The sequence below is a fragment of the Sulfurimonas xiamenensis genome (assembly GCF_009258045.1).
Lineage (GTDB): Bacteria > Campylobacterota > Campylobacteria > Campylobacterales > Sulfurimonadaceae > Sulfurimonas > Sulfurimonas xiamenensis.
The window spans coordinates 1,210,559-1,266,706 of the sequence record NZ_CP041166.1 but is presented as its reverse complement, the minus strand read 5'-3'; the positions used below and the strand labels follow the sequence as shown (position 1 = coordinate 1,266,706).

General features: G+C 33.4%; 68 protein-coding genes (2 of these 68 only partly in view). 28 read left to right on the top strand and 40 right to left on the bottom strand.

Annotated elements, in window-relative coordinates:
- The 4 genes in view from hslV to FJR47_RS06375 are tightly spaced (at most 17 nt apart) and all read right to left on the bottom strand, a layout consistent with a single transcriptional unit that may run on beyond the window.
- Positions 1–240, bottom strand: the start of a protein-coding gene (gene hslV, locus FJR47_RS06390; RefSeq protein WP_152299618.1) for an ATP-dependent protease subunit HslV. It extends 306 nt beyond the left edge of the window; the window shows 240 of its 546 coding nt (coding positions 1–240); its start codon is at positions 238–240; the stop codon falls past the left edge of the window.
- On the bottom strand, positions 240–686 hold the full coding sequence (gene rplI / locus FJR47_RS06385) for a 50S ribosomal protein L9 (RefSeq protein WP_152299617.1): 447 nt from the start codon (positions 684–686) through the stop codon (positions 240–242). Before rplI ends, hslV begins: the two co-directional genes overlap by 1 nt.
- Before the next feature lie 8 nt (positions 687–694).
- Complete coding sequence (locus FJR47_RS06380) at positions 695–1,432, bottom strand: ferredoxin-thioredoxin reductase catalytic domain-containing protein (protein ID WP_152299616.1); 738 nt, start codon at positions 1,430–1,432, stop codon at positions 695–697.
- A gap of 17 nt (positions 1,433–1,449) precedes the next feature.
- The gene (locus tag FJR47_RS06375) at positions 1,450–2,664 is read right to left on the bottom strand and encodes an argininosuccinate synthase (RefSeq protein ID WP_152299615.1); all 1,215 of its coding nucleotides are present in this window, start codon (positions 2,662–2,664) and stop codon (positions 1,450–1,452) included.
- 148 nt (positions 2,665–2,812) lie between these two features.
- Here FJR47_RS06375 and FJR47_RS06370 point away from each other — a divergent pair, with 148 nt between their 5' ends.
- The 4 genes from FJR47_RS06370 (at position 2,813) to FJR47_RS06355 (ending at position 6,543) form a co-directional block, all read left to right on the top strand.
- Positions 2,813–4,018, top strand: coding sequence for an MFS transporter (locus FJR47_RS06370; RefSeq protein ID WP_152299614.1), 1,206 nt, complete (start codon positions 2,813–2,815; stop codon positions 4,016–4,018).
- A 4-nt stretch (positions 4,019–4,022) separates the two neighbouring features.
- On the top strand, positions 4,023–4,886 hold the full coding sequence (locus tag FJR47_RS06365) for a DUF808 domain-containing protein (RefSeq protein WP_152299613.1): 864 nt from the start codon (positions 4,023–4,025) through the stop codon (positions 4,884–4,886).
- Positions 4,887–4,948: 62 nt separating this feature from the next.
- Positions 4,949–5,230 (top strand): hypothetical protein, encoded by a 282-nt coding sequence (locus tag FJR47_RS06360; RefSeq protein ID WP_241691002.1) that lies wholly within the window; start codon positions 4,949–4,951, stop codon positions 5,228–5,230.
- Between the two features lie 92 nt (positions 5,231–5,322).
- On the top strand, positions 5,323–6,543 hold the full coding sequence (locus FJR47_RS06355; RefSeq protein WP_241691003.1) for an MATE family efflux transporter: 1,221 nt from the start codon (positions 5,323–5,325) through the stop codon (positions 6,541–6,543).
- Here FJR47_RS06355 and FJR47_RS06350 read toward each other — a convergent pair.
- The 10 genes from FJR47_RS06350 to FJR47_RS06305 all read right to left on the bottom strand — a co-directional run bounded on the left by FJR47_RS06350 (position 6,540) and on the right by FJR47_RS06305 (position 14,092).
- Positions 6,540–6,866: a hypothetical protein gene (locus FJR47_RS06350; protein WP_152299611.1), complete on the bottom strand. Its 327-nt coding sequence runs from the start codon at positions 6,864–6,866 to the stop codon at positions 6,540–6,542. The genes FJR47_RS06355 and FJR47_RS06350 overlap by 4 nt on opposite strands.
- Positions 6,860–8,020 (bottom strand): sensor histidine kinase, encoded by a 1,161-nt coding sequence (locus FJR47_RS06345; protein ID WP_152299610.1) that lies wholly within the window; start codon positions 8,018–8,020, stop codon positions 6,860–6,862. The genes FJR47_RS06350 and FJR47_RS06345 overlap by 7 nt, the downstream gene beginning before the upstream one ends.
- Positions 8,001–8,657 carry a response regulator transcription factor gene (locus tag FJR47_RS06340; protein ID WP_152299609.1) on the bottom strand — a complete coding sequence of 219 codons (657 nt, stop codon included), beginning with the start codon at positions 8,655–8,657 and terminating at the stop codon, positions 8,001–8,003. Before FJR47_RS06340 ends, FJR47_RS06345 begins: the two co-directional genes overlap by 20 nt.
- A 17-nt stretch (positions 8,658–8,674) precedes the next feature.
- Positions 8,675–8,941 carry a hypothetical protein gene (locus FJR47_RS06335; RefSeq protein WP_152299608.1) on the bottom strand — a complete coding sequence of 89 codons (267 nt, stop codon included), beginning with the start codon at positions 8,939–8,941 and terminating at the stop codon, positions 8,675–8,677.
- Positions 8,938–9,219: a DUF1104 domain-containing protein gene (locus FJR47_RS06330; RefSeq protein ID WP_152299607.1), complete on the bottom strand. Its 282-nt coding sequence runs from the start codon at positions 9,217–9,219 to the stop codon at positions 8,938–8,940. The genes FJR47_RS06335 and FJR47_RS06330 overlap by 4 nt, the downstream gene beginning before the upstream one ends.
- A 97-nt stretch (positions 9,220–9,316) precedes the next feature.
- Entirely contained in the window at positions 9,317–10,567 is a 1,251-nt protein-coding gene (locus FJR47_RS06325) for an NnrS family protein (protein WP_152299606.1), read from the bottom strand.
- Positions 10,567–11,304: an ABC transporter ATP-binding protein gene (locus FJR47_RS06320; RefSeq protein WP_152299605.1), complete on the bottom strand. Its 738-nt coding sequence runs from the start codon at positions 11,302–11,304 to the stop codon at positions 10,567–10,569. The genes FJR47_RS06325 and FJR47_RS06320 overlap by 1 nt, the downstream gene beginning before the upstream one ends.
- Entirely contained in the window at positions 11,292–12,074 is a 783-nt protein-coding gene (locus FJR47_RS06315; protein WP_152299604.1) for an ABC transporter permease, read from the bottom strand. Before FJR47_RS06315 ends, FJR47_RS06320 begins: the two co-directional genes overlap by 13 nt.
- A gap of 2 nt (positions 12,075–12,076) precedes the next feature.
- Positions 12,077–13,060, bottom strand: coding sequence for an ABC transporter substrate-binding protein (locus FJR47_RS06310; protein ID WP_152299603.1), 984 nt, complete (start codon positions 13,058–13,060; stop codon positions 12,077–12,079).
- Positions 13,061–13,144: 84 nt separating this feature from the next.
- Complete coding sequence (locus FJR47_RS06305) at positions 13,145–14,092, bottom strand: transporter (protein WP_152299602.1); 948 nt, start codon at positions 14,090–14,092, stop codon at positions 13,145–13,147.
- Positions 14,093–14,236: 144 nt separating this feature from the next.
- Here FJR47_RS06305 and ligA point away from each other — a divergent pair, with 144 nt between their 5' ends.
- The 4 genes from ligA (at position 14,237) to FJR47_RS06285 (ending at position 18,975) form a co-directional block, all read left to right on the top strand.
- The gene (gene ligA / locus FJR47_RS06300) at positions 14,237–16,195 is read left to right on the top strand and encodes an NAD-dependent DNA ligase LigA (RefSeq protein WP_152299601.1); all 1,959 of its coding nucleotides are present in this window, start codon (positions 14,237–14,239) and stop codon (positions 16,193–16,195) included.
- Positions 16,182–16,904 (top strand): 23S rRNA (cytidine-2'-O)-methyltransferase TlyA, encoded by a 723-nt coding sequence (gene tlyA, locus FJR47_RS06295; protein ID WP_152299600.1) that lies wholly within the window; start codon positions 16,182–16,184, stop codon positions 16,902–16,904. The genes ligA and tlyA overlap by 14 nt, the downstream gene beginning before the upstream one ends.
- Before the next feature lie 441 nt (positions 16,905–17,345).
- A complete protein-coding gene (locus FJR47_RS06290; protein WP_152299599.1) occupies positions 17,346–18,023 on the top strand; it encodes an outer membrane protein in 678 nt (225 codons plus the stop codon).
- 286 nt (positions 18,024–18,309) lie between these two features.
- Positions 18,310–18,975: an outer membrane protein gene (locus FJR47_RS06285; RefSeq protein WP_152299598.1), complete on the top strand. Its 666-nt coding sequence runs from the start codon at positions 18,310–18,312 to the stop codon at positions 18,973–18,975.
- 60 nt (positions 18,976–19,035) lie between these two features.
- On the opposite strand, the gene FJR47_RS06280 is transcribed toward FJR47_RS06285, so the two are convergent.
- From FJR47_RS06280 to FJR47_RS06260, 5 genes are read right to left on the bottom strand one after another with little or no spacing between them, the layout of a single operon-like run.
- Positions 19,036–20,055 (bottom strand): ATP-grasp domain-containing protein, encoded by a 1,020-nt coding sequence (locus tag FJR47_RS06280; protein ID WP_188093706.1) that lies wholly within the window; start codon positions 20,053–20,055, stop codon positions 19,036–19,038.
- A 36-nt stretch (positions 20,056–20,091) separates the two neighbouring features.
- Positions 20,092–21,129, bottom strand: coding sequence for a glutamate-cysteine ligase family protein (locus FJR47_RS06275; RefSeq protein WP_152299596.1), 1,038 nt, complete (start codon positions 21,127–21,129; stop codon positions 20,092–20,094).
- A 2-nt stretch (positions 21,130–21,131) separates the two neighbouring features.
- Entirely contained in the window at positions 21,132–22,106 is a 975-nt protein-coding gene (locus FJR47_RS06270) for an ATP-grasp domain-containing protein (protein ID WP_188093705.1), read from the bottom strand.
- Positions 22,106–23,470 carry a GNAT family N-acetyltransferase gene (locus tag FJR47_RS06265; protein WP_152299594.1) on the bottom strand — a complete coding sequence of 455 codons (1,365 nt, stop codon included), beginning with the start codon at positions 23,468–23,470 and terminating at the stop codon, positions 22,106–22,108. The genes FJR47_RS06270 and FJR47_RS06265 overlap by 1 nt, the downstream gene beginning before the upstream one ends.
- A complete protein-coding gene (locus FJR47_RS06260) occupies positions 23,467–24,465 on the bottom strand; it encodes an ATP-grasp domain-containing protein (RefSeq protein WP_152299593.1) in 999 nt (332 codons plus the stop codon). The genes FJR47_RS06265 and FJR47_RS06260 overlap by 4 nt, the downstream gene beginning before the upstream one ends.
- A gap of 365 nt (positions 24,466–24,830) precedes the next feature.
- Between FJR47_RS06260 and FJR47_RS06255 the strand changes: the two genes are divergently transcribed.
- The 5 genes from FJR47_RS06255 to FJR47_RS06235 all read left to right on the top strand — a co-directional run bounded on the left by FJR47_RS06255 (position 24,831) and on the right by FJR47_RS06235 (position 28,064).
- The gene (locus FJR47_RS06255) at positions 24,831–25,103 is read left to right on the top strand and encodes a CBU_0592 family membrane protein (RefSeq protein ID WP_152299592.1); all 273 of its coding nucleotides are present in this window, start codon (positions 24,831–24,833) and stop codon (positions 25,101–25,103) included.
- A gap of 104 nt (positions 25,104–25,207) precedes the next feature.
- Positions 25,208–25,987: a bifunctional riboflavin kinase/FAD synthetase gene (locus FJR47_RS06250; protein ID WP_430738914.1), complete on the top strand. Its 780-nt coding sequence runs from the start codon at positions 25,208–25,210 to the stop codon at positions 25,985–25,987.
- Positions 25,972–27,027, top strand: a complete 1,056-nt coding sequence (locus tag FJR47_RS06245; RefSeq protein ID WP_347400450.1) for a tRNA pseudouridine(13) synthase TruD — start codon at positions 25,972–25,974, stop codon at positions 27,025–27,027. The genes FJR47_RS06250 and FJR47_RS06245 overlap by 16 nt, the downstream gene beginning before the upstream one ends.
- 77 nt (positions 27,028–27,104) lie before the next feature.
- Complete coding sequence (locus FJR47_RS06240) at positions 27,105–27,779, top strand: F0F1 ATP synthase subunit A (RefSeq protein ID WP_152299590.1); 675 nt, start codon at positions 27,105–27,107, stop codon at positions 27,777–27,779.
- A gap of 12 nt (positions 27,780–27,791) precedes the next feature.
- Complete coding sequence (locus FJR47_RS06235; protein WP_152299589.1) at positions 27,792–28,064, top strand: hypothetical protein; 273 nt, start codon at positions 27,792–27,794, stop codon at positions 28,062–28,064.
- Between the two features lies 1 nt (position 28,065).
- On the opposite strand, the gene FJR47_RS06230 is transcribed toward FJR47_RS06235, so the two are convergent.
- The 3 genes from FJR47_RS06230 to FJR47_RS06220 are packed head-to-tail and all read right to left on the bottom strand — an operon-like array spanning position 28,066 to position 30,959.
- The gene (locus FJR47_RS06230; RefSeq protein ID WP_188093704.1) at positions 28,066–29,385 is read right to left on the bottom strand and encodes a GGDEF domain-containing protein; all 1,320 of its coding nucleotides are present in this window, start codon (positions 29,383–29,385) and stop codon (positions 28,066–28,068) included.
- The gene (locus FJR47_RS06225) at positions 29,372–29,767 is read right to left on the bottom strand and encodes a hypothetical protein (protein ID WP_152299587.1); all 396 of its coding nucleotides are present in this window, start codon (positions 29,765–29,767) and stop codon (positions 29,372–29,374) included. The genes FJR47_RS06230 and FJR47_RS06225 overlap by 14 nt, the downstream gene beginning before the upstream one ends.
- Before the next feature lie 13 nt (positions 29,768–29,780).
- The gene (locus FJR47_RS06220) at positions 29,781–30,959 is read right to left on the bottom strand and encodes a hypothetical protein (protein ID WP_152299586.1); all 1,179 of its coding nucleotides are present in this window, start codon (positions 30,957–30,959) and stop codon (positions 29,781–29,783) included.
- A gap of 117 nt (positions 30,960–31,076) precedes the next feature.
- On the opposite strand from FJR47_RS06220, the gene gatB reads away from it, so the two are divergent.
- The 4 genes from gatB to FJR47_RS06200 are packed head-to-tail and all read left to right on the top strand — an operon-like array spanning position 31,077 to position 35,660.
- Positions 31,077–32,525, top strand: coding sequence for an Asp-tRNA(Asn)/Glu-tRNA(Gln) amidotransferase subunit GatB (gene gatB, locus FJR47_RS06215; RefSeq protein ID WP_152299585.1), 1,449 nt, complete (start codon positions 31,077–31,079; stop codon positions 32,523–32,525).
- Between the two features lie 5 nt (positions 32,526–32,530).
- Positions 32,531–34,078: an ion transporter gene (locus tag FJR47_RS06210; RefSeq protein ID WP_152299584.1), complete on the top strand. Its 1,548-nt coding sequence runs from the start codon at positions 32,531–32,533 to the stop codon at positions 34,076–34,078.
- The gene (locus FJR47_RS06205) at positions 34,075–34,773 is read left to right on the top strand and encodes an NAD-binding protein (RefSeq protein ID WP_152299583.1); all 699 of its coding nucleotides are present in this window, start codon (positions 34,075–34,077) and stop codon (positions 34,771–34,773) included. Before FJR47_RS06210 ends, FJR47_RS06205 begins: the two co-directional genes overlap by 4 nt.
- Positions 34,770–35,660 (top strand): NAD(P)H-dependent glycerol-3-phosphate dehydrogenase, encoded by an 891-nt coding sequence (locus FJR47_RS06200; RefSeq protein ID WP_152299582.1) that lies wholly within the window; start codon positions 34,770–34,772, stop codon positions 35,658–35,660. The genes FJR47_RS06205 and FJR47_RS06200 overlap by 4 nt, the downstream gene beginning before the upstream one ends.
- Before the next feature lie 17 nt (positions 35,661–35,677).
- On the opposite strand, the gene FJR47_RS06195 is transcribed toward FJR47_RS06200, so the two are convergent.
- Positions 35,678–36,052, bottom strand: a complete 375-nt coding sequence (locus FJR47_RS06195) for a c-type cytochrome (RefSeq protein ID WP_152299581.1) — start codon at positions 36,050–36,052, stop codon at positions 35,678–35,680.
- Positions 36,053–36,261: 209 nt separating this feature from the next.
- Between FJR47_RS06195 and FJR47_RS06190 the strand changes: the two genes are divergently transcribed.
- Positions 36,262–36,552 (top strand): Dabb family protein, encoded by a 291-nt coding sequence (locus tag FJR47_RS06190; protein ID WP_152299580.1) that lies wholly within the window; start codon positions 36,262–36,264, stop codon positions 36,550–36,552.
- On the opposite strand, the gene FJR47_RS06185 is transcribed toward FJR47_RS06190, so the two are convergent.
- The 7 genes from FJR47_RS06185 to FJR47_RS06155 are packed head-to-tail and all read right to left on the bottom strand — an operon-like array spanning position 36,553 to position 42,114.
- Entirely contained in the window at positions 36,553–36,906 is a 354-nt protein-coding gene (locus tag FJR47_RS06185; RefSeq protein ID WP_152299579.1) for an EF-hand domain-containing protein, read from the bottom strand. It lies immediately after the preceding gene.
- A gap of 46 nt (positions 36,907–36,952) precedes the next feature.
- Positions 36,953–38,080 carry a hypothetical protein gene (locus tag FJR47_RS06180; protein ID WP_152299578.1) on the bottom strand — a complete coding sequence of 376 codons (1,128 nt, stop codon included), beginning with the start codon at positions 38,078–38,080 and terminating at the stop codon, positions 36,953–36,955.
- Between the two features lie 6 nt (positions 38,081–38,086).
- Positions 38,087–38,800, bottom strand: coding sequence for an outer membrane lipoprotein-sorting protein (locus FJR47_RS06175; RefSeq protein WP_152299577.1), 714 nt, complete (start codon positions 38,798–38,800; stop codon positions 38,087–38,089).
- A gap of 9 nt (positions 38,801–38,809) precedes the next feature.
- Positions 38,810–40,048, bottom strand: coding sequence for an ABC transporter permease (locus tag FJR47_RS06170; RefSeq protein ID WP_152299576.1), 1,239 nt, complete (start codon positions 40,046–40,048; stop codon positions 38,810–38,812).
- Complete coding sequence (locus tag FJR47_RS06165) at positions 40,045–40,731, bottom strand: ABC transporter ATP-binding protein (RefSeq protein WP_152299575.1); 687 nt, start codon at positions 40,729–40,731, stop codon at positions 40,045–40,047. Before FJR47_RS06165 ends, FJR47_RS06170 begins: the two co-directional genes overlap by 4 nt.
- Positions 40,732–40,757: 26 nt before the next feature.
- The gene (locus tag FJR47_RS06160; protein ID WP_241855382.1) at positions 40,758–41,540 is read right to left on the bottom strand and encodes a patatin-like phospholipase family protein; all 783 of its coding nucleotides are present in this window, start codon (positions 41,538–41,540) and stop codon (positions 40,758–40,760) included.
- Positions 41,506–42,114: a DUF502 domain-containing protein gene (locus FJR47_RS06155; protein WP_152299573.1), complete on the bottom strand. Its 609-nt coding sequence runs from the start codon at positions 42,112–42,114 to the stop codon at positions 41,506–41,508. Before FJR47_RS06155 ends, FJR47_RS06160 begins: the two co-directional genes overlap by 35 nt.
- Before the next feature lie 111 nt (positions 42,115–42,225).
- Between FJR47_RS06155 and FJR47_RS06150 the strand changes: the two genes are divergently transcribed.
- The 10 genes from FJR47_RS06150 (at position 42,226) to FJR47_RS06105 (ending at position 50,190) form a co-directional block, all read left to right on the top strand.
- On the top strand, positions 42,226–43,482 hold the full coding sequence (locus FJR47_RS06150) for a M48 family metallopeptidase (RefSeq protein ID WP_152299572.1): 1,257 nt from the start codon (positions 42,226–42,228) through the stop codon (positions 43,480–43,482).
- The gene (gene prmC, locus FJR47_RS06145) at positions 43,464–44,294 is read left to right on the top strand and encodes a peptide chain release factor N(5)-glutamine methyltransferase (protein ID WP_152299571.1); all 831 of its coding nucleotides are present in this window, start codon (positions 43,464–43,466) and stop codon (positions 44,292–44,294) included. Before FJR47_RS06150 ends, prmC begins: the two co-directional genes overlap by 19 nt.
- Before the next feature lie 3 nt (positions 44,295–44,297).
- Entirely contained in the window at positions 44,298–44,777 is a 480-nt protein-coding gene (locus tag FJR47_RS06140) for a DUF4149 domain-containing protein (RefSeq protein WP_152299570.1), read from the top strand.
- Between the two features lie 146 nt (positions 44,778–44,923).
- Positions 44,924–46,015: a nitrous oxide reductase accessory protein NosL gene (locus FJR47_RS06135; protein WP_152299569.1), complete on the top strand. Its 1,092-nt coding sequence runs from the start codon at positions 44,924–44,926 to the stop codon at positions 46,013–46,015.
- Positions 46,008–46,307 (top strand): hypothetical protein, encoded by a 300-nt coding sequence (locus FJR47_RS06130; protein WP_152299568.1) that lies wholly within the window; start codon positions 46,008–46,010, stop codon positions 46,305–46,307. The genes FJR47_RS06135 and FJR47_RS06130 overlap by 8 nt, the downstream gene beginning before the upstream one ends.
- Complete coding sequence (locus tag FJR47_RS06125) at positions 46,297–47,475, top strand: ABC transporter permease (protein WP_152299567.1); 1,179 nt, start codon at positions 46,297–46,299, stop codon at positions 47,473–47,475. Before FJR47_RS06130 ends, FJR47_RS06125 begins: the two co-directional genes overlap by 11 nt.
- Positions 47,475–48,143, top strand: a complete 669-nt coding sequence (locus FJR47_RS06120; protein ID WP_152299566.1) for an ABC transporter ATP-binding protein — start codon at positions 47,475–47,477, stop codon at positions 48,141–48,143. The genes FJR47_RS06125 and FJR47_RS06120 overlap by 1 nt, the downstream gene beginning before the upstream one ends.
- On the top strand, positions 48,143–49,090 hold the full coding sequence (locus tag FJR47_RS06115) for a hypothetical protein (RefSeq protein WP_152299565.1): 948 nt from the start codon (positions 48,143–48,145) through the stop codon (positions 49,088–49,090). The genes FJR47_RS06120 and FJR47_RS06115 overlap by 1 nt, the downstream gene beginning before the upstream one ends.
- A gap of 11 nt (positions 49,091–49,101) precedes the next feature.
- The gene (locus tag FJR47_RS06110) at positions 49,102–49,548 is read left to right on the top strand and encodes a hypothetical protein (protein ID WP_152299564.1); all 447 of its coding nucleotides are present in this window, start codon (positions 49,102–49,104) and stop codon (positions 49,546–49,548) included.
- Positions 49,549–49,557: 9 nt separating this feature from the next.
- Positions 49,558–50,190: a Crp/Fnr family transcriptional regulator gene (locus FJR47_RS06105; RefSeq protein ID WP_152299563.1), complete on the top strand. Its 633-nt coding sequence runs from the start codon at positions 49,558–49,560 to the stop codon at positions 50,188–50,190.
- 8 nt (positions 50,191–50,198) lie between these two features.
- Here the strand turns inward: FJR47_RS06105 and FJR47_RS06100 are convergent, their stop codons facing one another.
- The 10 genes in view from FJR47_RS06100 to FJR47_RS06055 are tightly spaced (at most 34 nt apart) and all read right to left on the bottom strand, a layout consistent with a single transcriptional unit that may run on beyond the window.
- Positions 50,199–50,723: a PAS domain-containing protein gene (locus FJR47_RS06100; RefSeq protein WP_152299562.1), complete on the bottom strand. Its 525-nt coding sequence runs from the start codon at positions 50,721–50,723 to the stop codon at positions 50,199–50,201.
- 27 nt (positions 50,724–50,750) lie between these two features.
- Positions 50,751–51,224, bottom strand: a complete 474-nt coding sequence (locus FJR47_RS06095; RefSeq protein ID WP_152299561.1) for a nitrous oxide reductase accessory protein NosL — start codon at positions 51,222–51,224, stop codon at positions 50,751–50,753.
- Positions 51,225–51,238: 14 nt separating this feature from the next.
- Positions 51,239–52,066: an ABC transporter permease gene (locus FJR47_RS06090; RefSeq protein WP_152299560.1), complete on the bottom strand. Its 828-nt coding sequence runs from the start codon at positions 52,064–52,066 to the stop codon at positions 51,239–51,241.
- A gap of 9 nt (positions 52,067–52,075) precedes the next feature.
- Positions 52,076–52,552, bottom strand: a complete 477-nt coding sequence (locus FJR47_RS06085) for a hypothetical protein (protein ID WP_152299559.1) — start codon at positions 52,550–52,552, stop codon at positions 52,076–52,078.
- The gene (locus FJR47_RS06080; protein WP_152299558.1) at positions 52,539–53,177 is read right to left on the bottom strand and encodes an ABC transporter ATP-binding protein; all 639 of its coding nucleotides are present in this window, start codon (positions 53,175–53,177) and stop codon (positions 52,539–52,541) included. The genes FJR47_RS06085 and FJR47_RS06080 overlap by 14 nt, the downstream gene beginning before the upstream one ends.
- A gap of 3 nt (positions 53,178–53,180) precedes the next feature.
- Positions 53,181–54,086: a NapH/MauN family ferredoxin-type protein gene (locus tag FJR47_RS06075; protein ID WP_152299557.1), complete on the bottom strand. Its 906-nt coding sequence runs from the start codon at positions 54,084–54,086 to the stop codon at positions 53,181–53,183.
- Positions 54,087–54,120: 34 nt separating this feature from the next.
- Positions 54,121–54,615 (bottom strand): c-type cytochrome, encoded by a 495-nt coding sequence (locus FJR47_RS06070; RefSeq protein WP_152299556.1) that lies wholly within the window; start codon positions 54,613–54,615, stop codon positions 54,121–54,123.
- Positions 54,616–54,618: 3 nt separating this feature from the next.
- Positions 54,619–55,263: a c-type cytochrome gene (locus tag FJR47_RS06065; RefSeq protein ID WP_152299555.1), complete on the bottom strand. Its 645-nt coding sequence runs from the start codon at positions 55,261–55,263 to the stop codon at positions 54,619–54,621.
- A 9-nt stretch (positions 55,264–55,272) separates the two neighbouring features.
- The gene (locus tag FJR47_RS06060) at positions 55,273–56,013 is read right to left on the bottom strand and encodes a 4Fe-4S dicluster domain-containing protein (RefSeq protein ID WP_152299554.1); all 741 of its coding nucleotides are present in this window, start codon (positions 56,011–56,013) and stop codon (positions 55,273–55,275) included.
- A gap of 2 nt (positions 56,014–56,015) precedes the next feature.
- Positions 56,016–56,148, bottom strand: partial view of a nitrous oxide reductase family maturation protein NosD gene (locus FJR47_RS06055; RefSeq protein ID WP_152299553.1) — the 3' portion only. The gene runs 1,085 nt beyond the window's last position; the window shows 133 of its 1,218 coding nt (coding positions 1,086–1,218); its start codon lies beyond the right edge, outside the window; its stop codon occupies positions 56,016–56,018.

The window sequence follows — 56,148 nt, the reverse complement described above, 5'->3', positions numbered from 1 at the left end:
TACGACGGATTTTAGGATATCGCCTTTTTTTGCCTCTAAAAAATCTTCAAACATGTCAAAAAGATTAAAAGCATCAGCGGTACTTCCTGCAAAACCAGCTAATATTTTGCCGTTATGAAGCGTGCGGATCTTTGTTGCATTTCCTTTTAGAACACTGTTTCCAAAAGTGACTTGACCGTCACCGCCGATTACTGCTTTATTCTTGCCTTTGTATGCAAGTATAGTAGTGGCATCAAACATTATTCGCCTACAACATCCACATGCAGCGTCGCATGGATAGCGTGACCCAGTTTAAGGTCTAAGTCATGTTCGCCGACTGTTTTAATAGCAACTTTGTCCGTGATATGTTTTTTATCTATTTCTATATTGTGCTGTTCTAGTAAAGCTTGTGCAACTTCATCTTTTGTGATAGAGCCAAAAAGATGTCCGTTTTGTCCAACATTTTTTGTAATTACTATTTCGAGTTTGTCAAGTTTTTTTGCCAAATCTTTTAAAGATGCAATTTCATCTGCCAGCTCTTGTGCTGCTCTTTTTTGATTCTCTTCATGTTCTGCCAAAATTTCAGCAGTTGCATGTTTTGCAAACCCTTTTTTTATTAAAAAGTTTTGACCGTAGCCATCTTTTACCTCTTTAACTTCGCCTGCTTTGCCTAAACTCTTTACATCTTTAATCAATAATACTTTCATTTTTTTCCTTATCTCTCTATTTCGCCGCCGTAAGAGACGATTCCATAAGTCAGATTTCCAATTTTTTTATATCCCATATCTGTTAAAATTCTTGCACAGTGAGCACTGCGGCTTCCAACATGGCAATAAAGAATAATATTTTCATCTTTGTTTAATTTTGCATCATCAAGGGCTGCAAAAAAACTGCTTGTAGGAACCAATTTGTCAGCATCTTTTATGTGACCCATCTGCCACTCCATATGCTCACGAACATCTACAAGCTTAAATTTCACCATGCCAAGCTCTCTTGCTTCTACAAGAGATGCCAGTTCATCGCCGTCTAGCTCTCTTTGGGTCAACAAAGTTTCAGCTTCATCTTTTGTTAAACCGCGTGAGTGAGTATGAATTGCTTCTTCCATCCCCATCTCTGCTCTTTTTTTCTCAGCATATTCAGGTGTACAGTAGATTCCACAGTGACATACACCATCCTCAGGCATCTCTTTTTCTATTGCAGGTTTGCATGGACAGATTCTGTCATCAACGCTTTTTGGTTTTCCCTCAACCTCCTCAACCATAAAGCATGGGCAGAAGCGCTTGCCATACATCATCTTATTTCTGGCAAGACCCATCTGTACGCCCTCATTTACTTCGGCTTGAGGATTATATACCCAGTTGAACTGTTCGATTACTTTGTCAGTAAATTTTACTGTTTTTTCTAATTCGGTTTGAAACTCATCTGAGTTTATATCTATCTTGATTATGCTCATACTGTTTCCTTGAGTATCTATTTTTTTCTTGCTTTGCCCTCAATAATAAAACGAAGAGCATTTAATTTGATAAATCCGGCAGCATCTTTTTGATCATATACCGCATCCTCTTCAAATGTACAGTACTCTGGGTTAAAGAGTGAACTCTCAGATGAGCGTCCTACAACCGTAATATTTCCTTTGTAGAGTTTCAGTCTTACGCTTCCCTCTACATTTTCTTGAGTTTTGTCAATTGCAGCTTGAAGCATTTCACGCTCAGGAGCAAACCAAAAACCGTTATAGATAAGTTTCGCATATTTAGGCATTAATTCATCTTTTAGATGCGCTTCTTCACGGTCAAGTGTGATAGATTCGATAGCACGGTGCGCTTTTAGCATAATAGTCCCACCCGGAGTCTCATAGCATCCGCGGCTTTTCATACCTACAAATCTGTTTTCAACGATATCTACACGACCGATACCGTGTTTACCTGCTAGTTTGTTTAAAGTAGCGAGCATTGTCGCAGGACTTAACTCTTCACCGTTCAACGAAACAGGGTCGCCGTTTTTGTAGCCGATTTCTATATATTCAGGAGTATCGGGAGCATCTTCGGGTTTTGTCGTCCACAGCCACATGCTATCTTCTGGCTCTGCATTCGGGTCTTCTAAAATACCGCCTTCATAAGAGATGTGAAGCAGATTTGCATCCATAGAGTAAGGAGATTTTTTACCTTTTTTCTCTATTTTTATACCGTGAGTTTCAGCATATGCTAAAAGTTTCTCTCTTGAGTTCAGATCCCACTCTCTCCATGGAGCTATAATAGTCAAAGTGGAGTCTTTTCCAAGATAGCCCATTTCAAATCTTACCTGATCGTTTCCTTTTCCAGTAGCTCCGTGGCTAACACCGTCAGCTCCCGTAAGATGAGCAATCTCTACTTGTCTTTTTGCGATAAGAGGTCTTGCAATAGAAGTTCCTAAAAGATATTCGCCTTCATAAATAGCATTTGCTCTAAACATAGGAAAAACATAATCTTTTACAAACTCTTCTCTTAAATCTTCAATGAAAATATTTTCAGGTTTAATACCTAGTGAGAGGGCTTTTGCGCGTGCAGGTTCAACCTCTTCGCCTTGTCCTATATCAGCAGTGAAAGTAACAACCTCACAATTATATTCATCTTGTAACCATTTTAAAATAACACTTGTATCAAGTCCGCCGGAATATGCTAAGACTACTTTTTTAACTTCTTTTTTCATTTAAAAAACCCCCGTGAGCAAAATAATTACCGCGAGTTTACTATAAAAAATATTAAAGAACGGTTAGTGGAATTATTGAAAATAAAAAAAACAAATATGACTGAAGCGTTAAGTTTAGAAGTAAAAAATTTATGATAATCTTGCATTTATGAATCAATACATCCAATTACTTAAGTCAGAACCCACACTTAGAAGACTCTCTGCCATACAGCTTATCGCCTATTTTGGGGCTTGGTTTAGCAATGTTGCTATCTATACGCTTCTTTTGCATATGCAGGTTTCCCCTGAAGTTGTAGCGTTTACGGCAATGCTGCATTTTCTCTCTGGAATCATACAAGCACCATTTTCAGGTTCAATAATTGACAGTATGAAACCAAAAAAGCTTATGCTGATATTGATAGCAGTTGAGATTTTTGCTACTCTTTTTTTGGTTTTTGTAAATGAACTCTCTGATCTGTGGCTTCTTTATACTCTTGTGTTTTTAAAGATGGCGGCGGCTAGTTTTTACTTCACAACAGAGATGTCGCTTCTGCCAAAACTGCTCGGAGGAGAGAAGCTTCAAAAAGCAAACGAGCTTCACTCTATTATCTGGTCGCTCTCTTACACTTTGGGCATGGCAATCAGCGGTTTTGTTGTTTTTTGGCTTGGTGTAAAGGTGGCTTTTATCCTTGATGCTATGATGTTTGTCGTTGCTTTTTTCCTGCTTTACAAGCTCCGCATTGAAGTGGAGTTTATAAAGAGCAAAGAGAGTTTAAAAGAGATGATGCGTGATAGTTTCAGATACTTTAAGAGAAATCCACACGCCGTCCATTTGATGCTGATGCACTCTTTTGTGGGACTTACCGCTTTTGATGCGTTGGTGGCGCTTATGGTAGATAAATATTATGCCTCCATCATCGCAACATCACTTGCTCTTGGGCTTTTGCACGCTTCAAGAGCAGTCGGTCTTGTTATTGGGCCCGTTATTCTTGGAAACTGGATAAACAACAAAAGGTTGGTAAATGTTTTTATTTTTCAAGCATTTGCAATTTGGCTCTGGGCATATCTTATGAAGGATTTTTACATGTCGCTCTTTGCAAGTGTCATCGTGGGTTTTTTTACCACAACTCTGTGGTCCTACACATACACGCTTTTGCAAAAAAATATAGAGAAGAAATATTACGGACGAATCGTAGCATATAACGATATGTTGTTTTTAACATCGGCTACAATTACATCTTTTATGATAGGTTTTTTGGCAACAAAGGGTTTCTCTTTGGAGTTTATAACACTCCTTATAGGATTTGGATTTGTTGTCGGTGCAATTTATTTTAAATGGGTGCTTAGTACTCAAAATATTAAAGAGGTAGGATAGAGAGATGGCATCAGGAATTTTTTTACTTTTAGACGATATCGCGATGCTTGCGGATGATGTGGCAGTTGCAAGTAAAATGGCTACGCAAAAGACGGCTGCAATTCTCGGGGATGATTTGGCGGTCAATGCACAAAAGGCTACTGGGTTTGATCAATCAAGAGAGTTAAAAGTTATCTGGGCGATTACAAAAGGCTCTTTGAAAAACAAGGCCATCATCTTGCCTGTAGCCTTTGCTTTAACCGCTTTTGCCCCTTTTTTAATCACGATTATTCTTGTTTTTGGAGCGCTTTTTCTTCTTTATGAAGGAGTTGAGAAAATAGAAGAATATCTGTTTCATAAAGAAGAGGAAGTTAAAAATGAGGAGCTTTTAAACTCAACAGAAGAGAACATCTTGGAGATAGAAAAGGAGAAGATAAAGTCAGCTGTGCTTACGGATTTTATACTCTCAATAGAGATTGTGGTTATTGCTCTTGCTGCGGTATCCGACAAACCGTTTTTGGTTCAAGTCTCCTCAACCGTTATTGTGGCGTTAATAGCTACTTTTGGAGTTTACGGATTAGTTGCAATGATTGTGAGAATGGACAATGTCGGCTTTTGGTTAATAGAAAAAAAGCGTATTCAAAGCGGCAATTTTCTAATTGGCGCTATGCCAAAGCTTATAAAAACTCTCGCATTTGTCGGAACTTTTGCGATGATTTTGGTAGGCGGTGGAATACTTTCTCATAAGATAGAGTTTTTTCACGACTACTATATAGAAGCACTTCCTGCTTTAACCAATGATCTTTTTATCGGTTTAATTATAGGGGTTGTTGTTTTGTTTGTTGTGAAAATATTTCACATTCTTAAGAATAAAATAAGAAGCAGTTAAAAAGCCAAATATCAACCATCATTAGCTAATATACGAAAAAATAAGAGTTAAAAAGTTTTTGTATGAAAAATATGATATATAAGTCAAAAATAGGTGATATAGATCTTGGCAGGATTACGCGGCTTTATCCTGCAGTTGTTGTTGATTTAAATGGCGAAATTGCTGAAATGAGTCTGGAGTGGGTGGAGCTCTACGGCGATAAAGTAAAAATAAAATCTTTTGTTTTGGTTTTTGATTTTACACCTGTACATAAAGAGGTGAAAGATAGAATGACTTTGGAGTTTGAGACAAAAGATGAGCTGATGTCAGTTATGCAAGAGGTATCACAATTATTTCAAAACTAATTTCTCGCGATACGCGGAAGGTATTTTCTATTGCAATTCCCGCAGCACTCAAACATCTCGTAGATATTCTTCAAATCCTTGTAGATATGCTTATGATAGGTATGGTAAGTGTTTCTGCACTTGCCGCTGTTGGGATGAGTATGCAGTTTATGATGGTGATAAATGTGCTTATGACTCTATATGTTGTAGGAGGAAATGCACTAATATCGCGTTTTATCGGGCAGGGAAGAAAAAGAAGAGCTTCGGCGCTTTTGTATTCGCTTGCGATTTTTGCCGTTGTTTTATCTATTTTTGTAACCATCGGCGGTTATATGGGAAGCGAATATATCTATGTACTCATGGGTGCAAAAGAGGATGTCGTAGAGCAGGGTGCGCTCTATTTTAAGATAATATCACTGGGTATCGTGGTTATTTTTATAGATACGCTTCTCTACAATGCGCTCTCAGCTGCAGGAGATACGAAAAATTCGCTCTATATCAAACTTATCTCTACAGCGATCAACGCTTTTTTAAATTATGTTTTTATCTTTGGTCATTATGGTTTTGATGCGATGGGAATAGAGGGAGCTGCATATGCAACAATCATCTCCTACTGTTTTAATGTAGCAGCTTATTACATATTGATAAAAAATCCGCACTCAAAGTTAAATATCGTTCCGATTATCAGAGTAAAAGATCTTATCAGGGTTTGGCATATAGGGTGGAGTGCAGCACTTGATCGCGGGATCTCAAGCATGTCGTTTTTGGTTTTTGTAGCAATTATCGCCGCTTATGGAACAGCAGAACTTGCGGGATACCAGGTAGGACTTAGAATAGAGGGAATTGCTTTTATGCCCGGTTTTGGTTTTGCAATAGCTGCAATGGCTCTTGTAGGACAAAATTTAGGAGCAAATGACAAAGAGCGAGCTTACAATATGGGAGTTATAAGCGGACGAATCGCTTATGTCTTTATGGGAAGTGTAGGCGTTTTTCTCATTCTTTTTCCGGAGTTTTTGGTTGGTTTTTTTACAAAAGACAGTGCGACAATTGCAGTGGCTTCCTACTATCTTGTATTAGTGGGACTTGCACAGATTCCTCTTGCTATTATGTTTGTCTACTCTGGAGCATTAAGAGGAGCAGGAGCCACAAAAACAACGCTCAAAGTCAATGTTTTCTCTTTATGGGTTTTTAGGGTTATTCCATCTTATATAGCCTATAAAATGGGTTATGGAATCATTGCAATTTTTGTAATTATGAATATAGAGACTCTTTTAAAAGGGCTTATTTATGTTTATCTTTACAAAAAGAGAGCCTGGCTTGATACCAAAGTTTAGTATAGTTTAGAGGAGAGATTAAATTTATTATAATATATATCTATCATTTTTTTTAGCGTCTTATCATCAAGCTCACTCTTCTTTTTTATACCAAATTTTTTTAGATATTCAAGAGGCAGGATAGATTTATCGTAAGTGGGATCTTTAAGATACTCAAAAATAGCTTTTTTGATTCTTTCTTCACTGCTGTATTTAAGAGTATATTTTTTCATAATAATATTAAATTTAAAGTCTTCCCCATGGCAGCTTAAACAGTTTTGCTCAAATTCGGAAGCGTTTAACAGAGTGCAAAAGAGAAGAAAAAAAACTATTTTTTTTACCATGTCAGAGTCACCTTTGTTCCTTTGTTCTGTTTGGACTTAATGTCTATTTTTATATTATACTCATCAATAATTGATTTTATAATACTGTATCCTATTCCAAATCCGCCCTGAGATTTGTCAAACCTCAGATATCTTGTGAAAATTTTCTCTATCTCTTCCTTGCTCATGCCTTTTCCCTCATCCTCAATACTTAGCATTGATTCATTAAGTGTGACAGTTATTGCTGTTGACTTTCTTGTGTATTTGATTGCATTTGAGAGAATATTGTCGATTAAACGCTCCATTTTTTGTTTATCGGCGATAAAATGAACATTCTCTTTTATCTCCAAAACAAACTTGATTTTTTTCATATTTGCCATATTTGCAAAGTAGTTTACTCTTTGAACTAATATTTGAGAGAGATTTAAATCTATATTTTGAGTTGATGTTTTATGATTTAAAAGCAGATAGACCAAATCTTGATATATATTTGAGATGCCCATAGACGCAATCTTTATCCGATCTAATTTTCGAAGTGTTTTTTCATCACAATTTGTCGAATCAAGTGTTTCTATATTTGTTAAAATTGCTGTTATGGGCGTATTTAGCTCATGTGTTGTATCTTTTATAAAGTTATCAAGAAGTTTTATGTTTTCTCTTATGGGTTTTAAAACCAAATTTACAAGAAAAAAGGATGTAATTATGGTAATCAAAACAACAATAATTGCGAGATAAATTAAAGCGTTTAAAATATCTAGGTTTTTTGTCTCTTTTTGTACAACGATATATGCAGCCCCCATATAGTAGGGTGACAGGGATGTGATAAGATAAGATTTAGAGTCTTTTATAAAAAACTTATTCTCTAACTCCTCAATATCATCATCAAAAGTGCTAAAGATAAGATTTTTATCAATATCGTAAATTGCACTTTTAAAATCATCAAATCTTGGATATTTATAGTCATGATTGTTTACTTCATGAAGAGCGGAGAGCTTATCTTCAATCTTAAGTGCATATTTTTTTAAAGTTTCTTTTTCGTCATGCATAAGTTGATCTTTTTCATAGAAATAGTAACTTGTAAAAAGAGTCGCAATAAGCAGAAGTGTGGAGCTTAGATAGAGTCCCAAAACATAAAGAATACTTTTTTTTTCACCACTATACAAGTTTGTATCCAATGTTTTTTATACTTAGTATGTGTTCTTTTCCTATATGTTTTCGCAAATTTTTAATATAGGTTCTAAGACTCATATAGCTGTGGCTTTCGTTATACTGCCAAACATTTTGATATATATTTTCAAAATTAACACATTCGTTTTTATATCTTAAAAGCAATTTTAAGAGTAACAGCTCTTTTTGATTAAGTGCTATTTTTTCACCCTCTTTTATTAGTTCATTTGAGTAAATATTAAAATCTATCTCATCTGTTACCTTAATAAGCCGCTCCTGTGTTTTATATACTCTTTTTAGCAGAGCATTGATTCTAAGAAGCAGTTCTTTTAGTGCAAATGGTTTTTTAACATAGTCATCTGCGCCACACTCATAGCCAGAAGAGAGATCTTTTATGCTGTTTAACGAGGTTATAAAGATTGCAGGAGTTAAAATATTTGCCTCCCTTAACTCTTTTAAAAGTTCAAATCCGTCGATTTGCGGAACACTTACATCCAAAAGAAACAGATCAAATCTTGCAGTATAAATAGACTCTAATGCCTCCTCTCCATCATATACACAAACGACATCAAAACCCTCATCTTTAAGAAACTCTTCAACAGTTTGCGATAAATTTATGTCATCTTCAAGATATAAAATTTTCATAAAAAATTATATCTTAATTATATAGAAACTGAAAAGTTTTCAATTTTTATTTTATTTAGATTTGATTTGTTCAACATACTATTAAGCGCATTGACATAATCTTGCAAGCTTAGAGTATCTGGATCAATCTTTTTTATTTGGGTGATTACCGCTGATCTGTCTGTTTGATTCATAGAACTAAGCCGCACTATTATGCTGTTTTTATCTTCTGTAGAGAGATTTTTTAAAATATCTCTTATGCCGCTTTGATTGTAATTAATGCCTGCAGCGTATAATTTTCTCATCTGTATTTACCGCCGCCTCTTGAACCTTTATACATATTGCCTGATCCATCTTGAGAGCCTTGCTTTGTGCCGCTTTGAGAATTGTTTTCTTTAAAGGAGTCTCTCTCCTCTTGACTCATGTTTTGAACACGGCTTTGCATTTCAGCTTTAAAAGCGTCACGATCTTCGGCGGGGACAGAACCGCGCATACTTTGCAGCTCTTCTGTACTCATAAGAGAGTAATCGGTTGCAAAACATAAACTTATACTCAGCAGTGATAATATTGCTATCTTTTTCATTTATAGATCTCCTTTGTTTTCTAGCTTTTAAAACTATATCAAAGGAGTGTGAAATTATTGTGAAGCTCTAAAATAGTTGATTTATTTGATAAGTTTTTTACCCTTTGATTCCATCCGCACGAGGTGAGAGTAAAAATTTAAAAAATAGTTTTATGTATATTGCAAAAGGCAGAGTCCAAATAATCGATGAGTAGAGATAAAGTTCATTTGCATACTCCTCAAAAAATGGAATAGACCCTCTCATAATAGAAGCCAGGAGCATAAAAAACACCATAAGGTGTGTATAGATATTTGAAGTAAGATGTCTTCCTGTATGAATCCATCCTATGATTATCATAACCATCAAATAAGCAAGTCCGTAACCACCGCTTGTTATAAAGTGTCTAAAGTGGTTTATATTTGCACCTTTATTGCTTAAAATATCCCAACCCATAAATGCGTAGCCAACAGCGATCATAATAAAAACCAAACTAAGATAAATTACATAAGGCTGATTTAGTATGAATTTGTCTTTTAGATTATAATCACTTGTAATTGCCAAAATAGCAGCTCCCGCTGCAAGTCCAAGCCACCCTAAAGCAGAATTGTAAGGGTAGAAAAATTCTACTATAGTAAATGTTATAACGGTAAAAATAGCAAGATTTGTCAATGGAGGGCGAGCAATATAAATATCATCAATTCCTTTGTCTTCCATAAGTTCATTGACAGCTTCCATATTTACTCTTCTCATAGCAAGCAGTATTAAAACTACATGTCCGCCAAGAGCAGTTTTAAGTATATCCATTGCATCAGTTTGGGCAAATCCTGCCATTGACGCAAAAAACCATGCTTCAAGTATAAAAAGAGCTACCATCGCATACCCTAAAGATGCATGTCTTTGAAGTTTATCCAAAACAGCATCTTTGGCAAACCAGATCAGCCATCCAAGCATTGCAAGATTAAAAAAAGCGGCTATGTAAACACCTGTTATATCAATAAACCAAAAGCTTATGCGTCCGGCTAACCATAAAAACACAACATATTTGAGTTTTTTGCCTATAAGAGGAACCATTCCTGGAAAAAGTTCAGGCAGCCCTGTGGTTAAAAAAGCCAATATTCCTGCAGTTAAAATACCAAATAGCATTTCATAAACATGCCAGATTAAAATATTATCCATAAACGGAATATTGATAATTCCGCTCCAAATCAGTCCCCACAAAAGCATAGAGATAACGAGGTAAGGAGCAAGAAGTAAAAATGCAGGTCTAAATCCATATGCTAAATATGTAGGTACATCCTTCTCATCAGGATAGTAAAGATAGTGATTTGTAGCATGTAAAGTTTGTGTCTGTTCTTTTTTATTACTCATTACTTTAATTCCAGTTCAAATGTATCAATAATTTTTTCATCTTGCAGTATCTCTGCACTTTTACTGTAAACATATTTATCATCTCTTTGATTTTGAATCAAATCAAATTTGAATTTTTTTACAATATGCCCCGGATCTGCTTTAAGAAGAAGCATCTCATCACTCAGGCGAATCGCTTCCATAAGGTCATGGGTGATAAAGAGGATGCTTATCTCTTTTTTGCTTATCATATCTATCAAAACGCTTTGTAGCTCTTTTTTGAGTCCGATATCAAGAGCAGAAAATGGCTCATCCAAAAAGAGGAGGGATGGTTTGACGACAAGTGCTCTTGCAAAACTCACTCTCTGCTTCATTCCTCCGCTTAAATCTTTTGGAAATTTTTCAAAATCCTCTTCATCAAGTCCAAATCGAAGTGCTATCTCTTGTGATTTTTTGATAGCCGTATCTTTTTTCTCACCTTTTGCAATAAGTGCTAAAGCGATATTGTCTATAACATTTTTCCATGGGAGCAGTCTTGCTTCCTGAAAAGCATACGCACTGCTTTCAAAGGTATTTGTAACGCTTCCATCCTCAACATCAAGCAGATTTGCGCAAAGGTGCAGAAGCGTTGTTTTTCCACCGCCGCTAGGACCAACGATAGAGAGAACCTCACCTTTATTTAGAGTAAAGTTGATATCTCTTAAAATTTCCGTAAAACCAAAATGGTGATTTAATTTTTTAACCTCTAATCTCTCCATAACTCAACCTCTCTTTTAATCGGCTCTAAAACAATATACTCTATAAACATAAGAGAACCTATCATAATAACCACTATAGAAAGTGCTGTAGGTGTGTCTAGCTGGCTTCTTGCAACAGCCAGAGAAGCTCCGATGCCGTTGCTTGTAGCAAGAAGCTCTGCCATTACAACTATTTTCCATGCCATACCAAGACCGCTGACCCAAGCAGGAAAAACATATGAAAAAATATGCGGAAAATAGACATCGAAAAAGCGCATGTGCCAAGGAAAATGAAAGCTCTCAGCCATCTCTTTAAGATCTCCGTCAAGTGTTCGTGTTCCTTGAAGCGCTCCGACAAAAACTATAGGAAAAGAAGCAACGATAACTGTAAATATAACGGTTTCATCACCCATACCAAACCAAATCATTGCAAGAACGATCCATGCAATCGGAGGCATACCTACAAAAATGGTTACAATAGGTCGACTCATCATAGAAGCTGTAGCAAAAAATCCTGCCAATAGACCAAGAGCAGTTCCAAATATAAGTGAAATACCAAAACCGATGGAAGCGCGATAAAGTGTAGTATTTATCTCATTAATAACGCTCTCATCATGCAGCATTGCATTTAATGTTTTAAAAGTCTCTAGAGGTGAAGGAAGAACTAAATTACCATACATTTGATTGCCAACATCCCAAAGCGCAATAAAAAGAAGTATGGAAGCGATAGCTCCCCATCCGCTCCATAAATATGCAGGAAAGTCTTTTATAATTTTAAGTGCAAATTTCATATTTAAAATCCATAGTAAAAGGTATCATCTGGGAGTTTGCCGCCTATGCTTTTTGGATCTTCTTCTTTTAAAACATTAAAGAAAAATTCTAAATCTTTTTTTGCTTGAGCTGCATTTATGCTTTTAAGTCTAACATGTGATATAGAGTCTTTTACACCATCTTCTTGGAGCATATCAAATGTTTTTACAACAAGAGCAGCTGCTTTTTCAGGATTTGTTTTGTACCACTCAATGGACTTTTCATACTCTTCTTGAAATCTTTTGATAACATGCTCATCTTTTATATGTCCCATAACTGCAATTCCAGCTTCGGGAATATCACCGTTTGTGCCAAAAATATTTCCCCACTCTTTTTGAAGATCAACACTTCTAAAAAGATCAGGTGCTACAAGGCTAACAGGAAAAGATTTGGTTTTGCGAAGTGCAATAGAGATGGCAGGCTCGGCTAAAAGTGCATGATCTATTCTTCTCATAATAAGCATCTGCATAGCATCCATAGGATTAGCTACATATACAAGATCAAAATCCTTTTGCGGATCTAAACCCTCTTTTTTTAGAAGTTGTTTAAAGACGATATCAGGCATATCTGCGCGAAATGGAACTGCTATTTTTTTACCTTTAAAATCTTTAAGGGTTTTTAGTGAATCATCACGACTAATCATTCCTAAAATTCCCCAAACAGAGACATTTATAAGTTTTATGTCTACGCCTTTGTTGTATAAAATTGCTGCAGTGTTTGTCGGAACAGCCACAAAATCAACATTGCCTCTGATTGTCATAGCGCGAAGTTCATCCGGATTTTTCCAAATTTTAAACTCTACCTCTTCCGCTATATCGCTTAGAGCATTTGTTTCAATCATATGTAAAATAGGATGTGAAGATGAAGCAAACGGACCAGATATCACTATCTTTTTTAATTTTGCTTCAGCACTTAGAATAGTTGAAAACAGTAACAGTGTAAAAAGGCTATAAATAATATTTTTCATATTTATGTTTTCCTTATTTTTTTAAATTTATACTGATAATATAATAACAATTTTGATATTAATTATCATTGATTTTAATCAAGATTAAAATAAATATCCCATTCTAATAATAAATCTCTTTTTTTCAAGAGGTTGATACTCTCTTAGATTATAGTGTGTTAAAAACGAGATTCCTGCTCCTAGATGAATTTTTGGCTTGCCAAAAGGTATAAACTCGATTTGCGGTGTTATATAACCCGCATTTCCGCTAAATGCTTTAAAAGGAAGCATAGATCTAAGCGGTGCGTTTGTGTCATCACCCATGTCAGTTTTGGTATTATAAGCGAAATTGTACTCAACTCCAATATTTATCTGCTTTGTTACTGCCTTTGTTGTTGAGAGATTTAAACATATCTCATCTCCATAATCATAATCATTATGTGCTTTTGGTCGATATGTATACATTGTATGTGCATCAAACTCCCAGTTTTCATCTATTATTTTTGTAATACCAAGTCCAAGTTTGTATTCGAACTCTCCGGTACCCATTTGTGTAGGCATAGGTGTGTTTACACCATTTGCAACAGCTGGTGCTTTAACAAACGAGCCGTTTGTTGCTCCTGTTGGAATCTTAAGTCCGCCATCAATAGATAGTTGATATCCATATTCGTTTATAGGCAAAAGAACATGACGCGCGGCTAAGATTATATCGCCTAACCCTCTGTTGTCAATAGCAACATCACTTGCTCCTAAGCTGGCTTTTGCTTTTATGTTTTTATATGGAACAATTACACTGATTGTTGTTTTCTTGTTTAGTCCATAATGTAAACCAACAATAGTTATATTGGCAGTTGCATCTAGTTTTTCTCTGTTTTGGACTTCATTTGTACCATCAAACATGCTAGTTCTCTCAAAGTTAATATGTTTTATCCCCATTTTTAATTTTCCCTCAGGCAAAACTAATCCTCCGCCATTTGAGTTAATAGCAGGTATAACATCTGCACTTAAAATAAACGGAATCAAAAGAAGAGATTTTATAAATATTTTTTTCACTGTGTACCCTTTTTATATTGATATTCATTCTCAAGTAGAACTTTATAGTAGTTTCCCTTAATTAAATATAAAATTGATATTCATTATCAAAAAATTATCTTTCTTTAGGACTCTTTTAAAAAAGTTTTGGATAAAATCATATTTATGAATTTAAATGATTATAAAAAAGCTGTAGAGAAGCTAAATCTATACGCATACCACTATTATGTTCTTGATGATCCGATTACGACTGATGAGGTGTACGATAAACTCTATCATGAGGTCTTGGAATACGAAGAGCATCACAAAGAGGATATTTTGCCCTCTTCACCTACACAAAGAATAGGTGATGTAGTCTCTGAAGGATTTTCAAAAGCTCATCATCTTAGCCGTATGTGGAGTTTAGAGGATGTTTTTGATTCTGAGGGTTTGCAAAAGTGGCTTATAAAAACATACAAGTTAGATAAAAACATAACATTTTACTGCGAACCGAAGTATGACGGAGCAAGCTTGAATCTTATCTATGAAGATGGGAAACTTACTCAAGGTATAACCCGCGGAGACGGAAGTGTAGGCGAACTGATAACGCAAAATGTGAAAACAATCCGCTCGATTCCATTGGTTATAAATCATAAAGATAGAATTGAGATTAGAGGTGAAGTTGTACTCTATAAAGATGAATTTTTTAGAATAAATCAAGAGAGAGCAGCAAAAGGCGAAGCGGTTTTTGCAAACCCCAGAAATGCCGCGGCAGGAAGTCTAAGACAGCTTGACTCAAGCATTACCGCTTCAAGAAATCTTGTCTTTTTGCCTTACGGTGTCGGAGAGAACACTCTGGAGCATAAACTTTTAAGTCAAAGAATGGATTATATCTACTCTCTTGGTTTTAAAAAACCGCCGCTTCGAGCTACATGTAAAAATTTTGATGAGATAGAAGCTGTATATGAAGAGATGAACAAAAATCGCGACAGCTACGCGATGATGCTTGATGGCATGGTTATAAAAGTAAATGAAATAGCTGCGCAGATAGATATGGGTTACACCGTTAAAAACCCCCGTTTTTCAGTTGCTTACAAATTTCCTGCAGTTGAGAAGATAACCACGCTAAAAGAGATAGCTCTTCAAGTGGGACGAACGGGTGTGGTTACTCCGGTTGCTATTGTAGAGCCGACAAATATTGATGGCGTTGTAGTTGAGCGTGCGACACTGCACAATTTTGATGAGATTGATAGAAAAGATATCCGCATAAATGACAAGGTCATCATCCTTAGAAGTGGTGATGTTATACCAAAAATCATAAAAGTTTTAACTCATGAGAGAGATGGAAGTGAAATTAAATATGAGCGACCGACAACTTGCCCGGTTTGTGGCAGTGAGCTTTTGGATGAGGGTGTGCTTCTAAAGTGTCAAAATCTAAAATGTGAAGCTAGAGTTATCAACTCCATCATCTATTTTGCCTCAAAACCGTGTCTAAATATTGACGGCTTGGGCTCTAAAATAGTTGAGGCACTTTTTAATTCAGGGCTTGTTAAAAGTGTTCTTGATTTGTTTGATTTAACCTTAAATAAACTCTTAACTTTAGAGGGTTTCAAAGAGAAAAAGGCACAAAATTTGCTTAATTCGCTTGAAGCCGCAAAAGGGTGTGATTACTGGCGGTTTGTAAACTCTTTGGGGATTGAGCATATCGGAGAGGTGGCGTCTAAAACTCTAAGTAGCAGGTTTGGAAGTTCTTTTATAGATGCCACAAAAGAGGAACTAGTCTCGTTAGAGGGTTTTGGAGAGGAGATGACGGAGTCGGTTTTGGAGTTTGTCAGAGTAAACAGAGATACTATATTAAAACTCCAAGAGATTTTGCGTCCGCTTGAACCAAAGCAGAGAGAAGAGGCAAAAGAGAATCCGTTTAAAGGTAAAAGTGTAGTGCTTACGGGAAGCATGAGCGAGTCAAGAGACGCTACAAAAGAGATGCTGGAAGCTTTGGGTGCAAAAGTGGTAAGTTCAGTCTCCAAAAAAACTGATTTTGTTATCTATGGCGAAGATGCAGGAAGCAAATATGATAAAGCTGTGAACTTGGGCGTTGCTGTTCTTAGTGAGCAAGAGATGAGGAAAAAAATTGAGCAGACTTGATAACTATCTGGTAGAAAACTATCTGTGCGAGAGCAGAAACAAGGCACAAGCACTTATAAAAAAGGGGCTTGTAAGCGTAAATGGCGAGCAGATTATAAAGACATCATATAAACTAAAAGAGAGCGACAAAGTAACTCTAAAAGAGCATAAAGAGTATGTTTCCCGCGCAGCTTTTAAACTGAGTGCATTTTTGGATGAGTTGGGGCTTGATGTAAAAGGGATGAGCGCGCTAGATATCGGCTCTTCAACGGGCGGATTTACTCAGGTATTGCTAGAGGGCGGAGTTGCAGAAGTTACGGCTGTTGATGTGGGACGAGATCAGTTGCATACAAGTCTGAAAAATGATGAGAGAGTCCGCTCTTACGAAGGTTGTGACATAAGAGAATTTAAGAGCGACAAAGAGTTTGACATAGTGGTAAGCGATGTCGCTTTTATCTCTCTGCTTTATATATTGGATGTCGTCGATAGACTTGCAAAAGATAAAATCATTCTGCTTTTTAAACCGCAGTTTGAGGTCGGGCGAGAGGCAAAAAGAGATAGAAACGGTGTCGTGACCGATGAAAAAGCAATACTTAACGCCATGATAAAGTTTGAAGATGCTTGTGCTTTGCTAGGGTGGAAACTGATTTTAAAATCGCCTTCAAAACTCACAGGCAAAGAAGGTAATCTTGAGTATTGCTATTTTTTTGAAAAACAAAATAAAGCATGATGCATTTTAACAATTTAGTATTTGTCTTAAAAGAGATACTAGAAGATTACTGTTTACAGTGAAAATCAATAAACATATATGACGATATACCGCGAGAATTGGATTAAGACCTGCCTTTCGCATATCTAAAATCAATAAACATATATGACGATATACCTTCAACACTTCTCAGAGGGAAGAGCAAAAGAGTATTTGTCATAGTATATAGCTAATACAATATATCTCTTCTTTTAAAAGAGCAACATAAAATTCATTAGGTGAAATTTTAAATATTTCAAGTTCTAAGTCGAGCCAATATTTTATAGGAAGTTCTTTTATTTAACTCCTTTACAATGTCCTCAAATTAAATTATAATTTTTTAACTTTATTCTATATTAAGATTATATAAAGCCATATAATCTTAAAATTTAAAATGTTAAATATTAAAAAAAAGGAAAAGTAATGAAAAATTTTACACTTTCAATAGCAACAGTTTTGGCTTTGAGTACATTTGCAGTAGCGAGTGAAGATATACCGGCAGTTGGTTCAAAGAGCGGTTTTTACATAGGTGGTGCATATAGTCTTGTAAATAGTGAAATGAGTGTACATCGTGATTATGGATATATAGAAGGTAATGATTATGATCGCTATGATTCATATGAAGTTGACACTAATGCTTATATGCTTCAAGCTGGTTATCAGTTCAACCAATATATTGCGATAGAAGGAAGATATTGGAATGCGATGGATTCAGAAAAGAATAGTTATTCAAGATATACAAATGGAGAGTTGGACTATTCTAATGACTATAGTGATGGAGACTGGAGTGCATGGGGTATCTATGTCAAACCGATGTATCCGGTAACAGAGACTTTTAGCGTTTATGCTTTACTGGGTTATGGAAATGTTTCTATAAAAGACGAATGGTCTGATGATAAAAGTCTTCTAGATGAAAATGTTTTCCAATGGGGTATCGGTGCATCTTATAGCATTACAGAAAACACTTCGTTTTTTATAGATTATGTAAGATTATGTAAAGATGAAGGTGACACATATGTTGATGGTGGTTATGACTACAATACATATGATCTTGACATCACTATTGATACAGTAAACATAGGTTTAAGCTATAAATTCTAATCCCTTCCTATCAAGCCATATGGCTTGATAGAATGAAAACTTTATAATTGACATTTTTGATTTAGAACACTTTCTCCTAAACCAAATCACTCTAAGAAATAGTGCTATTCTTCTTCTTCATTCCAATCGTAGACGATGAGAAATGTATACTGGAGTTCTTTTATTTAACTCATTTACAATGTCCTCAAATTAAATTATAATTTTTTAACTTTATTATATATTAAGATTATATAAAGCCATATAATCTTAAAATGTTAAATATAAATATTAAAAAAAAGGAAAAGTAATGAAAAATTTTACACTTTCAATAGCAACAGTTTTGGCTTTGAGTACATTTGCAGTAGCGAGTGAAAATATACCGGCAGTTGGTTCAAAGAGCGGTTTTTACATAGGTGGTGCATATAGTCTTGTAAATAGCGAAATGAGTATACATGAAAATTATGAGTCAGGGGGTAATGATTATGATTACTATGATTCATATGAAGTTGACACTAATGCTTATATGCTTCAAGCTGGTTATCAGTTCAACCAATATATTGCGATAGAAGGAAGATATTGGAATGCGATGGATTCAGAAAAGTACAGTTATTCAAGATATACAAATGGAGAGTTGGACTATTCTAATGACTATAGTGATGGAGACTGGAGTGCATGGGGTATCTATGTTAAACCGATGTATCCGGTAACAGAGACTTTTAGCGTTTATGCTTTACTGGGTTATGGAAATGTCTCTGTTAATGATGAATGGTGGTTTGATCAAAGTCTTCTAGATGAAAATGTTTTCCAATGGGGTATCGGTGCATCTTATAGCATTACAGAAAACACTTCGTTTTTTATAGATTATGTAAGATTATGTAAAGATGAAGGTGACACATATGTCGATGGTATTTATACCTATGATCTTGATGTTACAATAGATACAGTAAACATAGGTTTAAGCTATAAATTCTAATCCATTTCTATCAAGCCATATGGCTTGATAGAATGAAAACTTCATATTTTTTTGCGATATTTAAGCTATTACATTATTGCGCGAGAAATCTTTAGGGCTGTTTTTTTCTAATATCATTTTGATCAATGCTTGTCGAATTGTTTCAATACGATCTTCAAAAATATAACCTTTGGTTTGAAGAAGAATGCCCATATTGGCATTTATTTCAAAGACCAGTATGTTCATGTCTTTATCAATATAGCAGTCAATACCAAAATAATCAAGCTTTAATTTTTGATAGATTTGATTAATCACATCTTTTATTTTTGGTTTTATTTCAATATCAAAAGATTTTAAAATCTTTGCTTCTTGACTCTGATACTTTTTGTTTTTTTCCATATACTCTCTGCTTTTGCTATGAATAACCCAGCTATCGCTAAAAATCACATGTCGTATATACACTTCACCATCAACTACAACAAGACGATATTTAGTATAAATCCCCATAGTATCTGCATAATCAACAAATTGTGTCAAATAATAATCTCTTCCATCTAGAGGAAATGCATAAAATTGTTCTGTTTTATCATCAATTTTTACTGTACTTATACCACCGTGATCTCCTGCTTGTCTAAAAATAACCGGAAACTCAAAATGTTCTTTTTCAATCGTATCATAAATATCAGATGGTGATTTAGGTTGGATTTTTACTGTTTTTGGAACATGCAGTTTATCAACTTCTTGCAGTAAGCGATAAATATTATCACGAGTAGTATTCATAACATTTGCAGGAGGATTGAAAAAAGGGACTTTGTCTGAAATTGATTTATAGAAGTCATCTGCTTTCTTAAGTGTGATCTTATGTGTATCTGCATCTGATATTTCATTGAAAATTGCAGAGACCACTATTCGTGGAAGTTCCTGATCTTCTGTAGTATCAAGAAGGATAGAAGATCGATTAAACAGATCATTTTTAAGAAAGTTACTTACATTCGAACTACCAATGCTTTGCCATTTATAAACACCATTTTTATCAATCTCATAAACGAATGCTCTTTGATCATCTGGAACACCATTTATAAATAAAATATTTTTTTTCATCATAAAACTCCTTTTAGAATATGAAATACTATTAAATTAATCATAGTGATATCTATTTGAAATACTTTTCATAATATCACCTGTTTCGAGATATATTTGTTTTATTTTTGATGCATAAGAATCATTTATATATAACATGTTTTCTAACATTTGCAATGCTTCTTTCTCATCTTGAATTACAGCTCTTACAGCCTTTAAGACATTTAAGCCTTCTTTTCTTATGGTTTCATCTTCAAACCCTTTAAGAGCAGAATGTTCCAGAAGCTCTGGATTCTGAAATGAAGCTCTTTGTTTCAAACTTTTATCAAGTAGAAGCCCTTTATAAAGAAGAAGCAGGGATTTAAGTAATTTTACATCCCCACAAGAATCAAATCCTCTAAATTCAAGCACATAAACTCCTTTTCTATTTTGTAATTGAATCACTTTTCTTGTTTTGGCTTTACGGTATGTTCTATACGACAAACCGTCAAATACTTTTCCATCATGAAAAGGAGATGAAAAGCTAAAAGGAATAATATAAGGAGCATAATAATTAACTTTTTGCAAAAGATCCGTCATTTGTTCTTTTGATGCACTACTTATAGAGACATTAATATGAATCCCATGCCAAAGCAATGCATCTGTTGCTATAGTTAGTTCTTCATCTGTTCGTAAAGCTATTTCTGCTCTGTTTAATGGTTTTTTGAAATGAACAGAACTTTTAAAAGGATGTATACTTGTAAGAAGTGGAGAGAAACCAAATTTTTCTGCACTATGCATGAGACATGTATAAGAGTTTGTAAAATCTTTAATAACTGTATCTATATTGGTATGCGGTAAAGTTCTAATCTCAAGACCTTTAGGAACAGTTTCAATAAGTTTTCCATTTATATCATATCGCTCAAAGCCCTCTATATAGCATCGTTTTGGCTTTTGTTCTAATGATTTACAATCAAAGAATGTATCATCATTTTCAAAATAGGGGAATTCATTTATAATTTTTTGAAAAATAGAATATTCTGCCGTTTCAAAATCTAAATAAGTCCCGCGATCATCCTTAAATACAAATTCATGTTCAACCCCCATTTTCATCATAACTATTTTTTTCCTTTTATGAGCATATTTATTAATGCCTGTCTAGCCATTTCAATGTGTTTTGTAAAAACACTATTTTTACTTTTAGTAAAAACATTCATATTTGCATTGATCTCAAAAACCAATAAATTCATATTATTATCAATATGGCAATCAATGCCAAAATAATCCAAGCCAATACGGTAATATATTTGATCAATAGTCGGTTGGATTAAAGGTTTGATTTCTGTAAGAAAATGTTTAGAAACTGATTTTTTATAGTTACTGATTTCTTGTTCCTCGATCTGGCTGCCGGCATGTACCATCCATTCCCGCCCATAAATCACATGTCGTATAAATACTTCACCATTTACTACTACTAAACGGTATTTAGCATATATTTTATTTTTGGCAGTTTCTACGAACTGTGTCAAATAATAATCTCTTCCATCTAGAGGAAATGCATAAAATTGTTCTGTTTTATCATCAATTTTTACTGTACTTATACCACCGTGATCTCCTGCTTGTCTAAAAATAACCGGAAACTCAAAATGTTCTTTTTCAACCGTATTATAAATATCAGATGGTGATTTAGGTTGGATTTTTACTGTTTTTGGAATATGCAGTTTATCAACTCCTTGCAGTAAGCGATAAATATTATCACGAGTAGTATTCATAACATTTGCAGGAGGATTGAAAAAAGGGACATGCTTTGAGACAGTTTTATAAAAACTATCTGCTTTCTTAAGTACATTTTTATGCGTATCTGCATCTGATATTTGATTAAAGACCGCATGAATCATTTGTCGAGGAAGTTCCTGTGTACCTTTTAGATCAAAGACTATATCGTATTGATCAAATAGATCATTTTTAAGAAAATAACTTAGATTTGCACCACCCTTTCCCCGCCATTTAATTAGACCATTTTTGTTTATTTTTTGAATAAGCATTTTTCTGTCATCCGGTATACCGTTGATAAATAAGATGTTTTTTTTCATCATAAAACTTCTTTTGATAAACCCAATATATTTCTTACTTCGCTTCCTGTCGCAATTTCTCTTTGTAATTCATTGGCTATACGGACAATGCGCTTGATTAAATTTGTATTTGTTGCCAATGTATTTTGTTTATAGTCATAATAAATTGAATCTTCTAATCCTACTCTCACATGTCCTCCAGCTATAATAGCTGCAGTATTCATAGGTAATTGAAATCCACCAAGACCAGTAGCTGCCCAAATAGAATCTTTAGGCAATGCATTTAAAAGATGCGCTAGATCTCCTATTGTTGCGGGAGCTGTATTAATGTTACCCAATAAAATATTGAAGTATTTGTTACCGCTGACAATTTCATGACGCTCGAGATATTTGGCTACATTGACCATGCCGGAATCAAATACTTCCATTTCAGGCTTGATTCCTTTCTCTTTCATGATCATAGCCAACTGCTGAATCATATCAAGGGAATTCATACTAGGACCTGTAGCAAAATTAAGAGAGCCAAGTGTCAGACTTGCCATATCAGGTTTTGCTTTACCTGTAAGATACAGTACCTCTGATCGTTGTTCTATCTCTTTAACATTCCTTCCTGAAGTAGAAACACAACAAATAAGATCAGGTCTTTCACGGCGTATAGCAATAATCATCTCTTCATAATAACGGGCTTCATGAGTTGGAATACCATCGGCATCTCTGGCATGCAAATGTACGATCCTTGCTCCTGCATCATAAACATCTATAGCGTCTTTTACAATTTCATCCACACTGACAGGCACATATCTTGTACTTGTTTTTGTAGGTATCATTCCAGTCAAACATGCATTAATGATCAATGGAGAATAAGGTGAAAGTGGAACAGGATCATTATCATATATATATTGTTGTTTTTTTGCATCTTTAAACTTTTTTTGTGTCATATGCATCTCAAGATCCAGTTCCAGCGTTGTCCAATACTTTATTTCATCTAAACCAAAAGAGATTAGTTTTGCCAATTTTCCGATTTCACGGTAACCATAATGTTTTTTGTACCACAAAATAATATCTGAGCGATCAGCATTGGTAATTACTTTTTTGACTCCAGCTTTATACATTTCTTTTAGTCGTCTATCTTGCAATGCTTTGCCAATGCCTGAACCTTGAAATTCAGGGTAAACAGCCAACAGTGTTGTTTTCCCCATACCGTAAGAGAGTATTTTATATCCAGATACACCTACAATTTTATCATCAAGTTTTGCTACAAAAAAAGTATCAAAATCTATCATTTCCATTTCACTAGAAGGAATATGGTGCATATTCCATGGTCTTAATACAGCAATAATTTCTTTAAATTCACTCTGCTTAGCAGATTCAATAATAAAATTCATGTTTTAACTTTTTCTATCATTACGATAACTGCATTTTTAATTATATCGATCTGTTTAGTCCATATGTTAATTTTGTCTTTTGCATTATTAATAAGAACATTCATATTGGCATTTATTTCAAAGACCAGTATGTTCATGTCTTTATCAATATAGCAGTCAATACCAAAATAATCGAGCTTTAATTTTTGATAGATTTGATTAATCACATCTTTTATTTTTGGTTTTATTTCAATATCAAAAGATTTTAAAATCTTTGCTTCTTGACTCTGATACTTTTTGTTTTTTTCCATATACTCTCTGCTTTTGCTATGAATAACCCAGCTATCGCTAAAAATCACATGTCGTATATACACTTCACCATCAACTACAACAAGACGATATTTAGTATAAATCCCCATAGTATCTGCATAATCAACAAATTGTGTCAAATAATAATCTCTTCCATCTAGAGGAAATGCATAAAATTGTTCTGTTTTATCATCAATTTTTACTGTACTTATACCACCGTGATCTCCTGCTTGTCTAAAAATAACCGGAAACTCAAAATGTTCTTTTTCAATCGTATCATAAATATCAGATGGTGATTTAGGTTGGATTTTTACTGTTTTTGGAATATGCAGTTTATCAACTCCTTGCAGTAAGCGATAAATATTATCACGAGTAGTATTCATAACATTTGCAGGAGGATTGAAAAAAGGGACATGCTTTGAGACAGTTTTATAAAAACTATCTGCTTTCTTAAGTACATTTTTATGCGTATCTGCATCTGATATTTGATTAAAGACCGCATGAATCATTTGTCGAGGAAGTTCCTGTGTACCTTTTAGATCAAAGACTATATCGTATTGATCAAATAGATCATTTTTAAGAAAATAACTTAGATTTGCACCACCCTTTCCCCGCCATTTAATTAGACCATTTTTGTTTATTTTTTGAATAAGCATTTTTCTGTCATCCGGTATACCGTTAATAAATAAGATGTTTTTTTTAGACATACAACCCCTCAATTAGCACTATTATTGACTCTAAGTATAATCATATAAATTTAATAGCTTCTTAATTTATATTAAATCTTACTAATTAAAAATATTTCATATAACAGCTTTATTTATATAAGCATAGAGTGTCGTTGTTATTTTACCTGAGATTTTTTCAAACTTTTTTGCAGTCACTTACTTATCTCCCTTTTACCAACCATGATTACATTTATAAGACACTCAATATATTAAACAGTCAGACAATGTTAGTACTATTAAAATTTTATGCCATAATAAAAAGAATAAAGATAAAAAATTAATTTAAATCTAGCAGTCGGTTTAAAATATACTAGATTTAACAAATAAACCATGGAGATAATAAAATGAGTAGTTTTGCAGTAGATGTTGTTGGTATTGTAGGTGTAGCAATGGTTTTGGCAACATATTTTTTGTTGCAGAGTGAAAAAATAGATGCCAAAGGCTTTTTCTACTCGTTTTTTAACTTTTTAGGTGCACTTCTTATTGTCTATTCACTCTTGTATAACTGGAATTTCGCCTCTTTTATCATAGAATTTTTTTGGATATTGATAAGCGTGTATGGGCTTTATAAGTGGTATAAAAACAAAAAGCAAAATGCTTTTAATGATAAAATATAGACCTTTTTGATAAAATTTTGCATAAAAAAGAGAGAAGCTATTTTGCTAGAGAGGAAAAAGATTTGAAAAACAGCACATCCATAGCTATAGGCGGCTTTGACGGGATGCATATCGGACATCAACAGCTTTTTTCGGCACTTGATGAGAAGAGTACTATAGTTGTTATCGAGACGGGTTATGCAAACCTTACTCCAAAAAAAGAGCGTGAGCACTTTTCGCACTTTCCTTTTCTTTATCTTGAACTAGAGGATATCCGCCACTTCAGCGGAGAGGAGTTTATAGCTTTTTTAAAAGAGAAGTTTCCAAAACTCCAAAAGATAGTAGTCGGGTATGATTTTCACTTTGGAAAAAATAGAAAATACTCTTTTAATGACCTCAAAACTCTATTTGATGGAGAGGTAGATGTGATTGAAGAGGTGACTCTGCACGGCGATTCGGTTCACTCTCACAAGATAAGAGCAAAGCTTCAAATCGGAGATATTGAGGGAGCCAACGCTTTTTTAGGGCATAATTACACCATCAAAGGCAAAGTGGTAGCAGGTCAGGGCATAGGCAAAAAAGAGCTAGTCGCTACTATAAATGTAGAAGCGAAAGAGTTTTTAATGCCAAAAGAGGGTGTTTATGCAACACTTACACGCATTGATGACGAGGAACATTTTCATCCATCGGTCTCGTTTGTCGGGCATAGAGTAACAACGGATGGAAGTTTCGCGTTAGAGAGCCACATACTTGATAGCGAAGTGTTATGTAAAGAGCGCGCAAGTATCAGTTTTATTAACTTTATCAGAGAGAACAAAAAATTTGACTCGTTAGACGAGTTAAGAAAAGCTATAAAAAAAGATATAGCAACCGCTTCAAAGGAGCTAAAATTTCTACAATTATAAAAGAGTTAGATAGAGAGTATCTACACAGCATACAGGATATCGATTTAAAATTTTACCAAAATGAGAAGGATTTCGTAGTTGATGAGATTCCTATGGAAGAGTTTTTAGGCAGAGGAAATTACCTCATACTAAAGGTGCAAAAAGTTGAACTCACCACTTGGGATATGATTGCCATCTTCGCAGAGCATCTTATGATTCCCGCTCAAAAGATAGGTTACGCAGGACTTAAAGACAAGCATGCAACGACTACGCAGTATATATCGCTAGAGACAAAACATGAGTATGCGCTTAAAAAATTTCAGCACAAGCAGATTAAGATATTAAGCATGACAAGACACTCTCACTCCATAAGAATGGGAGATTTGGCAGGAAACAGATTTAGCATAAATCTTTACGATGTTGATGCGATAGATGCGGGCAAGATAGAAAAAGTTGCCAGAAAAATAGCTAAAAGCGGACTTCCAAACTACTTCGGATACCAAAGATTCGGGCGCGATGCAGATAGCATTGAGCAGGCTAGAGAGATGATAAAAGGTGAGCTATTCATAGAGGATGCGAAGCTTAAGAGTTTTTTGATCTCGGTTTATCAGAGTTACTACTTTAACGAGTGGCTAAGAGAGAGGGTGATGTTAAGCAAAGAGAGTGGCTCTTTGGAGTTTGTACTTCTTAGCGGTGATGTGTTTGTCTCAAAAGATGGCAAACTCTCAACTCCAAAGCTGATACCCTCAAAAGAGTTTGCGGCAAAGAAGATCGTCCCAACTGGACTTTTATGCGGCAGAGATGTATTTCGCGCCAAATATGAAGCAGCGGAGATAGAAAAAAAGTATGATGATGAGTTTTTGCAAGAAAAAGGGCAGAGACGCGAAGCTCTAGTTTATCCTACCGATATTGACTGTAAATATGTTAAAAAAGAGACAATGTTAAATATCTCTTTTACGATGCCAAAAGGCTCTTATGCAACTGTGTTTTTAGAGAGTATTGCGGGGAAAAACTATAGTGCAAAAGATGTAAAAAGAGATAAAAGCAAAAAAAAGAGATAAATTTTTTCTCGTATTATAAAAGTTTAATTAAATTTTTACTATAATCACACAATTATTACAAGACAGGGAGTACACCTATGGGTGAATTGTTCACATTTTTCGGTCTAATTTCTCACGATAAGACTTTTATCTACATGACGCACATGCTGCTATCAGCAGGTATCGCTTTGATACTAGTAAAGATGGCTATGTCAAACTTAAAAATGGTTCCGACAGGAACTCAAAATGTAATGGAAGCATATATTTCAGGTGTTCTAAAAATGGGAACAGATGTTATGGGTGAAGAGAATGCTCGCCGTTATCTTCCGCTTGTTGCGACTATCGGTCTTTTTGTAGGTATTGCAAACTTAATCGGCGTTATTCCTGGTTTTGAAGCTCCTACTGCATTTTTAGAGTTTGCTTTTACACTTGCTCTTTCAGTATTTATCTACTACAACTATGAAGGTATCCGCCGTCAAGGTGTTATCAAATATTTTAAACACTTTATGGGTCCTGTTTGGTGGTTATACTGGTTGATGTTCCCGATTGAAATAGTTTCTCACTTCTCTCGTTTAGTATCTCTTAGCTTCCGTCTTTTTGGAAATGTTAAAGGTGACGATATGTTTTTGATGGTAATCCTTATGCTTGCTCCATGGGTTCTTCCTTTGATCCCTTTTGCTCTTCTTACATTTATGGCATTCCTTCAAGCATTCATCTTTATGATGCTTACTTTTGTTTACCTCGGCGGTGCAATAGCTGTTGAAGAACACTAACAGTTAAAGAACATGCAAAAAGATAAATTCGACAGAATTATTAGCTTTTTGCTTGGAGCATCATGGGCAATAGTTATCTTTGGTGCTTTTATAACCTTTCAGCTCTTCTCCTTTTTGGGATTTTCATTTGCTTTTTTTATTACAATAGCTTTTATAGTTGTTTCGTTTTTTTTAATTTTAATGCTTGATGCTTTCTCGGTAAATAGAGAAAAATTAGAAGAGATCAAAAAACAGACAGAACTTCTAAAAAAAATATACTCTAAAGATATTATAGAAGAAAACTAGATTATTGATTGTAGCATACAACTTTGTTGCGGCCGTCTCTTTTTGCTTGATAAAGAGCTTTATCAGCATTTTCAATTACTGAATTTTCATTGTCCTCATCTCTGCATTCATAAATACCAAAACTGGCTGTTATTTTACCTACTGTTGTAAAATCAAACTTCTCTATCTCTCTTCTTAAGTTTTCTGCCAAAGCAAATGTTCCTTTTTGATCAGTTTGTGTACAGATGATTATAAACTCTTCACCACCCCATCTGCCTAAAAAATCAGTATCTCTAATATTGTCTTTTAAAATTTGCGAAAACTCTTTTAAAATTAAATCACCTATAAGATGCCCATGTGTGTCATTTACAAGTTTAAAGTAATCTATATCTATTAAAATAACAGAAAATGTATGATCATATCTTCTTTTTCTTTTTAGTTCTATCTCAATTATCTCATCAATTTTAACTCTATTGTATACATTTGTAAGCCTGTCTATAATGTATAGTTTATCGAGCTTCTCTTTAGCTTTTGTTAGTTTCTCATGACTTTTATGAAGTTTATTTATAAAAATATTTATAGATCTTACAATTTGACCGAGTTCATCATAAGAGACTATCTTGAGCCTTTTTTCAAAATTAACATCTCCATATGCTATTTCGTTTGAGTCGTCAATAATTCTTTGTATTTTATATTTTAAATCTTTATAAACCAAGAATATAATTATAGAGGAGATAAAAAACCATATAAAAAATATAAAACTTCCATACAATAAAATAATATTTGCTTCGTTATAAAGTGAGTTGATATTTTTTTCAATATTTTCTTTTGTTAAAAATTTTAAATCATTAAATAATTTATCAACTTTATTGTAATTTTGAACTAAAATTTTTGTATCATTTTCGATATTTTGATAGTGATAACTATTTTGTATTATTTTTATAGAGACATCTTTGGCTCTTTTATAGTAGTTTTCAAAAGCGGTTATACTTTGTGTAATCTCTTTTTTATAGTTGCTGTTTATATATTTATTTAAATTTTCTCTTATTTTATCAGCATTTTTGTCAGAGGCAGATATCCACTCTATCTCTTTTGCTGATACTGCGCTATTTATATCATTTGTAATTTTTTCTAACAGTAAAATATTATTTTGTGAAGCTTCATTTAACGGTATTAACGCACTGTTGGCGATATTTACAGACTGTTTCATCTCTAACATAATAAAAAATATAAAGAAATAAAATGGTATAACTAAAAGTAGACCAAATATAGGAGCTAGTAGAAATTTTTTAAGAATTGAAAGAGAATTGTAATAAAAGAGCAGTTTCTTAATTTTCTTCATAAATAATTTTCCATTCATCCCTTATATTTTTTTTATTGATATAAACAATAGTATTTACTTCTTTAAGTTTGTTTACAATATCTTCCCACTCAAGTCTTTTTGAGATAGGTTCCCTTCCCGTAAAAACTAATCTAGCCCAATAACTATTATACTGAAATTCACTCTTGCACAAAACTGTATTACAGAATTCATTGTGTAAATTTTCATTATTTGAGAGAATCGGCTTAACTTTTACACCATCTATTGTATCTGTTTTTGCTAAATATATATATTGGATTATCTCTTTTGAAATAGTGTCTATTTGAGAATTTTTATTTGTTACAACTACTATTTGCGCATTTAAAGAGTAGATACTAAACAGAAGTAACAAAAAAGTTTTCATGTAGTAATCTCTTTCAAAATATAAAATCCATAGCAAATGAAAATACATTTAAATTTTGCGGTTTTTCTAAAGAGCTTAAATGATAACTTCCAAAATCTCCCTTTGGAGTAACATATTCATACTGAAATTTTATGTCAAGATTGTTGTTTATATAGTATTTTATGCCCACTGTTTTTGATGTTTGTGCCAAGTTTTGAGCGCGAAGCAGAGTGTTTAAATCATCTGAAGCTGTATTTGCATCATAGGTGGCTTCATCCATCTCACTTTGTGCATAAGTTATAAAGGGGATTAGTTTGTTAAAGCTATATGCAAGTGTAATAGAGTATCCATGAGTATCTGCAAAAAAACTAGAAATTTTTCTTTGTCCATACTCAGTAGAAAATAAAAAGTTTTTATAATCCAAAAATAGTCCAAAACTTAAATACTCAGATCTTTTATCTTTATATTCATACTGATCTGCCAACGCACTTAATCCGGATATTCTCAGGTTTTTAAAGAGTTGATTTAAGTCTTGATTTGATGCAGTTATATCGGCGTTTAGATATGTGACTCTTGCTTGTAAAGCAGTTGTCCCAAAAGTCAAATTTAGCGTATATAAGTTATCAATTTCAACATCTACTTTTTGATTCAGTGAATGGATAGGAACAGTCAGCTCTTCTTTGCCGTAGCCAGCCTGAATAGTATAAAAGTATTTATCTATAAGGTTTGAGTAGATTATTTGTGCTCCGTTGTAAGATGAAAACGGGACTTGCCCATAAACTTCAACACTCTCTCTTATCATAAGGGTCGAATAGCCTATGTTTAAATTTTCTGAGTTTCTGTAATAAGGCGTTCTGATTCTGCCTAGTTTGAGGATAAAATTTTCATTTGAGTCAAATTTTAAGTATCCTTGATCAAATTTTGCTCTTACTTTATCATCGTAATCATTCTTTGCTATGCCTTGAAGAAGTATTGAGTAATTTTCATTTATCGTAAAAGTACTTTGCAGCCCGATTATGGTGTCTGTTTCAAAACTTAAATCACCAGAGGAGCCATCTTTTTGGAAAATATCTTTTCTGTATATATAGTTGCTATTGTCATTATATACACTGCCAATGGTGCCAAAAGCTTGAAAATCAAATTCATTTGAATGTGCAGAAAAAGTCAACAGTGATAACAATATAAGTTTAGTCGGTAAATTTTGTATTTTCATTATCTAACATTATACAATAAAAGATAACTCTTGTATTATTTCTAAAGATGTTTATGAAAGTTAAAAGCATAATTGGATAAAATCTACTCTAATTTTATACTTTTATCAAGGAACATTATGTTTGAAACAGTTATTGGATTAGAAGTCCATGTTCAACTAAATACAAAATCAAAACTTTTTTGCTCGTGTCCGACAAGTTTTAATCACAAACAAAATACAAATACATGTCCAACCTGCCTGGCACTTCCCGGAGCACTGCCTGTTTTGAATAAAGAAGTACTTCATAAATCAGTAATGCTTGGAGAGGCTATCGATGCGACTATAAATCAAACATCATATTTTGACAGAAAAAGCTATTTTTATCCAGATAGCCCATCGGCTTATCAAATCACGCAACTTTATACTCCAGTAATAGAGCATGGAAAACTTCGCATCGATTTTCTCGAAGAGGGTGCACAGCATCAAAAGAGCGGTTCGCATAAAACGATTCGTATAAACCGTGCACACATTGAAGCAGATGCAGGAAAAAATATCCATGAAGGTGATATCTCAAAAGTTGATTTAAATCGCGCAGGAACTCCTCTTTTAGAGATAGTGAGCGAACCTGATATGAGAAGTGCCGAAGAGGCAATCCTTTATCTAAAAAAACTCCACTCAATTATCCGCTATCTTGATATAGGTGACGCAAACATGCAAGAGGGGTCATTTCGTGTTGATGTAAATGTGTCTATTCGTCCAAAAGGGGATGAGAAACTTTATACGCGTGTAGAGATAAAAAATATCAACAGCTTTAGATTTATCCAGAAAGCTATAGAACTTGAAGTTGCTCGTCAGACAGAAGCTTGGGAAGATGGCGTTTATGATAAAGAGATAGTTCAAGAGACAAGACTTTTTGATCAGGTAAAACAAGAAACTCGCTCAATGCGCGGCAAAGAAGAAGCGGCTGATTATCGTTATTTTCCTGAGCCGGATCTCTTAAAAGCTGTAGTAACTGATGAGATGATGGAAGAGTTTAGCAAAATTCCTGAACTTCCTGATGAGAAGATGGAGCGTTTTGTAAGAGACTACGGCATGAGTGAGTATAATGCGATTGTTGTAACATCTTCAGTTGAGATGGCGCACTTTTTTGAGGCGATGATGGAAGAGGGCATTAGTGCAAAAAATGCTATTACATGGTTAACTGTTGAGCTCCAGGCTAGACTTAAGGGCGATGTAAATATTACCAATTCTCCTATTGATGCTAAAAAGCTTGGATTTTTAGTCAAAAGAATAGAAGATGGCACTATAAGCGGAAAAGCAGCTAAAGAGGTTCTTGATTATCTTATGCAAAACAGTGTTGATGTGGATAGTGCAATTGATACGCTTGGTCTTAAGCAGGTTAGCGATACGGGTGCAATTGAAGCTATTTGTGATGCCATCATTGCTGCAAACGGCGATAAAGCTGAGCAATATAAAAACGGCAAAGATAAATTATTTGGCTTTTTTGTAGGGCAGGTTATGAAAGAGTCAAAAGGAAGTGCAAATCCTCAAACTGTAAATGAAATTTTAAAAACAAAACTGGGATAGTAGTTTTGTTTAAACCTTTATTGGTAAATAGTGCATATTATATAAATACATCAAAAAAGTATGCAAAAATAAAACATTTTTTTTATAATCTGCTTGAAAACAGTAATTATAAATACAAAAGAGTGTTTGATCTTTTTATGATAGTGCTTATTTTTTCAAGTGTTGTCATTCTAATCAGAGAGGTAAAATCTCCTATTAATGACGGTTTGCTCTTTTTTAACAATTATGTAATTTCAATTATATTTTTTATTGAGTATATGCTTAGATTTTGGATAAGCAGCAGTATTACTGAAGTGATTATAAAACAGAGCGAGCATGATCTTATGCTCGGAGATGAGTTTAAAGCAGCTAAAGCTTTAAAAAAAATAGCTCTAATTAAACTTAAATATGTTTTTTCAGTCAAAGCTATTATAGATCTTTTAGCAATAATTCCGTTTTTTCATCAGCTTAAACTTTTTATACTTTTTCGTGTTTTTAAACTCTTTAGATATGCAAAAAGTATACAAACATTTGCCTCTATCATCGCTACAAAAAAATTTGAGTTTTTTACTCTTTTTACCTTTGCATCTATTGTTATTTTTGTTTCATCAGTTCTTGTCTATGTAATGGAAGCCAATAATCCTGCGTCTGCGGTAAATACTTTTTTTGAAGCTATCTATTGGTCAATTGTTACAATTTCAACTGTCGGCTATGGAGATATAACTCCTATAACCCAAGAGGGCAGAATTGTATCAATGTTTGTCATAATAGCAGGTATTGCGGTTTTTTCATTTACAACATCATTAATTGTCACCGGATTTACAGAAAAGTTAGATGAAATAAAAGATAAAAAACTTCTTGATGATATTGCGAATATGAAAAAATTTTATCTAATTTGCGGTTATGAAGATATATCAAAAGAGATTTCAAAAAAGCTTATACAAAGCAATAAAGTTATTATTTTAGAAGAGAATCATGAGAAAGCTTCTCAGGCAAAAAAAGATGGTTTTTTTGTACTAAATTATGACCCTGGAAGTATAGAGAGTTATCAAAAACTAAAAATTAATATACAAGAGCAGGTAAAAGCCATTTTATGTCTAAGCCACAGTGATGTGGAAAATGTATATACCGCTCTTACAATTCGCTCTTTTAATAAAGATGTTTTTATCTTATCTATTTTAAAAAATAAAATCAACAAAAATAAGCTGCTTTTTGCAGGAGTAAATGAACTTTTTTATGAAAAAGAGCTTATAGGCATGATTGCCAAAGGATTTATAGGACAGCCGGTTGCTTTTGAACTTATTCACGCTTTGCGTTCAAGTTATAATGGTGTTGATATGCAAGAGATAGTTGTAAGTGAGAGAATACTAGATAGTTTCACAATAGTTGGAAATTTAAAGTATAAAAAATATAAAATTCTGCTTTTGGGAATTTATAAAAAAAGTCAAAAAGAGTTTTGTTTTAATCCGCCTGATACAACAACTTTGGAACTTGGTGATTATCTTTTAATTATAGGAAATATACAGTTTATAAAAGAATTTAGCAATTTCCTGCATAAAAAGAGTGATGTATGACAGAAAAAACAGCATTGATATTTGGATATAACGATTACACCTTTGAGATAGTTAAAAATATATCGCTGCATTATGAAAATATACAAATTTTTAAATTGGATGAAAATGAAAAAATTATTCAAAACAGCAAATATAAAATATCCCAGTTTGATTTAAGTGACAATTGGGATGACCTAAGAGAGAGTGTAGATATAAAGAGGTGCGTTGCATTTTGTATTTTGGAAAATATGGCAGAAAATATATTTTTAACTATTTCACTTAGAGATACTTTCAAAGATTTAACGATAGTCGCATTAGCTAAAGATAAAGAGAGTGAAGAGAAGCTTCTTTTAGCAGGAGCTTCAAGAATCCTTCCGACTATTCAAACTACTGCAAATATCATTGTTGAAATGCTGGAAAAACCTATAGTCAGTGAAGTGCTTCATAATATTTTATATGAAAAAAGTGATCTTAAAATTGCTCAAATCAGAGTTGATAATAGTGAGTTTTTTAACAAAGAATATCCTGCGGATATTGATTGGGGCAAAGAGTATGGAGTTATTGTTTTATCTGTTTTAAGCGAGGAGATGGCTATGGAATTTATTTACTCCTCAAAAGCGAAGCATCATCAGATCAAAGAAGGTGATATTTTTGTAGTAGTAGGGTATGAACAGGATATCAAAAATTTTGAAAATATAATAGGAGGGCAGATATGACTAAAATAGGGGTTATCGGAGCCGGAAAATGGGGGAGTGCGCTTGCATTTGCTTTAAGTGAAAAATGCGAAGTCTATATCACTTCAAGAACACCCAGGGATATTAAAAATTTTATTTCGCTTGAAGAGATTTTAAAATTAGAGTATCTTGTTATTGCTATTCCTGCACAACAGATATCATCTTGGCTGGAAGAAAATTTTAAATATAACAATCAAAAAATATTGGTTGCATCCAAAGGTATAGAGGCAACAACAGGAAGATTTTTAAATGAAATATATGCAAAATATGTTCCAAATGAAAATATAGCTTTTCTTTCAGGTCCCTCATTTGCAGCAGAAGTTATAAAATCTTTACCGACTGCTCTTGTGATTAACTCTAAAAATGAAAAGCTTAGTGCTGCATTTGCTTCCTTTTTTCCATCTTTTATAAAGACATATACATCTACAGATGTAGTTGGTGCCGAAATTGCAGGAGCATATAAAAATGTAATAGCTATAGCTGCTGGTATATGTGAAGGCTTAAATCTTGGCAAAAATGCTTCAGCATCTCTTATATCCAGAGGTTTGGTTGAGATGCATAGATTTGCAAAAGAGTATGGCGCAAAGGATGAAACCTTTATAGGACTTAGCGGAGCAGGGGATCTTTTTTTAACAGCATCGTCCATAATGAGTAGAAATTTTCGCGTAGGACTCGGCATAGCAGAAGGCAAATCTAAAGAAGAGATAGTAAAAGAGCTTGGAGAAGTCGCTGAGGGAATCGGAACTACTTATGCGCTTTATGAAATAGCAAAGAAAAAAGATCTTTATCTTCCTATTGCAAAGGAAGTTTACAATATGTTAGAAGGTACAGACCCTCATGTCAGCTTAAGTAATTTTTTGGCAAGTTAACAGTCAAAAAATGACTGTTAAAAGGTTTTGTTTTCTAGGATATATTCGGCGATTAGTTTAATCTCATCTTCTGTAACTTTGCCTTCTTGTGAAGGCATAACGCCAAACAATTTTTTTGTTTCTACAGGAAAAAGCATTTTTTCTTCCGTTGGATTGAGTGTATAATCAACTATATAGTTTATTTTATCCTCTTTGTTAGCGTATGCTTCTTTAGCTTTTTTAGCAATTGCCCAGTAAGGGGGTGCTTTCATGTTTTTTAGTTTCTCTTTTGATACAACTCCCATTAAATGGCATCCACCACATTTTTCAACAGCTAATTCTTCCGCTTCGTTGGAAGCAAATAGCATTGTGAGAGAGGCAAGAAATAAAAATAAACTTACTATTTTTTTCACAGTTATCTCCTTTGATAAATCATGATAATCAGAATCATAACATATATTTATTAAAAACAGCTGTTTTCATATATGTAAATAATGCATTATTATGATGCTAAATTTTTTAATATACAATATAATAAATATTTAAAAAATAAAAATAAGAATATTTATTAATATATTTTATTTTTAGTTAAAATTCTATTTATTTAATTAAAAGGTTTATAATGATAATTCATATAGTTATGTTTAAATTTAAAGAAGAAAACAAGAAGTCAAATATAAAAGAGGTAGCAGAGAAACTTAATTCTCTCTCTAAGTTGATTCCTGAGTTGAAATCGATAGAAGTAGGTGTGAATTTTACCGACTCCGATCGTGCGTTTGACCTTTCGCTCTACTCCACCTTTGAGACAAAAGAAGACTTAGCTTCTTACGCTATCCATCCAGAGCATTTAAAAGTAGTAGAGCTTATAAAATCTATGACACTGGAGTCAAAAGTGGTTGACTATATTTTGTAGCTATCTGTTTTTTGAGCCTTTATTGGATCTGTTTTCTTGCATCTGTTTGTTTTGATTTTCAAGAAACTCCATTTTGCTTATTTTGCCGTCTTTATCACTGTCTATCTCTCCAAAGTTCGGCGCATTTTGTACATTTCTCATAGCTCTGTTTTGACTGGCTCTTTGTTCTTGTCTGGCTTCTCTAACGCTGTTGTGTTCGGCTTCACTGATAAATCCGTCTTTATCTTTATCAAAAGCAGAAAAAGACATTGGACCTGTTGAAGGTACATCTTCTGCTATTAAACTGACAGGAACGAGAGATAAGGCAGTTGCAACTACAAAACTAAATCCTATTTTTTTTGTAAACTTTCTCATAATAAAACACTCCTTTTTTAGTATTACAAATATTGTATCATAATTTTTAATAGTTTAGCGTTATTCTAAGCCAGACAAAATCCTTTGCCTGCTTTTTTCCAAACTCACTTAGACTTCCTCCGCTGTTTATATTGTAAGATAGATCAACTTCTGTGTTATTTTTAAAAGCATAGTTTGCTCCAATTTTATTTTGTTGTGAGCAGTCTTGAAGATTTGTCATATTTTTATAGTAAATCGAGAAGTAGAGCAGATCAAAGGGCTCTTTTTGGGTAAATGAGGTGATGGCATAATCTTTTGCGATAAATGGAGCTATATAGTCTGCAGTCTCTATTTCGGCTTTTGTCAATCCCTCTGATTGGTATAGATATTCGCTGATGATTGTGAGTTCAAAATCAGTCAGATATCTAACTCCCAAGAGGTAAGAATATCCATCGTTTAACACCTTTGCATACTCGCCGTGAACCTCGAAATTGATATCTATGTTTTTGGAGAAATCAACTCCGATTTTTTCCTTTGCTTTATCGGAGTAGTTATAGATGAAGTCAATATCGGTGTCATACCAAAGCAGATATAACTTTGCGGCAAAGTTGTCTGATGCTTTTTCATTTGTATTTAGAAGGGAGTAGTCATTATTAATATTTTCATCGGCTTTTAAGTAGACAAGATCAAGCGTTAGGTTCTTTAAAGAGCTGCTAAAGCTTTTGTTATAGCCATATTTTGTGAGAATAAACCCCTCTCTGGCAACCGTCGGGTCTGTCGGGTCTTTTTTTCTATCAAGAAAAGCGACAGGGTTAAAAAAGTACCCTTTGCCCCACATAAGAGATTTTTTGCCAACTAAAAAAGAGTGATTGACATTTAATTTTGCATCGACATATAGCTCATTAAAATGAGACTCTGTTTGGGCAATCTTGTTGTGGATATACTCGTAAGTCGCGACTCCGTTAGCTTTAAAGGTAAAGATGTCGTAGAAGTAGCTAAAATCAAGCAATCCCTCCACTCTGAGCAGGTCTTGATACCTATCTTCTTGCTCTCTTAACCTTTGTGTTTTGTTATCTGCTCTTAGATAACCGCCATACTCATAGGACTTTGGTTCAATGTTGTCCATATCAAAACTGTACTCATCTGCTATTGCTATTGTTGCGGCAAGAGAGATGAGCAGAAGCGCTTTAAACATGCTGTTTTATCGTCTAAGATCTGATGCTTTTGAGAGGTTATCAAGCGTGAAGGCTTCATCAGCAAACTCTTTTGGCGATATCTTTCCATAGATCATAACCGACTTGTAACCTTTATACATCGGCGACTCGGTCTCTACCACAGCAGGGCGGATAATGTTGTCTCCAAAATCTTTTGGCTCTTTATAGTAGAGTGTTTTGATAAGCATACCCGTTGAGGTGTAACACTCGATCTGGATAGGTGTCAGGTGTTTTTTATCCACTTGCATAATGAGCTTGTCGTAAGAGACCGTGTCATTTTTTGCTTTTAGCTCAAGTTCTAGATACTCTTTCATGTCCTTTGAAGAAGTAACATCATACTCCGTGCTAAAATCCAGCCTCATAATGTCTGCATTGTTAAATACTCCGCCAACTACCGACTGCATTGATGTTATGCGAAGAGGCTTGCCGACATTTGGGATGTAGAGCCACATATTATCTCCCAGACGAAGCGTTGCACGCCCTTTGTCGCTCTCAGGTTCCAAAAATAGCGAGATCATCTTGTCCTTGTCTTTTTTCGCCTGAAAAAGCAAAAATTCCTTTTTTGAACCGTCAGGCTCTATATTTATAAGCTTTTTGTACATCTGCGCCGAAACGGGGGTTAGTTTTCTGTCAATATCTTCAAGAATATTCTCTGCACTTAACATAAGAGAGAGCGTGAGTAAAAGAGCGGTTATTTTCATTTTATCTTCCTAGTTTTGTCTTAGAGCATCTACCGGGTTTAGCTTTGCAGCTTTTCTTGCGGGTGAGATGGATGCAATAAGTGAAATTATAATAACTATAAGGCTAACAAGAGCTACTTCGCCAATTTCCAAAGTAGGGGTAAGAAGCAGCCCGTCTTGGCGTCCAAACGAAAATGTTATGCCGATGCCGTTTATAATAAAAATAATAATGTAAGAGAACACGGCACCGATTGTGGTTCCAAAAATTCCAAGCATCAGACCTTCGGCTAAAAAGAGCTTGGTAATAGTCGAAGGAGTCGTTCCCATCGCTGCAATCGTGCCTATCTCTTTTATGCGCTCATAAACACTCATAACCATTACATTTAAAATGGAGATAAGAACAATTGAGATAAGAATAATTTTGATGGATATATCCATGATATCAAGCATCTTTACTATGTTGTAAAATGGGCTTAGTTTCTCCCAACTGTGAATCTCAAAAACGGGTTTATCTTTTTGGTTTTTTATAAGTTTTAGCGGCTCTAAGAGTTTTAGTGCTTTTTGCAGGTTATCTACATTCTTTAGGCGGATAACAATCTCGCTTATCTGCATCTCCCCAATTCTGAGCAGTTTTTTTGCGTCATTTATATGAATGTAGCCATCACGCCCACCAGGACCGCTGATAGACTCAAGTGTCGCCGATACTCTGAAATTAAGCCCGTTGACCGAGCCTTTCTCATTCGTCGCCACTAAAACAACTGTGTCACCGACTTTGACATCCATCCCTTTTGCCAAGATATCAGGAACTATGAGCGAACTTTCTTTTAAATTTGCTGGATCTTCTCCCGTGACACGCGAAGTAAAAAGAGGAAGTGTGCTTGTCTCTCTTTTTGGCTCGATCGCGTTTAGTCTTATACTGGTAGATGAGATGTAGTTGGAGAACATGGCGCCGAGTTTTAGGCGAAATGTATAGTCCTGAACATAGGGGTTTTCATCTAAAAGTTTTGTTATCTGTTCCAACTGCTTTTTGTTTAGGTTTTTATCAAGCGGGAGATTGTCTATTGACTCTACATATCCCTTTTTATGTATCTGGATGTGCCCCATCATGGAGTCGGTAATCTGAGCGACCATGTAAGATTTGAAACTACCAGAGAGTGCCGCATATACTAAAACAAAGATAACGCCAATTGTGATGAGGCTGGCGGTAAGAATGGTTCTTCTTGAGCTTCTTGTAAGATTTCTAAATGATATTTTTATAATATTTTTCATGATGCAACCTTTTTGTCGCCTACGATCTCGCCATCTACAAGAGTTATGATCCTGTCTACTTCGTTGACAATCTTCTCATCGTGGGTTGCAAAGATAAAAGTGGTGTTAAACTCGCGCTGAATATTTCTCATAAGTGTGATTATCTGGTTTGATGTTTTGGTATCGAGATTTGCAGTAGGCTCATCGGCAAAAACAATTTTTGGGTTTGTGACAAGCGCTCTTGCAATGGCGACGCGCTGGCGCTGCCCGCCTGATAGCTGGTCTGGAAACTTCTCCTTTTGGTCAAGCATATCCACATCTTCTAAAAGCTTCATGATTCTTTTATGCCGCTCATCTTGTGGCAGATTTTGAATCATGATAAGCGGATACTCAATGTTTTCATAGACTGAAAGAACGGGGATAAGGTTAAAACTTTGAAAAATGAAACCTATATTTTCGCCTCTAAAGTTTGCCAGAGCCGTTGTGTCAAGCTTGGTTATGTCAGTCTCATCTATAAAGATTTTGCCCTCCGTGGGCTTGTCCAAACATCCTATAAGGTTTAAAACAGTACTTTTACCGCTTCCGCTTGGACCCACTATGGCAACAAATTCGCCATACTCTATGGTAAGATTAAGATTTTTTATAACCCTTAGATCAATCTCTCCCATTTTGTAAACTTTGCTTACATTTTGGTTTACTATCATATTTGACTCCTAAATTAATCTTTTGTTTAGAGATTTTTTATGATTTTTTTTGTCTCATCATATCCTATTTGGATTAAATCTTTGATTTGAGACATATCAACGGCATTAAAAGCAGAGAGATCCGGTTTTATGATAATATCTGCATCTTTGATTTGATTTTTTTTGTTTGCTTTTACCAAAAAGTTAAAACTGTTATATAAAACTTCAATTACATTTTCCGGCTTTTTGTATGAACGCTCCGGAACAAGATCTACACCAATAGTAAAATCAATATCTTTGTTTTTTAGACAGCTTAGCGGAACATTTTCTACAACTCCTCCATCAACCAAGAATCTACCCTCAATCTCAACAGGTATAAAAATTCCTGGAATACATGTACTCGCAATCACAGCATCTGCTACACGCCCCTTGTTTAAGATAATCTTATCTCCTGTTGTAATATCCGTAGCTATCATTTCTAATGGAATATTTGCATCTTTAAATTCTTTATCACCAATGTTATGTTTTATAATTTCACCTATTTTTTCATTTGAGAGCAGTCCATATTTTGAGAGTGTAAGAGATGATAATTTTTTCCACTCAAATTCAATAACAATCTTTTCTATCTCCTCAGCACTCTTTCCAAATGCATAGAGTGCTGCAACAATAGCACCTGCGCTTGTGCCGCTTATGGCTTTTATATCAACTTCAAACTCTTCAAATGCTTTTAATACACCTACATGCACAGCACCCAAAACAGCTCCTCCGCCTAAAGCCAAACCTACTTTTTTATCTTTAAGATTGTTCATTTTTATTTTCTTTTTTATCATATTTTCTACTGCTTGATATTCCGGCCGTCATTATAAATCCAAGGGCATCTTCTGTTTTTATATCAATAAAAGTTATATTTTTTTTTGGAATAAAAAGGGAGTAACCGCCCACCTGATAACTCATTTGAAAATAGACGACTACCGGTTCTTCCATATCTAAAAATTTAAATCTCTCTAAATCTCTTGAGGTGATAAAGCCCATGATTTTTGCATCAAGTGCTCCAAGAGAAACAAGAACAACAATGTCGTTCTCTTTGTTTTTTAGGTTTGAAAAGAAGTTGAAAAAATCTTTTATCGCACCGTATAGAGTGTTTACAAGCGGCATTTTGTCTATAAGTGTTTCAAAAAAGTCTCTAATCTTTTGTACAATCCAAAATTTCAACAATAAGCCTACAAGAAAAACTATCATAATTCCGGCTATTAACCCTAAACCTGTTATATAGTACTGCTTTGGAAGTACAAATAAAATCACTTCTCCAAAAAAATTCTCTGTAGTTTTTAATATCCAGATAAGTATATATAACACCAAGGCTGTTGGGAGTATAAGACCAAGTCCGTTTAGAAAGGTTTTCATAAATTCCTCTTTATAATTTGGTATAAGATTTAAAAGATTGTAGCAAAAAAAATATTAAAGCTTTTTAGAGGTACTCTAATGTTAAAATTTCAAAAAAATTAAGGCAGTTACATGTTAATGACTATTATAGCAATTTATACTATTTTTGCTCTTGTCTCAATCTATACAAGTGTTATGCAGATAGGTTATATAAATCAAGCAAAAAGAGGCGAAGCAGTTCTTCTTTTGGAGAGTGACTTTATAAAAGCAGGAAATTATAGTGTTGCAAAAGAGAAGATGAGCATTGTAAGTATGTTTATAGATTATATTATCTTTATTTTTTGGATAGGTTTTGGAGTGAAGCTTTTAGAGCAAAATATCAACTTTGAAAATGAAGCGCTTTTAAATATCGTTATTGTTATGGGTTTTTTGGTTATAAACTCTATTATCTCTTTGCCGTTTGGATATTATGAAAAATTTGTTTTGGATGAGAAGTTTGGTTTTAACAAATCAAGCTTGACCCAGTGGATAAAAGATACTCTTATCTCATTTGCAGCTACTCTTATCTTTGGTTCGCTTGTAGTGTGGGGAATATATGAGATTATTTCAAGTTTTACTCTTTGGTGGCTATGGAGCTTTCTTTTTATATTTGCTGTTGTAATTTTGATAAATATGCTTTATCCTACTTTTAGAGCTATGTTTTTTGACAAGCTGACTCCGCTTCAAGATGAAGCACTTGATGATGAGATAAAAAGATTGATGCAAAAGACGGGTTTTGTTAGTTCTGGCGTATTTGTAAGCGATGCAAGCAAAAGAGATGCCAGACTTAACGCCTATTTTGGCGGTTTTGGAAAAGCAAAAAGAGTTGTTCTTTTTGACACGCTTATAGAAAAACTGACTACAAAAGAGCTGTTGGCTGTATTGGGGCATGAACTGGGTCATTTTGCACATGGAGATATCTATAAAAACATAGCTCTTGTGGGTGGAATGCTTTTTGGGATGTTTGCTCTTTTTGGAAATCTACCGCCTTCTCTTTATGCGGAGTTGGGAATCAATCAAGCTCCTTATTCAGTTATGATTCTTTTGCTTCTTTTTATGCCGATTTTAGGATTTTTAATGATGCCTATTATGGGAATAGTAAGCAGACACAATGAGTATGAAGCGGATAAAACAGGAAGTGAACTTGGAGGAAGCGGTGGAGCTCTGGAGCTGGCAAATGCTCTTAAAAAACTTGTAAATGAAAACAAAAGTTTTCCGCTTTCTCATCCGCTTTATATCTTTTTTCATTATACTCATCCTCCTGTTTTAGAACGATTAAAAGAGCTTGGTGTTGATGTGCAGAAAATAGAGAAGAGAGCTTTGGGAGAAACATGTCAAGCGGATATCTAGTTAAAGATATTTTAAAGCAAATTACAACAATGCTTGCTCCATGTATCCAAAGAGCATCAAGAGAGGCACAGCTTCTTTTGATGTACCATCTAGATGTTGATGAGCTTTGGCTGCTAACAAACCAAAATTCAGATGTAAAAGATGTTGATAAACTTTTAGAGCTGGCAAAGAGAAGAGCCAAAAATGAACCGCTGGAGTATATTACGCAGAGAGTGAGTTTTTACAGCGAAGAGTTTTTTATAACACAAGGCGCACTTATTCCTCGTCCTGAAACAGAACTTTTAATTGATGAAGTTTTAAAAAACATATCGAGTAAAAATGCAGATATAACTATTGTTGAAGTTGGAGCAGGGAGCGGAATTATCTCTATAATGCTTGCAAAATTTCTGCCAAATGCAAAATTTATAGCAGTTGATATATCTGAAGCTGCTATAGAGATAGCAAAGATAAATATAAAAAAATTTGGACTTCAAGAGAGAATAGAGCTTAGGCTCGGATCGCTTTTAGAACCGATAAGTGAAAATATAGACTATTTAGTCTCAAATCCTCCATATATTGCAAATAGTGCTAAGCTGGAATCAAATCTTTCTTATGAACCTCAAAACGCTCTATTTGGCGGGGAAATCGGCGATGAAATAATAAAAAAACTTCTTGATGAAGTCTTAAAAAGAAAGATTAACTTTTTTAGTTGTGAGATGGGTTATGACCAAAAAGATAAAATACAAAATTATTTAAATCAAAAACCATTAACAAAATTAAGATTTTACAAAGATTTTAGTAGTTTTGATAGAGGTTTTACACTAAGGTTATAGTTTATGAAAACAAAAATCTATATTGATTTTGCCTATCTTTTTATATTGGCTTCTACTTTTGGCGCGGTGATAGTGCTGGGAGCTTTCGTAGCACCCGTTATTTTCAATACAGATAAACTTTTAAGTGAGATAATAGTTAATCAATACAATGCCGGAATTATTATGGGTGAAATTTTTCGCCTTTTTAGCTACTGGGTCTATTTTACTGCACTTTTTGTTATAGTTTATGAATTAATTATGTACAAAAAGGGACAAAGAGATTTTATAATTTTTGCCAGTTCTGTTACAGTGGTTTTTTCTGCGCTTATGTTTAGTGCAGTTTATTCACCAAAAATTATATCTATGCAAAGATTAGGAGTAGAAGCAACACAAAGTGATACCTTTAAAAATATTCATATAGCAAGCGAACTTGACTTTAAAATTTTAGCAATAGCTCTGCTTATATTATTTATAAGAAGATTAATCTTTTTTAAGATACAATAATGCACTTTTTAGATATCTAATAATGTATCGAATATGTTTTTATAAAAGAGATGTTTAAATCATTGTGATTTTGACTCTTTTATTTAAAAGTATTTCTTTATATATAGATAATAAAAAAGATATAAAAATAAAAGAGGTAGTTTGCTATGAAATTTGCTTTAATGTTTATAATAACTCTATTTTTGAGTTTGTCGAATCTTGGTGCAGAGGATTTTACAAAAACTGCAACAGTTAAGCCTGAGTTAGTTCAAAAAGGGGCACAAAAAGATTGGTGTCCGGTGTGCGGAATGAAGCTTGGAATGTTCTATAAAACATCTCATGCCTCAAAAATTCAAAACAATAAAGATAGACAGTATTGCTCTATAAGATGTCTAGTTGTAGATATGCAAGAGTATGATATCAATCTTGATGATGTAAAAGTTGTAGATGTAAAATCTCAAAAACTTATTGATGCTAGTAGTGCATTTTATGTAGTCGGCTCAGATGTTCCCGGAACTATGACAAAGGTTAGTAAATTGGCTTTTGCAGACAAAAAAGCTGCAGAGGATTTTAGTGATGAGCATGGTGGAAAGATTGTTGATTTTAAAACTGCTCTAAAAATGGCTCAAGACTCACTCAGCTCTGATATTGCAATGGTTCAAAATAAAAAAGAGAAAAAAATGTACCCAATGGGTAAAAAAATATTTGAGAAAAAGTGTAAACAAGATATAGATATAAATGCTTATTTAGAGATTAATGAGCTAAAAGCTGCAATCAAAGAGCAAAATTTTTGTGGAGAGTTAAAAGAACCTGAACTTCAAGCACTTTCACTCTATCTTTGGGAAGTTAAAAGATTTGGTGATGTAAAAAACAGTAATGAGTATATAAAAGTAAGCAAAGATGAGAAGTGTCCAATTTGCGGTATGTTTGTCTACAAATATCCAAAATGGGCTGCACAAATATTTTATGGCGAAAAACATTACTCATTTGATGGTGTAAAAGATATGATGAAATACTATTTTGATCATAAAGAGAACATTTCAAAAATGTTAGTGAGTGATTACTATTCTCAAAAAGCAATAGACGCTTCAAAAGCTTATTATGTAATTGGAAGTGATGTATATGGACCGATGGGACATGAACTCATACCTTTTAAAAATGAAAGTGAAGCAAAAACTTTCAGTATGGATCACAAAGGTACTAAAATACTTAAATTTGAAGAGATAACTTCAGAAGAAGTATATAAGTTAGATGAATAAAAAAAGTGAATTTTTATTTTATTCTTTTTTTATAGTAATAGCTCTCTTTTTTATTGAAGTAGGTTATCTCTATACTACAAAAGGTATAGACAAAAACGCTTTAGATACGAAAAGAGAGTTTGTTGAATTGTTAAAACTTCCTGATCTTGCAATTTCTACAGAAGCATCTTATGTCAGACACAGAAGTTTAAGTGATTTTTTTTCAATTTACAGAGATGATGGGGCATTACGAGAGTATTTTGCCTCCACCTTTGTTTTTTCAAGCAATGATAAGAGTAGAGATGAAAAGTAAAATAAATTTTTATATAATTGAGTATGCTGTAAATTCACTGCTTCGCCAAAAGTATAAAACTTTTTTTATCGCACTTGTCTTAAGCGCTCTTGTTTTTTTACTAAGTTCACTTTTTTTTATAACAAATTCCATAAAATATGAACTTCAATCTACGGTAGATTCTCTTCCTGAAATTACTATCCAAAAAATCAAAGCCGGACGACATTACGATATAGATACCAGCGTGGCTGATGAAGTTTTACAAATTACGGGAGTTCAAAGTGCTGTTGCCAGAGTTTGGGGATATTACTATTTTGAAAATGCCGGTGTAAATTTTAGCATTGTCGGTATTGATGAATTTGAAAAACAGTATAAAGATAGTTTAAAGCAGGTAGCTGAGCATTTAGATTTTGATAATGAAACATCCATGATAGTCGGAGAGGGCGTTAAAAAAACTATGAATGAAAACTATTACAAAGAGTATTTTAATTTTATAAAACCTGATGGAACACTTAAAAAGGTAGATATTGCCGGTGTGTTTAAGGGTGATACAGAGTTAGAATCGAATGATGTAATAGTTATGAGTAAAGAGAGCGTAAGAGAGATATTTGATATAGAAGAACGAAAAGCTACAGATATAGTTTTAAAAGTTGCAAATGTTAATGAAATAGCTACAATAGCTTCAAAGATAAAACTTATGTATCCTGATACCAGAGTAATTACAAAAGATGATTTGAAGATAAGTTATCAAAATATTTTTGATTATAAAAGCGGAGTTTTTTTAGCTCTTTTTGTTATTTCACTTTTTACATTTTTTATTATTGTATATGATAAATCAAGCGGTTTAAGCAGTGAACAAAAGAGAGAGATAGGAATACTTAAAGCAATAGGGTGGAGAGTAGATGATGTTTTAAAAGAGAAGTTTTATGAGGGATTTATCGTCTCATTTTTCTCTTATGCACTAGGAATAATTTTGGCTTTAGGATTTGTATATATACTTAAAGCACCTCTTTTGCAAAATATCTTTACAGGGTATTCGCAGTTGAAAACATCTTTTAATCTTCCTTTTGCATTTGATTTTCAAACACTTGTGCTTATATTTTTTCTAAGTGTTCCAATTTATATAGCGGCAACTATAATACCTTCTTGGAGAAGTGCAACTCTTGAAGCAGATGAGGTTATAAGATAATGATTGAGTTAAAAGAGATAATAAAAGAGTATGAGGTAAACAACCAAAATATTGTAACTGCACTGAAAGGTATAAACCTGCATATAAAAGAGGGAGAACTAGTTGTTTTAAAAGGATCAAGCGGAAGTGGAAAAAGTACTATTCTCTCACTTATAGCTGCACTTAGCAAACCAACAAGCGGAGAAATCATAGTAGATGGAGATAGAATTTCCAAGCTTCCGGATAATTTTGCTTCTGATTTTAGACGCCATAGCATTGGATTTGTTTTTCAAAAATATAACCTTATCTCTTCTCTTAGTGTTAAAGATAATATAATTTTACCTCTTGTTCCCATGAATTTGGATGAAAAAGAGATTGAAGAGAAGCTCTCAAGAGTTTTAAAAATGTTTCATATAGAGCATAAAAAAAATCAACTTGTTAAAAACCTCTCAGGCGGAGAACAACAGAGAGTTGCAATAGCCAGAGCAAATATAAATAATCCTAAAATTATCATAGCAGATGAGCCGACCGCAAATTTAGACGAGAAGCTCTCTTTGCATTTTATAGATATAGTAAAAGAGTTAAAAGCTCAAGGTAAAACTATAGTTATAGCAACACATGATCCGCTTTTTTTCGGACTTGAGATTGTTGACAGAGAGATAGAGATATATCAAGGAGCTATTGTTTAATGTTGCTTACTCCTGAAATTTTAACAATTCTTATTTTAAATGCTATATTTACACTTTTTGCAACAGTGGCATTTTTTTTAAGTGTAAGAATATTTTTGTACTGGGATATTCATTCAACATCTCAAATGCAGTATAAGTTAGAGAAACAAAGTTTCTTGGCTTCAACAATTATAAAATATATATTTAGCATAAAAGTACCTTTGTTTTTCTTTTTTGTTTTTGCGTTAGATAAAATATCTAATGTTTTAACAGGTGCTATGTGCGCTGCTGGTGTAGTTGATGCCACAGATGTAGGAACATATCTATTTATTTTAAAGATTATAAATCTATATCTTTTTGCGCATTGGCTTAAACTTCATTCAGAAGATATGGTAAATAAAAATCAACCATATACAAAGTTGAAATTCGGACTCTTTATTGCACTTTTTTTCTTTTTCATGGTTGAAGTAGTTATGGAAACTATAATGTTTTCAAGTATAGATATTGATAAAATGGTAAGTTGCTGCGGGAGTATCTATTCTAGTTCTTCAACTTCTGCAATCTCAACACTTTTTACTTTAGATACATCGCTTTTATTAACTATATTTTATAGCAATTTTATATTGATAACTCTTTTTTATTTTTTAAAAAATAAATATCTCTTTAGCATATTAAACATTATTTTTATACCTGTGGCACTTATATCTCTTATACTCTTTTTTGGTACATATATCTATGAGCTGCCATCTCATCATTGCCCATTTTGTTTTCTGCAAAGTGAGTATTATTATGTAGGGTATTTTATCTATTTTTTACTCTTTATGGGTACATTTTATGGGTTTATTGTGAGTTTTGTAAAAGAGTCAAATAAAAACTATAATTTGTCACTTTTGTTTAATTCTTTATATGTTATATTATTGTCGCTATATGTGTTAGTATACTATATCAAAAATGGTGTATTTTTATAAGGATATTATATATGTTTAAATTTAAGTTGTTTTTACTTTCGTTAATGGTGCTTTTTTTATTAGGTTGTGAAAAAAAAATTGAAAAGGGTCCTGCAAAAATTCATTGGGACAGAGATATGTGCACTAGATGTGTTATGGTTTTAAGTGATAGAAAAAACACATTGCAGCTTAAAGATCCAAATACTGGAAGAGTATTTAAATTTGACGATATCGGATGTATGATTCTTTGGTTTGAAGAAGAAAATATAGATTATAAAGACAGTGTTAAAATCTGGATTACTGATGCGAAAACAGGAGAGTGGATAGATGCAAGAAATGCATTTTATACCACAAACAATATCACACCAATGGGTTATGGTTTTAGCGGATATAAATCAAAAGAGTCCATTAAAGAGGGTGAAGAAATTGTTAGTTATGATGAAGCAGTAAAAAGAGTGTTGAAAATTGAAGGATATTAATTTAAAAATATGAAAAATTATATTCAAAACACAATTCTTTTTAAAAATATAGATGAGGAGACAATAAAAAAAATAGAAACTTTTACAACAGAAGAGAAAGTTTTTAAAAATAATATTGTTTTTTATGAAGGGGATAAGCCAAAATACTTATATCTTCTTACTAAAGGTGTTATAAAACTATACAAAACATCTTCTAATCATAAAGAGATAGTGTTAAAATATTTTCACAATAATGAATTAATTGGCGAAGTTGCAAATTTTGAGGGTATTCCTTATCCTGCAACTGCTAAAGCATACAGTGATGTAGAAGTTCTAAAAATAGATTTTGAAAAATTAAAAGAGATTGTTTTCTCAAATCCAAATATGGCATTTAATATTCAAACATCTCTGATTAGAAAGATTAAAAACCTTGAAAACATTATATCTACAAATTTGGTTTTAGACTCAAAAGAGAGAGTTGCAAAATATATTTATAATCACGCAGATGATTTTTTTCAAACAAAAAATGTAGAAATAGCAGAGGTTCTAGGTGTCTCTCCAGAGACACTTTCTAGAATTTTAAAGTTTTTTAAAGACAATAATATTATTAATATTAAAAATAAATATATTGATAAAAAACTTTTAATTAACTTTTTTCAATAAAAGGCTAATCAATAAAATTTATGAATATTTTCCATAAAATTTTGAAAAGTTATATCTTCACCTTTATCTTTTAGATAAGCATTGAGATACGCTTCGCTTGCTTCAATACCTTCGGCTTTTTCTATCTCCAGCAGTTTTGCGTAAAGATCTGATATGATTTCGGTTACATGTTTTGAAATTGTTTTTCTTGAAGCAGTATAACCGATAATTTTGCCTGTATCAGTGTCGCGTCTAGATTCGAATTCTGTAAATACCCAGTAGTATCTTCCATCTTTTGCTAAGTTTTTTATAACTGCATTGATGTTTTTTCCTTGAGAGATTGTTTCCCATAGAAGTTTAAAAACAATTTTTGGCATATCAGGATGTCTAATAATACTATGTGGATTACCTAAAAGTTCTTCTTTTGAATAACCGCAGATTTCTATAAAATAGTCATTACAAAATGTCAGTTTACCATGCTCATCTGTTTCACTAACTATATATCTTTTTGGATCTAACACAATTTCTTCATTTATTGGTGCTGGCTTTTTCATTTTAATTTCCTTGAATATAATTTTTGTTTAACCGTTTAACCAATCAATTAAACCTACTGATATTTCAGTAAAAGACAAAATTCTTTTGCCGTTATGCTCGGATGCAAATTTTTTAGCGGCGTCATAAGTTGCAAAGGGAATTAAATCATCACCAGCAGGTGAAATTGTATTGCTTCCATATACATAAAATGCACCTCTTGCATTAATAGGTTTAAGCGTTTCATAATCTGTTACAACTATATTTTTAAAATCACTTTCGCTTTTAACCCCTACATGATACCATCTTCCAGGAACAAGGTAAAACTCCAACATTGATTTTGGACTGCAAAAGAAGAGTTCTTTGCCACTGTTAAGTTCTATTTTACAAACCCATTGCGGAGCTTCATAAACCTTGAAATTTCTTACAGTACATGTTGTTTCTCTGTCAAAATTCATGTTATATGAATCATTGGCAGTTAAAACACAAACTAGTGCTAGAACCATTAATATTTTTTTATACATAAAAACCCCTTTTATTAAACTAAATCTTTTTTCTCAAAAATTTTAAAACCTATAAAGGCAAAAAATAAACCTATAAATATAGGATATCCAACTGATAATAAAACAAATGTTTTTTGACTCATTAAATCAAGTATATAGAAAGCAACAGGTCCCATTACCGTCAATTCAGGATCAAACAATGAAATGGCAGCTACTCTAAAGAGTTCCATAGGGTTTATCATAGCTATAAAAATTATTACCTCTTCATTGATTCTTTGCTGCATCATTAATGAGATTAAACCTATATCTATAAAAGCAAGTAAAAATATCCATATAAAAAATGCAATTCCAAGTGCAACTTCAGAAGATTTTACAAAAGAAGATATGAAAAAAGCAATTCCCAGAAAAGTACTTGATAGTGCAAAAAGCAATCCTGTGTATAAAAAGAAAATATTCCAAGGAATATCTGCTCCTTTAAAAAGACCATAAAGTACAGCAAGTATCATTGCAAAAATAACCGGAAGGTATACAGTAATAAATCTACCTATAATTTTTCCCCAGTAGTATTGTTTAAGTGAGATAGGGAATGAAAGCATGTACTCTAATATGTGGTTGTCTCTATCGCCGGAAATTGAACGAACAGTTGTAATAAGTATAAATATAGGTAAAATTACTATAGTAATTTGTATATACATTAGTAATAATCTGCTTAATCCACTAAAACCCATAACTTGTGATTCTGTTACGCCTGCAATAAAAAAAAGAGCTATAAGCCCCCCAAATACAAGCGAATAAACTAAAAACCATTTGGCTCTGATAGACTCTTTTAAGTCTAAATAAGCAATTAAATATAAATTTTTCAAGATAATCCTTTAATATCCAAGTATCTGTTTTCTGATTTTTGGATTTGCTAAATGCTCACCTCTAAGCATTTTGAGTTTTACTTCATCTATTTTAATATAAAAAGTGTCCTCTTTTTTATGCTCATAAGCAGCAAATCCATAATTCATAGGTGTTTTTTCATTTATTGTATAATACGCATCTTTTATATTTATATATTTATGTGTATCATTTGTAAACACTTCTGCCTTAGCTGCATTTATATCAATTTTTTGATTTTTTGTCCATAAAATTAAACATCCTATATCGTCAAAATAGGATATTTTACCATTATTTTCAAGTTTACATGAATAAATGTTTGATTCAGGTACCGGCATGTTGCACTGAGGGCATATTCTTTGAGTACTTTGTGATGTATTAGACGAGCCGTTTTCTGATGAGCTACAACCTGTTATAAGAGATAAAAATAAAAAATTTAAAATAAAAAATGAAAACTTAAAGCCTCTCATCTGATACCACTTTTCCCATATCCATATATATTTGTCTATTTATAAGCTCTTTTACTTCTTCAAGTCTGTGTGTAACAAATAGAAGAACTTTTTCATCTTCATTTTGCTTTAAAAGTCTATAAAAGTCATCTCGTGCTTTAGGATCAAGATTGGCTGTTGGTTCATCATAAATAATAATATTGCTTTTTTTAGCTAAGCTGATTGCAATAAGTAGTTTTTGTTTCATACCACCGCTCAATTTAAAAAAAGATTTATATAAATTAGCTTTTATGTCAAGTTTCATTTCATTTGAATAGTGCTCTATAAGCTCTTTGTCTACATCTGAACTTATGCTGATATACTGCATAAGTTCATCAATATTTAATTTTATCGGCGGAGGAAGCTGCGGCACAAAACTGATATTTTGAAGCACTTCAGTTCTGTTTTTAACGGGACAGAGACCATTGATTAAAACTTCTCCTGAATTTGGATGATAATATCCAAGAATTGATCTAATAAGAGTCGTTTTTCCAGCACCGTTTGCACCCATTAAAGCTATTGATTCATTTTTCTTAAATTGACAACTTACATTGTCTAAAGAAACATTTGAACCGAATTTTTTTGTAAGATTTGAAATAGTAATCATGTTTTACACCAAGTTTTTTAATCTGAAATCAAATTTAAGAGCATCAACATGACATACATCTATACATCTTCCGCAAAGTGTACAATCAGCTCCTGTTATATACTCTCTTGTGATTCCTTTTTCTTCTCTTTGTTTATCATATTTTGCTTTTGTAATCTCAAGTACTTGATTTTCAAAACATACATCATGACAAACCATACAATGGTCACAGTTATCGTTCCACTCAACTCTAAGAGCTGATACTTTACCTATATAACCGTATGTTGTTCCAATAGGACAAATATAAGTACACCATGCTCTTCTGGAGTAAAAAACTTCAAAAGCAAAAACAACAACAACCCAAAGTATAGCCAAACTCCAACCGTACGCGATCATTCTGCTTAGGATTCCAACAACATTTAATGTTTCAAAAACAAGATAACCTGTTGTAAAAGAGAGCACTAAAAATATTGCCCAAAATATATGTCTGACTCTATGATCAAATTTTCTCTCTTTTATAATTTTTTTATTAACAAGAGTATTGTGAATTTTTTCGCCGATTTCGCTTAAAATCCCATAAGGGCAAACCCATGAACAGTAGCTTCTACCACCAACTAAAAGGTAGAAAATAAGTATAGTTACTGTACCAATAATCATGTTTATAGGCAGCTCAAAAGTAGCTAAAAACAACTCCATAGTAGTAAATATGTCAATAAGATGAAAACCTAAAAACCTTGAACCATTAAGCGTTCCCTCAAGTGTCTGAATATCGATATGAAAAGATAGAAAAAAGAGTAGATGTATGGCTATAACCAATATCCATCTCTTCATTCTATAACTAAAAACTTTTTTCCCATCTTTTGTTCTGTCAAAAAAAGTTGACCAAAAAGTGGTGTTTTTTATCGTTTCTCTATTATTATACTTATCCATTTAATGCTCCATTGTTTTTGCTATTAACACAATATTACTTATTAACTTCAGCAGCGCGAGCAGGGAACTCTCCGATTTCATCCGCAAATTTTCTTAACTCTTCTTCGCTAGTGTTGATTAACAACCCTCTCATGATTACATTCTCTTTTCTATTTGCTTTAAAATCAATTAAGTCTTGGTACAATTTATCAGCATTTTGTCCATAAAGTTTTGGACCCATAAGTTTTCTGCCATCTTGTTCTCCTGAACCATTTGCTCCGTGACATGCAGCACATTTACTTTTGTATGCATCACTTACTTTGAAGTTTCCAATATTCCCAGCTTTTTCTTTAAGCGCTTTTATCTGTTCTGCTTCTTTCTCTTCATCACTTTTTTCTGCTGGTGCTGCTTGTGTTGTAGTAGTTGCATCCGCAAAACTTCCAATACCTTTTGCATGATCACCACCATGATATGCACCACCCTTTGAAGCCACCCATGCCATAAGAGCAAATGTTAAGATTGTTATTATTCCTACGATTGTATTTTTCATATTTTATTTCCTCATTTCTTCTATAGATTTATTAAATTGATGTATTTCATTAGCTAATTCTCTTATTTCTTTATCATCCATCTGGTTAATTAGATCAGTCATTAGCACATTTTTAGCTTTACCACTTTTGAATTCCGCAATTTTATTGTAAATATAATCAGAATCTTTTCCAAGCAGAGAAGGTCCTATAACTCCATTTGCATAATCATTATGACAAGCAGAACATTTGACTATAAATTTTTTGCTTAGTTTTTTAACAAGCATTGAAATTTGTATCTTTTCATAAGGACTTCTTACATATAAATTCGCATCAACTGCTGTTCTTGGTTTGCTTCTAACTGAAGCATCCTCATTGGCAGGCTTTGAATTTGGGTCATACTCACTTTTTATATTGTAATCATAATAGTAAGATTTACTTTGATTTTTGTCGTACTCTTTTTCTGCAACTTTTATTACTCGTGCATTTTCATTTTTAGAAATTTCTATTTTTTGCACAGATGCTTCATTTGAAGACAAAGAGGCAGTTCCTGCTTTTGCTTTCTCATCTTTTTGGCTATTGTCACTGCATCCAGTAAAAATAGTAAACAGTAAAACACTAGAAACACAAAGTAGATTTTTATACTTTGATTTTAAATGGTAAGTTTTCATTTTATACCCTTAACTTTTATTCGCATAATATTCTTCATATGTCATTCTTGGTTTAATAACAATAGATGGAATAGTTGTTGGACAAACTTCTTGACATGCTCCGCAGCCAATACATCCGTCATATATCTCGGGTTTATTTCCGCCGCCACTATCAGGCACCATAGCAATAGCGCTTAGTGGGTTGGGTATAGGACACATATCAGCACATAGCGTACACTGTTTACCTTCATATTGATCAAATTTTTCTAGTAATTGTTCCTCTAGTTCATGCTTATTTACTACAGAATTAGTAAATTTATGCATTTTCTCATTGTATCCCTTAGGGACAGGTGTATTTGTCATTGCAAGACAGGTATCAGGAAACTCCAACACAGCAATTCCCATTTTGATATCTTCTGGTTTTTCACAGTGATGATCCAATGCTCCACTCGGACATGCAAGAACACATGGAACAGCACTACAAGCCCAGCAGCCTCTCTCATTAGCATCTATATATGGCGTACCGACACCATGACCTCTGCCAAAGTCAGCGAGTTTTATTGAGTGATAAGGACAAACTTGAAGACATTGGCCACATTTTATACATAGTGCCAAAAATCTTTTTTCATCTACCGCACCTGGCGGTCTTAATCTGTTTTCTGCTCGTAAGGTATATGGGCTAAATATCATTCCCCCACCTAAAACAAGTCCAAGTACTCCAAGTGTAGAATATTTAATAAATTCTCTTTTATCTGTTTTAACTGTTTCCATATTTATCCTTCTATTTTAACTATTGGCTTTTTATCTTCAAACAAAAAGAGCGGTTTTGAAAAAGGTGCCAGTTTCGATAAAAAATTTAGTAAAGACATAGCCGGTGATCCGTAAAAGAATTTTACATCAGGATTG

Coding starts and splice junctions, on each gene's coding strand:
- rplI (WP_152299617.1), bottom strand. CDS start 686: ATGAAAGTATTATTGATTAAAGATGTAAAGAGTTTAGGCAAAGCAGGC.
- FJR47_RS06370 (WP_152299614.1), top strand. CDS start 2,813: ATGAATCAATACATCCAATTACTTAAGTCAGAACCCACACTTAGAAGA.
- FJR47_RS06375 (WP_152299615.1), bottom strand. CDS start 2,664: ATGAAAAAAGAAGTTAAAAAAGTAGTCTTAGCATATTCCGGCGGACTT.
- FJR47_RS06200 (WP_152299582.1), top strand. CDS start 34,770: ATGACTAAAATAGGGGTTATCGGAGCCGGAAAATGGGGGAGTGCGCTT.
- FJR47_RS06160 (WP_241855382.1), bottom strand. CDS start 41,540: ATGATAAAAAAGAAAATAAAAATGAACAATCTTAAAGATAAAAAAGTA.
- FJR47_RS06150 (WP_152299572.1), top strand. CDS start 42,226: ATGTTAATGACTATTATAGCAATTTATACTATTTTTGCTCTTGTCTCA.
- FJR47_RS06340 (WP_152299609.1), bottom strand. CDS start 8,657: ATGAAAATTTTATATCTTGAAGATGACATAAATTTATCGCAAACTGTT.
- FJR47_RS06125 (WP_152299567.1), top strand. CDS start 46,297: ATGAAAAGTAAAATAAATTTTTATATAATTGAGTATGCTGTAAATTCA.
- FJR47_RS06250 (WP_430738914.1), top strand. CDS start 25,208: ATGCATATCGGACATCAACAGCTTTTTTCGGCACTTGATGAGAAGAGT.
- FJR47_RS06135 (WP_152299569.1), top strand. CDS start 44,924: ATGAAATTTGCTTTAATGTTTATAATAACTCTATTTTTGAGTTTGTCG.
- FJR47_RS06285 (WP_152299598.1), top strand. CDS start 18,310: ATGAAAAATTTTACACTTTCAATAGCAACAGTTTTGGCTTTGAGTACA.
- FJR47_RS06310 (WP_152299603.1), bottom strand. CDS start 13,060: ATGAAAAATATTATTTATAGCCTTTTTACACTGTTACTGTTTTCAACT.
- FJR47_RS06315 (WP_152299604.1), bottom strand. CDS start 12,074: ATGAAATTTGCACTTAAAATTATAAAAGACTTTCCTGCATATTTATGG.
- FJR47_RS06365 (WP_152299613.1), top strand. CDS start 4,023: ATGGCATCAGGAATTTTTTTACTTTTAGACGATATCGCGATGCTTGCG.
- FJR47_RS06115 (WP_152299565.1), top strand. CDS start 48,143: ATGTTGCTTACTCCTGAAATTTTAACAATTCTTATTTTAAATGCTATA.
- FJR47_RS06100 (WP_152299562.1), bottom strand. CDS start 50,723: ATGAAAAAGCCAGCACCAATAAATGAAGAAATTGTGTTAGATCCAAAA.
- FJR47_RS06325 (WP_152299606.1), bottom strand. CDS start 10,567: ATGAGTAATAAAAAAGAACAGACACAAACTTTACATGCTACAAATCAC.
- FJR47_RS06205 (WP_152299583.1), top strand. CDS start 34,075: ATGACAGAAAAAACAGCATTGATATTTGGATATAACGATTACACCTTT.
- FJR47_RS06185 (WP_152299579.1), bottom strand. CDS start 36,906: ATGAGAAAGTTTACAAAAAAAATAGGATTTAGTTTTGTAGTTGCAACT.
- FJR47_RS06290 (WP_152299599.1), top strand. CDS start 17,346: ATGAAAAATTTTACACTTTCAATAGCAACAGTTTTGGCTTTGAGTACA.
- FJR47_RS06110 (WP_152299564.1), top strand. CDS start 49,102: ATGTTTAAATTTAAGTTGTTTTTACTTTCGTTAATGGTGCTTTTTTTA.
- FJR47_RS06330 (WP_152299607.1), bottom strand. CDS start 9,219: ATGAAAAAGATAGCAATATTATCACTGCTGAGTATAAGTTTATGTTTT.
- FJR47_RS06220 (WP_152299586.1), bottom strand. CDS start 30,959: ATGAAAATACAAAATTTACCGACTAAACTTATATTGTTATCACTGTTG.
- FJR47_RS06240 (WP_152299590.1), top strand. CDS start 27,105: ATGGGTGAATTGTTCACATTTTTCGGTCTAATTTCTCACGATAAGACT.
- FJR47_RS06235 (WP_152299589.1), top strand. CDS start 27,792: ATGCAAAAAGATAAATTCGACAGAATTATTAGCTTTTTGCTTGGAGCA.
- FJR47_RS06355 (WP_241691003.1), top strand. CDS start 5,323: ATGATAGGTATGGTAAGTGTTTCTGCACTTGCCGCTGTTGGGATGAGT.
- FJR47_RS06335 (WP_152299608.1), bottom strand. CDS start 8,941: ATGAGAAAATTATACGCTGCAGGCATTAATTACAATCAAAGCGGCATA.
- FJR47_RS06230 (WP_188093704.1), bottom strand. CDS start 29,385: ATGAAGAAAATTAAGAAACTGCTCTTTTATTACAATTCTCTTTCAATT.
- FJR47_RS06265 (WP_152299594.1), bottom strand. CDS start 23,470: ATGAATTTTATTATTGAATCTGCTAAGCAGAGTGAATTTAAAGAAATT.
- FJR47_RS06270 (WP_188093705.1), bottom strand. CDS start 22,106: ATGAAAAAAAACATCTTATTTATCAACGGTATACCGGATGACAGAAAA.
- FJR47_RS06080 (WP_152299558.1), bottom strand. CDS start 53,177: ATGATTACTATTTCAAATCTTACAAAAAAATTCGGTTCAAATGTTTCT.
- FJR47_RS06190 (WP_152299580.1), top strand. CDS start 36,262: ATGATAATTCATATAGTTATGTTTAAATTTAAAGAAGAAAACAAGAAG.
- FJR47_RS06225 (WP_152299587.1), bottom strand. CDS start 29,767: ATGAAAACTTTTTTGTTACTTCTGTTTAGTATCTACTCTTTAAATGCG.
- FJR47_RS06140 (WP_152299570.1), top strand. CDS start 44,298: ATGAAAACAAAAATCTATATTGATTTTGCCTATCTTTTTATATTGGCT.
- FJR47_RS06095 (WP_152299561.1), bottom strand. CDS start 51,224: ATGTATAAAAAAATATTAATGGTTCTAGCACTAGTTTGTGTTTTAACT.
- FJR47_RS06360 (WP_241691002.1), top strand. CDS start 4,949: ATGAAAAATATGATATATAAGTCAAAAATAGGTGATATAGATCTTGGC.
- FJR47_RS06105 (WP_152299563.1), top strand. CDS start 49,558: ATGAAAAATTATATTCAAAACACAATTCTTTTTAAAAATATAGATGAG.
- FJR47_RS06180 (WP_152299578.1), bottom strand. CDS start 38,080: ATGTTTAAAGCGCTTCTGCTCATCTCTCTTGCCGCAACAATAGCAATA.
- gatB (WP_152299585.1), top strand. CDS start 31,077: ATGTTTGAAACAGTTATTGGATTAGAAGTCCATGTTCAACTAAATACA.
- FJR47_RS06275 (WP_152299596.1), bottom strand. CDS start 21,129: ATGATGAAAATGGGGGTTGAACATGAATTTGTATTTAAGGATGATCGC.
- FJR47_RS06060 (WP_152299554.1), bottom strand. CDS start 56,013: ATGGAAACAGTTAAAACAGATAAAAGAGAATTTATTAAATATTCTACA.
- FJR47_RS06260 (WP_152299593.1), bottom strand. CDS start 24,465: ATGTCTAAAAAAAACATCTTATTTATTAACGGTATACCGGATGACAGA.
- FJR47_RS06280 (WP_188093706.1), bottom strand. CDS start 20,055: ATGAAAAAAAATATTTTATTTATAAATGGTGTTCCAGATGATCAAAGA.
- FJR47_RS06350 (WP_152299611.1), bottom strand. CDS start 6,866: ATGGTAAAAAAAATAGTTTTTTTTCTTCTCTTTTGCACTCTGTTAAAC.
- FJR47_RS06130 (WP_152299568.1), top strand. CDS start 46,008: ATGAATAAAAAAAGTGAATTTTTATTTTATTCTTTTTTTATAGTAATA.
- FJR47_RS06155 (WP_152299573.1), bottom strand. CDS start 42,114: ATGAAAACCTTTCTAAACGGACTTGGTCTTATACTCCCAACAGCCTTG.
- prmC (WP_152299571.1), top strand. CDS start 43,464: ATGTCAAGCGGATATCTAGTTAAAGATATTTTAAAGCAAATTACAACA.
- FJR47_RS06320 (WP_152299605.1), bottom strand. CDS start 11,304: ATGGAGAGATTAGAGGTTAAAAAATTAAATCACCATTTTGGTTTTACG.
- FJR47_RS06075 (WP_152299557.1), bottom strand. CDS start 54,086: ATGGATAAGTATAATAATAGAGAAACGATAAAAAACACCACTTTTTGG.
- FJR47_RS06170 (WP_152299576.1), bottom strand. CDS start 40,048: ATGAAAAATATTATAAAAATATCATTTAGAAATCTTACAAGAAGCTCA.
- FJR47_RS06065 (WP_152299555.1), bottom strand. CDS start 55,263: ATGAAAACTTACCATTTAAAATCAAAGTATAAAAATCTACTTTGTGTT.
- FJR47_RS06120 (WP_152299566.1), top strand. CDS start 47,475: ATGATTGAGTTAAAAGAGATAATAAAAGAGTATGAGGTAAACAACCAA.
- FJR47_RS06070 (WP_152299556.1), bottom strand. CDS start 54,615: ATGAAAAATACAATCGTAGGAATAATAACAATCTTAACATTTGCTCTT.
- FJR47_RS06085 (WP_152299559.1), bottom strand. CDS start 52,552: ATGAGAGGCTTTAAGTTTTCATTTTTTATTTTAAATTTTTTATTTTTA.
- FJR47_RS06380 (WP_152299616.1), bottom strand. CDS start 1,432: ATGAGCATAATCAAGATAGATATAAACTCAGATGAGTTTCAAACCGAA.
- ligA (WP_152299601.1), top strand. CDS start 14,237: ATGAATTTAAATGATTATAAAAAAGCTGTAGAGAAGCTAAATCTATAC.
- FJR47_RS06175 (WP_152299577.1), bottom strand. CDS start 38,800: ATGAAAATAACCGCTCTTTTACTCACGCTCTCTCTTATGTTAAGTGCA.
- FJR47_RS06255 (WP_152299592.1), top strand. CDS start 24,831: ATGAGTAGTTTTGCAGTAGATGTTGTTGGTATTGTAGGTGTAGCAATG.
- FJR47_RS06165 (WP_152299575.1), bottom strand. CDS start 40,731: ATGATAGTAAACCAAAATGTAAGCAAAGTTTACAAAATGGGAGAGATT.